This is a genomic window from Synechococcus sp. Cruz-7E5, from assembly GCF_024345995.1.
GTDB lineage: Bacteria > Cyanobacteriota > Cyanobacteriia > PCC-6307 > Cyanobiaceae > Regnicoccus_A.
Map to the genome: position 1 here is coordinate 1 of NZ_JAGQCE010000009.1, position 54515 is coordinate 54515.

Here is a 54515-nt window from a genome sequence, read left to right on the forward strand (position 1 = left end):
GATCGCCATGGCATTTGTGGTGATGTGTGCAGAGAAGATTCTGAGGCTTCTCCGCCTCTTTTTTGTCTTTATCTTTGCCTGGTTCTACGCCTGGCAAAGGCCAGGCTGCCTCTACGTGGCTCTCAGGAACATTTGCCTGCTTGAGACAGCCGAATCGCTGGTCGCTAGATAACCGTGCTTGCGAGCTGCCTACGCCCTACTCCTTGGCTGCAATCGAGCCAGCTCGCGATTTGTTTTTTCAGGAGTCCCTACTTAAAGATTGAGCAACTCTTAGAGGCAAACAATAAGAATTCGCAGTTTGCGATGTTCGCCTATCATTTGGCAGCCAGGCAAGAGCTTTCTTACTGTACTATAGAAGAGATCAGGATCAGGATTGCTCGATTATACTAGAAAGAACTTTGCTGGAGTCCAGGTACCTTTCAGCGAAGGCAACTGCCTGCGACGAGCGCTGTTGATAGTTAGATGTGCATGATTGAAGTTGATGGACTGCCTCCTCAGGTGTTGAGAATGTAAGGATTCCATCCCCGAGAGAGATATTAGCTGGAATACCAGTCTTCTCAATGACTACAGGCCGGCCTGCAGCAAGATAGGCTGCTGTTCGATCGCTAAACCAACCTGTTCTAAGTTTTACAAATACTGGTTTTGCACAACCAAATTCTCCGAAGGATTGCTGGATATAGCTCCTGTACATGGTAAGGCTACGCACTCGAGTATGTGGCATAACCACTGACCATCCGAATTTAGAAAGCTCTGCTCTGTCTCTATTGTCAACCTCCTTAGATCCTATGTTTGCGGCAAGTTCAATTGGTATACCAGCTAGAGACGGAGTCTCAATATAGCGCATGTACGCATCTCGCTTGCTAACACTCAGGCTATGGCCACCCCAGTGGAGCTCACCCCAATTCCATTGGGTAATAGAAGTAAAGGCATTCGTAGGATGAACATTTGCTGCATTCCTCCAATAGTTTAAATGAATGGGAGGGAAGAAGGGCTTCCATTCAAAACCTAGATGTGGGACCAGACAGTCCTTGCCTAATATGTTTAGACCAACCGAAAAGTATGTGTCATGGCAAGAGATATTAAGGCCACTTTGGGGCGCTGAAACCTGCAGGTGCCCTGGATCTAAATCCAGCAAGATCTTTCTCTTGAACATTGCCAAGAGCTGTGGGGGCATAGAGGCATGAAAGTTCCAGAGGTAGTCGGCATCTTCAATGAATCTGTCTACTATCTGCTCAGATACATTAGGGAACTCAAGATCGGAGCGGCATGGCCGATGACAGGAGGCTGGATACGTAGCAATGATGATATTCTCATGAAGGTTAAATCGCTTAAATCTCTCGATAAATAAATAGAGCTTTCTTGTGTCACGCTGCTTATCATTACTTCTCCGAAAGAGCTCAAGCCACCTAAAGTCAATGCCCATATCCCTCAAGCCCAATAAATATTGCAGGCACACCGACCAGTGCCCCCCGCCATGGGGATAATGGGCCATAGTGTTGCCTGTTAGGACTATTTTCATAGCAATTTAGAGATGGAGATCACTCGGTGCAGGCCTGGAGTCTATTGTTCACAGTGAAAGTAGTTCAGACAAGATAGACAATGACTTTCAGGGAAGCTGTGACTCCTTGGCTGCCACTCAGGCGGCCTGAATCAAGGATAGAGCGTGGATCGGCGGCACCTATCAGGAAAGTTGCCCGCTCGGGGTGCTGAGTTAAGCACCGTGATTGAGCTTACTGCAGGTTAAGGATCAGGGCCGCTAGGCTCGATCATCGTCGTCATCTCGATACGGGACTGTGGTTGAGGATGGACCTGCCACGGGGGCCTGAAGTGTTGAGGGCCAGGCAGCGACAGGTTGCTGCGGGCGGGGATGGTGTCAAGCGTCTGTGATGATCCAGGGAACCCCAGCAGACCAGGCCTGACTCCTCAAGCGACCGACCCGGTTGCGGCTGTTGTCCTCCGCATGATCTGTCGTCCTGGCCTGATGGGGCCGACCAGCAGGAAAGGTACGTGACCTGATACGAGCCTGGTCGAGAGGCCCCATCACAGTCCTGTCCGTCTTCCCGGCTGATCGCTCCTCCCCACCACCATCACACAGCGATGGCACCATCAACCCTTGCACAATCTGCGATCAGCAGTAACCCCGACGTCGTGATCGGCGTCGACACCCCCAAAGACATTCATGTGGCGGTCGCCCTAGCCCCCAACGGCGGCAGGCTGGGCGAATGTCGGATTCCTACCACCCGGAAGGGGTATGACGAGCTGATCGGCTGGACCGAGCAGTTCGGCTACTCCCCCCTGTTTGCCATGGAAGGCACCGGCTACTTCGGTGCTGGGCTTTGCCGCGAGCTTGTTTACGCTGCCTTCCCAGTCGTGGAGGTCAACCGCCCCGATCGCTCCACGCGTCGCCGACTGGGCAAGGATGACGCCATCGATGCGGAGGCCGCCGCCAGGTCCTGGATCTCCGGTTCTGCGACGGTGATTCCAAAATCGGGGGGCGAGAAGGTGGAGATGATCCGGCTTCTGAAATGCGCCCAGGATTCGGCCACCGAGAGCCGCACCCGAGCGATCAACCAGATCAAGGCGATCCTGGTGACGGCACCGGCTCCGCTGCGTGAACGACTGGAGCCCTTGCGCCGCAGCGCCCTGATCACGGCCTGTGCCGCTCTCCGACCAGGCCCGCTCAACGGCCCGACGGCCGCCCCGCCAAGCGGGCACTCCGCACCCTGGCTCGCCGCATCCAGGCCCTCGAGCAGGAGATCCTTGAGCTTCTGGCCGACCTGGATTCCCTGACCCAGGCCGTGTGCCCTGGCCTGCGTGTCCGACGACAATCTGGTTGAGCGCTGGTCAAGGTTCCCAAGGGCAGTCAGGACATGGTGGCTGCCGCCCTGCGCTCGGTGTTCGTTCAGCCCGAGGCCCAGGCGGTCGAGCAGCAGTGGGAGCAGGTGATCACGATGCTCATCGAGAAGTTCCCGGCGGCCGCTGCCTTGATGGAGCAGGCCAAAGAGGACGTGCTGGCGTTCCGGGCCTACCCGCCGGAGCACTGGCGGAAGATCTGGAACACCAATCCCATGGAGCAGCTCAACAAGGAGATCAAGCGCCGCACCCGCGTCGACGGCATCATCCCCAATGGCGCCGCGATCACCCCCCTGGTGGGAGCGCTGCTGCTGGAGCAGCAGGAGGAATGGCAGCTCGATGGCCGCAGCGTCTTCTCTGAACTCTCGATGACCAAGCTGGACAACACCAGCGATCAGGTCAGAGATCAACCAACAGCTGCACTCGGTGCGGCTGCCTGATCATTGATCTCCGATCAGATCACAGGCCTCGGATTTTAAACCACTCCAAGGGACGCAACCCTGCGATAGCAATCTGGCAGGCTTCTAGAGCTATAATATGTTGAATCGCTAGCGTCTTCGCCATGTTCTCAATTCCTGGCTTGATAATTGGTGGCTCCCCACGCTCAGGGACAAGCCTGCTGATATCAATCCTCTCTTCTCACCCAGGTATTTATTGCATCCCAGAGGAGGCATGGGCCTTCTATCCAACTGATCATAATGATGAGTTTGAGGCATTTGTGAAACGATACCTTGTTCCACGCCTTAACGAGGCAGGCTCCTCCTTAAGTGATTACACGATATGGTGCGAAAAGACCCCGCGCAATGTGCTTGCTTTCCAGAATATAATAAACTTTTTTGGCCCTGAAGTAAGGCTGATCCATCTAGTTCGCGATGGCCGAGATGTTATCACTTCTAGGCATCCACATGACCCATCTAGATACTGGGTCTCAGAGGCTGAGTGGGTGTGGTATGTCACTGAAGGGCTGAAGTTTCGAGCTCATCCGCAGGTCTTTACATTGAAGTATGAGCAACTGGTATCACAGCCAACTTCTACGATGAGCGAGATTCAGGAGTTTCTTGGTCTCAAGGAGGGATTTGAATTGTCTACGTGGCTTGAGCACTCAACAATTCAAGAGCACAGTGCTTGGTATGATGGAGTTCGCCAAATTCATGCAGGATCAATCGGCAAATGGCGAGACCCTGTTCATGCCACTACAATTAAAAAGTTTAATCAGAATGAGCATGCGAGGCTGCTTATGGAAAGCCTGGAATACGAGATATGAATATTTAGCCCTTCTTTGTGGCTTAGTCAGTCTACCCAGCCTTCTCCTCATCGCCTAATTATGGGCACCTCGAAAAATCCTCTCCACTGCCTGACAGCTTGATGAATATGACATAGAATCAGTTCAGTTCAATACAGCTGAATGGGACAGAGTAGGTTCTGGGATGAGGAGAAGCATATCCACAGGCTTCAGCAGAAGAAGCCCACGTTTGCGACCGTATCTGAAGCGATACCCTGGGAGACATTCCTGCCACTGCTGGAGCAGGGTTACAGCCATGAACGCAAGAGCAATGCCAGCAGAAAGCAGATCGATCCGCTCATCCTCTTCAAGATGCTAGTGCTGCAACAGCTGTTCAACCTCAGCGATGACGAGCTGGAATTCCAAGTCAACGACAGGCGCTCGTTTGATTGCTTCCAGACATACCAGAAGGCAGGCTTCTGGATGTGATTGAGACTGCTAAAGCCAACTTCCTCACCAAAGTGTAGCATCCATTTCGGATCATCAAATGTCAGTTTGGCTTTCGCAAGGTCTTCTACCGAGGCATCCGCAAGAACGACCTCAAGCTGAAGCTGCTCTTTGCCTTAGCAAACCTCTGGATGGTACGGGAACGGATACCTGATCCAGCGTAGTGCAAGAGTTCAGCATGTCTTAAAGCCGACAATCATCTAGGCACCCAGGCAAAAAGCATGGTGGAAGCTGCATGAATGCCACTGCCAGGACTAATGTGGGTGAATGGGGACAAATTCTGCTTAATATCGTATCATTGACAAGAAGGAGACTAGGTTTTTATGATTAAGGTGACTTGATCAGAGCTTCCTTAAAGCTTGGTAACACTTGAATGCTTAAGAGCGCTGTAGTGCCCATTTAGCCGGGATAGTTCAGAAGGCGTTCCTACCTCTTGAACTCTACCCTTCTGTAAGACTACGATTCGGTCCGCACAATCAGCAATCGCAAGTCGATGTGTCACAAGGATTGTAGTCCGCCCTCGCGCCAAACGCACCAGCGCTTTTGAAATCCTAGCTTCCGTCGTATGATCAAGTGAAGACGTTGGCTCATCCAAAAGAAGGATAGGTGAATCCTTAAGGAATGCCCTTGCAATCGCAATGCGTTGCCGCTGACCTCCACTCAACCTAACTCCACCGTCTCCAACTATTGTGCTGTATCCGTCGGGAAAATTGCAAATAAAGGTATGAGCATCGGCCTGCTGAGCAGCTTTGACAATCTCTACATCAGACGCCCCCGGCTTCCCGTATACAATATTTTCTGCTATAGAGCCAGTAAATAAAATTGAGTCTTGCATGACAATAGAAATGAACGATCTCATGCTTGTACTATTAAAGTTGGTTATATCTTTTCCATCTATAAATATTCTGCCAAAAGTAGGGGCATAGAATCCTAGCAACAAGTTTAGGAGAGTACTTTTTCCCTGGCCAGATGGGCCTACAATTGCAACTAACTCACCAGGGCTCACATTAAGAGAAAAGTCAAACAAGACTTGGGGTCCCTTTTGATAAGAAAAGGAGACATTATCAAGAAGAATTTCAGCGCGTGAAATTGGCATGACAGGCTTCGCTGATGCTAGCTTCCCTTCTTGCTCGTAGCTGTCAAGAATCTGGAAACTTCGTTGCAAGCCTGCCTGCGCACCAGCCATGGTTGAGACTACGCCACTAAGTGATTCAATCGGCCTGTAGAGCTGGGCAAGATAGTTAGCAAAAACAAGAACACTACCAAGAGTCAGAGTTTGAGCCAGAACCTGAAGTGATCCTGCAAGATAAAGAAGCGCTGTACCTAGAGACATAACAGTACTTACAACAAAAGTCGACTTCATCTGAGTCTTGGTGAGTAGAAAGTTGGACCTAAGGCTTTCTTTGGCAGAACCCAGAAATCGTTCGACTTCATCGGACTCTCTAGAGTGAGCCCTAACATGCCTTACCGAAGAGAGGACTTCTTGCGCAACTCTCTGCAGAGAGCTTTCTGTTTCTGACCTCCTCTTGTGATAAGCAGAAATACTCTTTCGATAGTATTGGAGAGCACAGTAGACGGGTGGGATGACAAGGCAGGATACAAGCGTTAGAGGTGGATTAAGCTGAATCATAATAACGAGTGCACCGATTAGCGTCATGCCTGACCGCACAATCGGCAGAACTACACCACTATAGAGAGTCTGTATCGCTTGAGTGTCGTAAGCGACTCGATAAGTCAGATCAGCGGTGGGGACAGAATCATGATACCTCAGCGGGATATATTGAAGTGATTCGTAAAGCTCAGTACGCAATCTCAAGACTGCTCGCAAACCAACATTGTTTGATATTTTTCCTGATAAGTATCCAAGAAGACCTGAACAAAAACTCAAAACAGCCATTGCTGCACAAAGCAGGGCTATCTGCCCAACTTGCGGAAGCCATCCAAGCCAACTATCAACCAGTTGTCGCCAGAGTAGCGTGTCGGAGACTCCTGTATCTTGAAGAATACCATCTACAATTAGCTTAAGGGGCCAGGGTGTTACCAATGCAAAAAGTATTCCCGTAAACTCTAACGCTAGAACAGTAAAACATGAGAAAAGGTCAGGCCGATAATATACATAACATTTTCGAAGAAAAGCTGAAGGGAAAGACGCTCTCATTGAACCTATGCAGCACGAAGTGCAACAATTGGATCGAGTCTTGAAGCTCGCAATGCAGGGGATACACCCGAGATGACACCAATAGAAGTTGATAGCAGTACAGACACTAGGATTGCCCAATAAGAAACAATAAAGGGAAGTGGGGTGACGATTGCTACAAGCACGACACCACCTACACCAACCACGAGTCCAATCAAGCCCCCAGCAGCAGAAAGGAGGGTGGACTCAATCAGAAAGTTCACCAGAATCGACCTGTTCGACGCTCCAATAGCCTTGCGCAAGCCGATCTCCCTGGTGCGCTCGCTCACCGTGACTAGCATCACATTCATGATGCCGATACCGCCAATGATCAAAGAAATACCGGCGAGCACAGCCAGGAAAATGGTGAGCGTGGAGCTCACCTGGGCAATCAGATCCTTATAGGGGATATTCGGGGCAACGGCGAAGTCGCGAACCCCGCGCCTGGCGGCCAGGAGGTTGGTGGCTTGAAAGATGGCATCATTCACTTGCTGCTTGCTGGCAGCGGCGATCTCGATGTAATCCACGGGAATTCCGATCCCAGCCACAGTTCCCCTCAGAAAGAGCGAGAACGTGGAGAGAGGCACATAGACAAACTCATCCGGGCTGGTCTTGTCTAGGCTTCCCTTGGATCGCATCACGCCGATCACACGAAAGGACATGTTCTTGATGGTCATCGTCTCACCAACAGGCTTTCCATCGGGGAAGAAGCGCTTGGCGATGCTGCTCCCCAGGACAGCAACACGTGCCGTTTGTGCCACTTCTTCCTGCGAAAAGAAGCGACCCTGAGCAACGGCCTCATTCTTGACGCCTAGATAAGCCGCTGTGGTTCCCGTTACCCACAGGAACTGGCTTTGCTCACGGACGCGACCCAGGAAAGTGGCCCCCACCACGGGAGCCACGGAGCGAATGGCGGGCGTCCCCGCCCCGAGGGCCAGGGCATCACCCAGATACAACTTCGGCTCCCGGGTGATCTTCTGCCCCGGCTCGTTGGCAGTGGCATAGGCAATCAGACGATTCGGGCCATGGAACGCCTCGAGCCGCTGCACCGTGTACACCTTCGCCGCTTCACCGAGGGAGGCCATGGCCACGAAGCTGGCATTGCCGATGATCACACCCAGCATCGTGAGGCAGCTGCGCAGTGGATGGGCCACGAGCGACTGGGCCGCCGATTGAAACGTATCCCGCAGACTGAGCATTGTCATGGGATCACTTAGGCCGCACGTAGCCGGGGATCTGCACATCAGCAGGAGGGGCCGAGAGCAGAACCCTCTCGCCCTGTTGAAGGCCCTGGATCACCTGAACCTGCTCACCACTGACCCGGCCCACCGTGACCGGCACGAACTCAATCCCACCGCCTGGCCGTAGGCGAAGCACTCCCTTGGTGTTTTTCTCTCCGGTGGTGAGGGCTGCCAGTGGAACCACCAAGGCACCACGGATCGGTTCGGCCAGGAAGCGCACCTGCACGTTCATCGCGGGCTTGAGCTTCCTCAGACCGGTCTCGATCTCCACAGCCACCGGAAAGGAATTGACCTCATTCTCAGTCACGGCTCGCGGTGACACCATCTTCACCAGACCCTGGAACACGTCTTTGGGGAAAGCATCCGTGGTGACCTCAACCCGTTGACCCGGAACGATTTCGGTAAGGCTGGCTTCGGGGATCTTGCCCACCACCTCAAGACCGCTGGAGAGTTCGGCAATCGAGGTGGAGGTGGCACCATCCTGCTCGGAAGCGGAGGTGGTGGGGGTAACGAATTGGCCTTCCTGCGCGAACTGCCGCGTGATGATGCCGGAGAAGGGCGCATACACTCTGCTGTTGCTGAGTTCCGCCTGCACTTCCTGGAGCTGATACTTCGCTTCCTGCACCTTGATCGAGGCCTGCCGCTCCTCGTTGCGGAGTTCCTCCATCAGTTCCAGGGAGATGGCTCCGCTGGCCAGAAGCGTTTCATGCCGCCTGCGCCGTGATTCGTTGGCATTGAGAGTGGCCCTTGCAGCTTCCAGCTGGGACTTCACCTGATTCGCCTTGGCTGCGAGCTGCTCGCTCTCCATCTCCGCGATCAGTTGCCCCCTGGACACCCGATCTCCCTCCCGCACGTACAGGCGGGCGATGCGGCTGGCGACATTGGGACTGAGATTCACCTTGCGCACAGCCGTCACCACACCGCTCGCTTCGGTCGAAGCGCCAAGGTCTGCGGTGGTCACGGCCACCGTCTGCAGGTTCTCAAGTGCAAGCCGAGCTTCCTCTGGCTGCCTGAAGGCTCTGTCGTAGGTGGTCCAGCCCGCCAAGCCAGCACCAACGACGAGTGCGGCCACAAGCGCCGTCTTCCAGGCCGACCGAGCTGGTTTTCGAGCTGGGATTGGTGGCGCCATGGGTTTGACCGGCATCGGCTGGGCTTCGGGAAAGCCTGATCGAGTTGTCATCGTGCCGAAGACTGCGCCCCATGCTGTTGCCAGGACCAGGCCTGCTCGATGATCGTGGCCAGATCCGGGAACTCAGGCGTCCAGCCGAGCTCCAGCCGTGCCTGGTCAGCACTGGCCACCAGGACTGGAGGGTCCCCTTCCCTGCGTGGTGCGATCCGCACCTGCAACTCCCGTTGCGTCACGTGCCGAGCTGCCTCCAGCACCTCCTGCACCGAATAGCCCGTACCGTTGCCCAGGTTGTAAACGTGCTGCCCGCCCCTGGCCAGAAGCTGCTTGAGCCCCAGCACATGGGCATCCGCCAGATCGCACACATGGATGTAATCCCGGATGCAGGTGCCATCCGGTGTGGGGTAGTCGTCGCCATACACCTCAACGCCTGAACGCCGCCCCGCCATCGCCTCGAGCACCAGCGGAATCAGGTGGGTTTCCGGGGTATGGTCCTCGCCCAGATCTCCGGCGGGATCGGCACCGGCGGCGTTGAAGTAGCGGAAGATCACGCTCGGCAGGCCATAGGCGGCGCCGAAGTCGGTGAGGAGTTGCTCCACCATCCACTTGCTGCGGCCATAGGGGTTGATCGGCCGCTGGGGAGTGTCCTCGCTGATCGGAACCGTGTCGGGAATGCCGTAGGTGGCACAGGTGGAAGAGAACACGATCGGGATCGCGGGCCCTGTTCCCGCCCGCACCGGCTCCACCAGAGCTTCCAGCAACGTGAGGGAATCGGCCAGATTGTTGCGGTAGTACTTGGCGGGGTCCTGTACGGATTCGCCCACGTAGGCATAGGCGGCAAAGTGCAGCACAGCCTGAACCGGTTCACCGTCGCAGGCGGGGTGTTCGCCACTCAGCACTTGATCCAGCAGGGACTGGTCACCCACCTGCCCCACCACCAGGGGTACGCCGAGCACCTCCTCCACGATCCGACGGTGTCCGTACACGAGGTTGTCGAGCACCACCGGCTTGAAGCCAGCCTTCTGGAGGGCCCGAACGGTGTGGCTGCCGATGTAGCCGGCACCACCGGTTACGAGCAGGGTCATCGGGCCTGCTCCAGGCAGGAGCGGAAGTAGTCGATCGTGGGACCCAGCCCCTCCTCCAGCGACACCTTGGGCTCCCAGCCCAGCTCCTGCCTGGCCAGGTCGATCACCGGCTGGCGTTGCAGCGGGTCATCCTGCGGCAGCGGCAGGTAGGTGAGGGGCAGATCAGGATTGATCCGCGCCAGCACCAGCTCCGCCAGTTGCTTGATCGTGAACTCCCCGGGATTGCCGATGTTGATCGGGCCGGTGTGGTTGCCGTTCATCAGCCGGATCAGGCCCTCCACCAGATCATCCACATAACAGAAGCTGCGGGTCTGGCTGCCGTCGCCATAGAGCGTGAGCGGTTCCCCGCGCAGCGCCTGCACGATGAAGTTGCTCACCACCCGCCCGTCGTCCGGGAACATGCGCGGGCCGTAGGTGTTGAAGATGCGCACCACGCGGATCTCTGTTCCATGCATGCGCATGTAATCGAAGCAGAGGGCTTCAGCGATGCGCTTGCCCTCGTCGTAACAGGAACGGATGCCGATCGGATTGACACTGCCGCGATAGCTTTCCGGCTGGGGATGCACCTCCGGATCGCCGTACACCTCGCTCGTGCTGGCGAGAAGAAGCCTGGCGCCGACGCGCGTCGCCAGGCCCAGCATGTTGTAGGTGCCAAGGAAACTGGTCTTGGCGGTCTTGATCGGATTTGACTGGTAATGCCTGGGTGAAGCAGGGCAGGCCAGATGCCAGATGCGATCCACTTCCAGCCTGATCGGCTCGGTCACGTCGTGCCGGATCAGCTCGAAGCGGGGATGGCCAATCCAGCGCTCAACGTTGGCCTTGCTGCCTGTGTAGTAGTTATCGAGGCAGATCACCTCCTCACCGGCTTCCATCAACCGGTCCACCAGGTTGGAGCCCACAAAGCCGGCGCCGCCGGTGACGAGATTTCGCATGATTGGAGCGCTCATCGCTCAGCCTTCTCCGATACGCCAGACCCTAAGCCCAGCCGCCCGGGCTGCTGTGGCGTCGGTGATGGCACGCACATCGAACAGCCAGGCTGGCCGTCGCATGCGGGAGGCAATCACCGCCCAATTGATATCACGAAAACTCGCCCATTCGGTCAGAACAATCACAGCATCGGCTCCCTCCACGGCCTCCAGATCCGACGCCGACGACTCCCAGCTGCCGTCACCTCCCAGGTCGTCTGCTGAGGCCGATGCCGCACAGCCCAGGTCCCGGGCAATCTGGCTGGGATCCACCTTCGGGTCATGGATGGCCAGATGAGCACCCTCCTCCAGCAGGTCGCGGCAGATGCCGATGGCTGGCGATTCCCGTGTGTCGTTGGTGTCGGCCTTGAAGGCAAAACCCAGCACCGCCAGTCGCTTGCCACTCACAGTGCCGAACAGCTTGCTCACCACCAGCCTGGCGATGCGCTGCTGCTGCCAGCTGTTGAGATCCACCACCTGCTCCCAGTAATGGGCCGCCTCCTCCAGGCCGTAATGGCGGCACAGATAGACCAGGTTGAGGATGTCCTTGCGGAAGCAACTGCCCCCGAAGCCCGGACCGGCGGAGAGGAATTTCGGCCCAAGTCGCGAATCGGCCCCGATGGCGCGGGCCACCTCCTTCACATCCGCACCCGTGGCCTCGCAGAGGGCGCCGATGGCATTGATCGAGGAGATGCGCTGGGCCAGGAAGGCATTGGCCGTGAGCTTGGAGAGCTCGCTGCTCCAGAGGTTGGTGCGCAGGATCCGCTGCGGACTGACCCAGTGCTGGTAAATCTCCGCCAGGGCTTCGATCGCCTGCGGGTCCTCACCGCCGATCAGCACCCGATCGGGATCCTCCAGATCGGGGATGGCAGTGCCCTCTGCCAGGAACTCGGGGTTGGAGAGCACTGAGAAGCTTTTGGCTTCGCCGTTGCCCATCGACTGCGAGGCCGAGAGGATCTCCTTGATCGCTTCTGCGGTGCGCACCGGCAGGGTGCTCTTCTCCACCACGATCGTGTGGCCCTTGGCCTGGGCCGCCACCGTGCGCGCCGAGGCCTCGATCCAGCGCAGATCGGAAGCCTGCCCGGCCCCCAGACCCCGGGTCTTGGTGGGTGTGTTCACCGAGAGGAACACCATGTCGGCGTCTGCGATCGCCCCTTCCACTTCGGTGGTGAAATGAAGGTTGCGGCCCCGGCAGCGACCCACCACTTCCGCCAGGCCAGGCTCATACACCGGCAGCCGGCTCAGGTCGTCATCGTTCCAGGCCGCAATCCGCTCGGCGTTGAGATCCACCAGGGTGACCTGGATCTGGGGGCAGCGATCGGCGATTACAGCCATGGTTGGCCCGCCCACATAGCCCGCGCCGATGCAGCAGATGCGACGGACTGATGTGACGTCACCCATAGGGGCGTGGCTGGCCAAATGTGACAAGATTTTTCCATGCACCCCTTGGGGACCCCTCAGTTGCAATTCGGACTGACAGGTGTCACAACCCAGCGGGAAAGTGGCTTAAAAGCTGCTTAGAGCACGCTTCAACTGCTCTGAGGAAAGTCGTTGCTCCTCACCGTCACCGCGCAGGTCCTTAAGCAGCACCACCCCCTGCTCGGCCTCACCCTCGCCGATCAGCACGGCCCAGGGGGCGCCACAGCGATCGGCACGCTTGAGCTGTTTGCCGAAGGCCGCGCCGCTGAGATCGAGCTCCACGCTTCGGCCGGCCTGGCGCAACTGGCGGGAGAGCAGCAGCGCCTGGCGCTCGGCCTGCTCGCCGCGGCTGACCAGATAGACGTCTGGAGTCGGTGAGGTGAGGGCCGCTATGTCGGCGGCCTGGGCCTGGGCCAGCAGCAACACCAAGCGCTCCAGGCCGATCGCCCAGCCGATCGCCGCCGTGGGCGATCCGCCCAGCTGCTCGATCAGGCCGTCGTAGCGGCCGCCGCCACAGACGGTGGCCTGGGCGCCGAGCTGGCTGCTGGTGATCTCGAAGGCGGTGTGGGTGTAGTAGTCGAGGCCGCGCACCAGCCTGGGGTTGAGCCGGTAAGGAATCTCCAGAGCGTCGAGGCAGCCGCGCACCGCCTCGAACCGCCCACGGCTGGCCTCGCTCAGGCTGTCGATCAGCAGCGGGGCCTTGGCCAGAACGGCCTGGGTGTCGGGGTTCTTGCTGTCGAGGATGCGCAGGGGATTGGTCGTGATCCGCTCCCTTGAATCGGCATCCAGTTGCTCCTGGTGCTCCTCTAGCCAGCCCACCAGGGTGGTGCGGTAAGCGGCGCGATCGGCGGGATCACCGAGGGAATTGAGCTCCAGAGCCAGCCCACCCACCCCCAGCTCGCTGAGCAGATCCCAGGCGATCGCGATCGCCTCAGCGTCGCTGCGGGGGTCGGCGAAGCCAAGCAGCTCGATCCCCACCTGGTGGAACTGCCGCTGACGGCCTGCCTGGGGACGCTCGTAGCGGAACATCGGCCCCGTGTACCAGAGGCGCTGGGGGCCCTGGCTGAGCAGGCCATGCTGCAGTGCCGCGCGCACCACCGAGGCGGTGCCTTCGGGCCGCAGGGTGCAGCTGCGCTCTCCACGGTCCTGGAAGGTGTACATCTCCTTGCCCACCACATCGGTGGCCTCGCCGATGCCGCGGGCGAACAGCTCGGTGACCTCCAGCAGCGGCGTGCGGATCTCCCGCAGGGCGGCCCGCTCGAACTGGGAGCGGAACGTCGCTTCGATCAGCTGCCACAGGGGCATCTGCTCCGGCAGCAGATCCACCATCCCCCGAAGGCTCTGCAGCTTCTCCACACCCGCGCTTCTCACTGGCTCACAGTTTGCGGGATCGCTGAGGCCGGCCTTCAGCGAACGCCCAGCCACTTGTGGCTCTGCAGGCTGAGGCGCCAGGCCGGATTGCGCCGCACGTGCTGGATCGCCAGTTCCTGCCCCGCCGCGCTCCCCCAGCCAGGCTGCAGCAGCAGCTGGGGGGCCTTGCTCTCCGCCGGGCGGGCAGCAAGGGCTGCGTCAGCCATCGCCTCCGCGAAGGCCAGATCCGCGGACCCGTTCACCACCACCTTGAGTTCGTGGCAGGCGGCCAGCAGCTGGGCGGTGGGCGGCCGGTGGGGCTTGGGCGAAAGGGTGATCCATTCGAAGCGGCCGCTGAGCGGGTCGACGCCGCTGGTTTCCAGGTGCAGGGGGAGCGGCGAGGAGCCAGCGCCGGATCCTTGCCGCAGGGCCGCGCAGAGCGGATCGAGGTTGTGATGCAGGGGTTCACCACCGGTGATCACCACGAAGGCAGCACCCTCGGCTGCCGCCAAGGCGGCGCTCTCCGCCAGATCCTGGAGGTGGCGGTGGGGATGGGCGTCCGCCGGCCAGGAGTGCTTGGTGTCACACCAGCTGCAGCCCACCGAGCAGCCGGCCAGCCGGATGAAGAAGGCGCTGCGGCCAGCGTGAACTCCCTCACCCTGGAGGGAGTGGAAGGTTTCCACCACCGGGAGTCCGGCTGGGGGCACGGCCAGGGCGCAAACGAAACTCAGCCTAGGAAGCTGAGACCGGACGCCCAGCGGAACACCGGCAGACCTGTTCCATCCACTGTCAGCCCATCGCTGTCGGCGGGCGCAGACCCTGATGTGCCGCCATGAAGCCCCTGACGGATGTAATCAGCCACTAACTCGTTGAGCACGAGATGATCCGGCAGATCCGAGATGGTTTTCATCACGCCTCCTTGCTGGTTGCCCAGCTTGCTGAGTAGCCAGCAAGGAAGTAGGCCCTCCGATTAATCGGTTCCACCAAGCGACCATTCGGCCACGTCCCCACCATCCTGGCTCGAAAGTGTTATTGATTATCTGGATCCAACAACCGCAGAAGTCTTGAGGGCACTTCCAGCCTGAGGCGTGATAACAAGCCATGCCCATTCACCTCGAAGAGGGACGCAGTCAACTGGCATCAGAAGATCTGGTTGCCGATTACTTCACCGACTTCAACCTCTGAATGGGTGATCGGTTGGATCCCTCGCCCTGACTCCTGGCGGCGATTGACTCGGCTCTGTGCGGGGTTGGAAGCTGGCGATCGGCAACCCGCCTTGGTTCGGAGACCGCAACTGGGTTCGGCGGTACGAAGATAAAGACAAAGAAAGGGCTGTCCCCAGGAGGTGTTCATGACAATTCCTATCGCAAGGGAACCGGAACGCTGCAGCGTGTTCGCCGAGCCGCTCACGGCCGATGTCCGCTTCGGCGACGATCCCACCGGCCCGCTGGAGCGCGCTGATGTGCTGTCCATCTGTGACGACCACCTTGAGTTGGCCATGCCCACCAACGCCTTCCATCAGCCAGGCGAGACCTGTGAGGTGCGTTTCGAACTCAACGGTGCGCAGAGGGTGCTCGCCTGCACGCTGCTCTGGTTCAGCATGCATGAACTGGTGAGCGTCATGGGCGTCGGCCTCAGCTGATCTGGCTTGCGCCTCCGCTCACATCGGCCTGCAGCAGGAAGCTCTGCTGGGGGGCACGGCAGAACAGGGCCGGAGCCGCGGGTGTGGATCGAACCAGTACCGCTTGGGCGGTGCGATGGGCAGGATGGGCTTCGAAGGCCGCCGCCAACCACACATTCACATCAAGCAGGCAGGCCGGCACGGCAGCGGTCCTCCTGTGCAAGACATTCCTGTTCCTGTCGCAATGCCGTCGCCAGATCGATCCTGGGTTGGTCGCTGACGGGCTTACAGCGGAACATCGGCAGCCCCGCCAGATCAACGCTCACCCTGTCGCTTGCTGCGGATGCAGAGGCTGCCGTGGAGCCATGGAGCCCCTGACGGATGTACTCAGCCACCAGTTCCCTGAGCGTGCGCCCCTGCTGGAGGGCTCGTTGCTTGGCCTGGTACACGAGGTGGTCCGGCAGATCCAGAGTCGTTTTCATTGCCGCAACCCAGCTTCCTGGCAACTAAGTTTAGTGGTTAACCAGCAAGCTGGGTTGCGGAATCGATCCGCAGGAAGTCCGCAACAGGCCAGTCCACTCCACCTGGAGGGCGTCATCGGGAATGGGTAGGCCCTCATTGATGGGCACAGCCAGCAGCCGCTCCATCCCCTCCAGCTGGGCGCTCAAGCCCGCACGGGCATCTCCTGCGGAATGGCTTCAGACTGCTGCTCCTGGCCATTGGGGCTGACTTCGCCCCGCCGACCCTGCGCTGCCGCGATCAACCCGCGGAAAAGCGGATGGGGCTTGCCTGGCCGAGACAGGAATTCGGGGTGGTACTGACAGGCGGTGAAGAAGGGGTGATCGTTCAGCTCGATCAGCTCCACCAGCCGGCCATCGGGTGAGGTGCCGCTGATGGTGTAGCCGCCTGCCTGGAAGAGGTTGCGGTATGCGTTGTTGAACTCATAGCGGTGGCGGTGCCGCTCGTAGACCACCTCCTCCCCATACAGGCTGGCGGCCATGGTGCCCGCCGTCAGCCGGCAGGGGTAGACCCCGAGGCGCATCGTGCCGCCCAGATCGATCACATCCTGCTGCTCCGGCAGCAGATGAATCACGGGATGAACGCTGTCGGCATCGAGCTCGGCGCTGGTGGCGCCCGCCAGACCGGCGAGGTTGCGCGCCCACTCGATCACCGCGCACTGCATACCGAGGCAGAGGCCCAGGAAGGGCACCCGCTCTTCGCGGGCCCAGCGGATCGCCGCCACCTTGCCATCGACACCCCGATGCCCGAAGCCGCCCGGAACCACCACGGCATCCATGCCGCGCAGCAGCGCTTCGGCGCCCTGGGTCTCGATCTGCTCGGCGGAGACCCAGTGCAGGTCAAGGCTGGCCTCCCGATCGATGCAGGCGTGGCGCAGGGCCTCCACCACCGAGAGGTAGGCGTCGTTGAGCTGCACATACTTGCCCACCAGCGCCACCTTCACCGCCGCGCCGGGGTTGCGCAGCTTCTGCACCAGGGCCTCCCAGCGCTCCATGTCGCTGTCGCGATCTTCGAGTTCCAGCACCTCGAGCACCTGACGGCAGAGACCCTCCTGCTCCAGGGCGATCGGCACCGCATAGATGCTGTCGGCGTCGCGGGCGGGAATCACCGCTTCACGGAGGACGCCGCAGAAGCCGCCGATCTTGGCCTTGAGCTCCTCACTGATGGGGCGGTCGCAGCGGCAGACCAGCAGATCGGGCTGGATGCCGATCGAGCGCAGCTCCTTGACCGAGTGCTGGGTGGGCTTGGTCTTGATCTCGCCGGAGGTGCCTATATAAGGCAGCAGGGTGACATGCACGTAGGCGAGGTCGCGGCGGCCCACATCGCCCCGGAATTCACGGATGGCCTCCAGGAACGGCAGGGATTCGATGTCACCCACCGTGCCGCCGATCTCGGTGATCACCACATCCACTCCGCTGTCGGCGGCCACCCGGTGGATGCGTTCGCGGATCTCTCCGGTGATGTGGGGGATCACCTGCACGGTGCCTCCGTGGTAGTCACCGCGGCGTTCCTTGTTGATCACCGCCTGGTAGATCGAGCCGGTGGTCACGCTGTTCAGGCGCGACATGGCGGTGTCGGTGAAGCGCTCGTAGTGGCCCAGGTCAAGGTCGGTCTCGGCACCGTCCTGGGTGACGAATACCTCTCCGTGCTGGTACGGGCTCATCGTGCCCGGATCCACATTCAGATAGGGATCGAGCTTGAGGATCGAGACGCTATAGCCCCGGGATTTGAGCAGCCGCCCCAGGCTCGCCGCCACGATGCCCTTGCCGATGCTCGACACCACCCCGCCGGTCACGAAGACGAACTTGGTCATGGGCGGTGGACCAGGCACAGCAGACACCTCAATCTATCGAGCCCTCCCCAAGGCTCCTTGCCGAATCCCCTTGGCCTGGCGACAGGCCGTATTGCCCGCGCAGCGGGCGCGACGGCCAGAGCCAGGCTCAGGTGATTCAGGCCTCAAGGAGACTCCGCAACATCCAGGCGGTTTTCTCGTGGATCTGCAGCCGCTGGGTGAGCAGGTCGGCGGTGGGTTCATCCCCGGCCTCCGCCACCAGCGGGAAGAGGCTGCGGGCGGTGCGGGCCACCGCTTCATGGCCCATCACCAGCTCTCGCACCATCTCCAGGGCCGGGGGCTGACCCTGAGTTTCGGGAATCGAGGACAGGGCCGCGAAGCGGGAGCCACCGAAGGGGGCTGGACAGCCCAGGGCCCGGATCCGCTCGGCGATCACATCGAGGGCCATCCAGAGCTCGGTGTACTGCTCCATGAACATCAGGTGGAGCGTGTTGAACATCGGCCCGGTCACGTTCCAGTGGAAGCCGTGGGTCTTGCCGTAGAGGACGTAGCTGTCGGCCAGCACCCGGCCAAGGCCGGCCGCGATCTGCTGGCGCTGGTCATCGGAGATGCCGATGTCGATCGGAGGAGCGGTGATGGCTGGGGCGTTACTCACGGAACCAGGGCGGAATGATTCCGGTTTAGCCCAGCACCGGCGCCGGCGTCCAGGGGGGGGCCGTGGGGCGTGCGCGCGGGCTGCCTCAACCGTCGAGGCTGGCGAGGTAATCGTGAATCCGGCCGCGCCGGGCCGGCTGGCGCAACTTGTGCAGGGCCCTGGTCTCGATCTGGCGCACCCGCTCCCGCGAGAGCTGCATCCCCTCGCCGATCTGGGCCAGGGTGCGGGGGGTGTCATCGCTGAGGCCGTAGCGCAGGCGGATCACCTCGGCCTCCCGCTGGCTGAGTTCATCGAGCAGGGCGTCAAGGTCGCTCTGCAGGTGCTGGCGGGTGAGGCGTTGCTCGGGGGTCTCTGTGGGGTCCTCGAGCAGGTCCCCCAGAGGCGTGTCCTGGTCGTGGCCAACCCTGGTCTCCAGGGAGATCGAGCGGGGCACCCGCAGCAGGGTGAGGCGCACGGCATCCTCACTCCACTGCAGCGCCTGGGCCAACTCGCTGAGAGTGGCGGTGCGGCCATGGTCACTGGCGAACTGGCGCTGAGCTTTCTTGATCCGGTTCAGCTTCTCGGTGACGTGGACCGGCAGGCGGATCGTGCGGCTCTGGGTGGCGATCGCCCGGGTGACACCCTGGCGAATCCACCAGTAGGCGTAGGTGCTGAAGCGGAAGCCACGGGTGGGGTCGTATTTCTCCACCGCCCGCTCCAGGCCCAGGGTGCCCTCCTGAACCAGATCGAGCAGTTCCATCCCTCGCTTCTGATACTTCTTGGCCACCGCCACCACCAGGCGCAGGTTGGCCTGGATCATGCGGTCGCGGGCACGGCGACCGCGCAGCAGCCGTTGCTGGAGATCTCCGAGGCTGAGCTCCAGGCAAGCGGCCCAGGTTCTGTGGCCCTCCTGCAGGATTCGACGCAGCTCGGCCAGGGGCAGGCCGCATGCTTCCGCCCACTGGCCATGGGAGGGCTGGTGGGTGAGGCGACTGGCAAGCCGCTGGCGCACCAGCTCCAGATCGACCATGGTCTGCAGGATCGGCAGCTCGGCTGCCTGCGCAAGCCGCTGGCTCAGCAGATCCTCACGGGCCTGCACCTGACGGGCCAGCAGCAGCTCCTCCTCCTGGCTGAGCATGTCCACCCGGCCGATGTCCTGGAGGTAGAGCCGCACCAGATCGGCGCTGGCCCTGCTGGGGAGACGGGATTGGTTCCGGGCCACTCCGGGCTCGTGATCCCGGGTGCCTTGAAGCGCTGCTGTTGACCCTGCCGACACGAACCCTGGATTGCACTGCCATCACCATCGGGTTTGCGGCGATGGCCGACCTGAAACAGATGGTTTCTCTTCGGGATCAGCCGTGTCTCGCGGCGGTCACTCCGGCTCCATCCAGGTGCTGGCCACGTGCAGATCCTCCAGTTGCTGGGGGGCAACGTCGGCGGGGGCCTGGGTGAGCAGGCAGCGGGCCTGCTGGGTCTTGGGGAAGGCGATCGTGTCGCGGATCGACTCCTCGCCGGCCAGCAGCATCACCATGCGATCGATCCCGAAGGCCAGTCCGCCGTGGGGCGGAGCGCCAAGGTCGAGGGCTTCCATCAGGAAGCCGAACTGGCGCTCGCCCTCCTCCGGGGGCAGACCGATGGTCTGCAGCACCTGACGCTGCAGGGCCGAATCGTGGATGCGCAGGGAGCCGCCCCCCAGTTCCAGGCCGTTGAGCACCAGGTCGTAGGCCTGGGCGCGGGCGCTGGGCAGGGTGGCAGCCCACTGGGCCGGATCGCTGCCGAGGTCGTCGGTATTGGGGGCGCAGAAGGGGTGGTGCAGCGCCTCGAAGCGGTTCTCGCCGGCGTTGAACTCGAACATCGGAAAATCGACAACCCAGAGGAAGTTCCAGGTGTCGTTCTCCCGTTCGGGCGGCACCAGCTTCAGCTCGCGGGCCAGGAACTGACGCACCCGGTCGAGAGCCTTGTTCACCGTGGAGGTGTCGCCGGCTCCGAAGAGCAGCAGGGTGCCGGGCACGGCGCCGGTGCGCTGCAGCAACTCAGCCTTGGTGGTGGCGCTGAGGTTGTCCTTGATGGCGCCGATCGTGTCGATCTCGCCGCCCTCGCGCACGCGGATGAAGGCCAGACCACCGGCGCCCGCGGCCTGGGCCTCGCTGAACACGTCACCGCCGGGCTTGATGCGCACATTGCTGAGGGCGTCATTGCCGCCGGGCACGGCGATGCACTTCACGGAGCCGCCGGCCGCCACCGCGCCTGAAAACACCTTGAAGCCCATGCCGGCCACCAGGTCGCTCACGTTGGTGAGCTCCATGCCGTAGCGGGTGTCGGGCCGGTCGGTGCCGTAGCGCTCCATGGCCTCATGCCAGCTGAGCCGGGGGAAGGGCCGCGGCAGCTCAATCCCCTTCACAGCCTTCCAGATCGAGGCGATCAGGGCTTCGTTGAGCTCGAGGATCTCCTCCTGGCCCATGAAGCTCATCTCGATGTCCAGCTGGGTGAACTCCGGCTGGCGGTCGGCGCGAAGGTCTTCGTCGCGGAAGCAACGAGCCACCTGGTAGTAGCGCTCGATGCCGCCCACCATCAGCAGCTGCTTGAACAGCTGGGGCGACTGGGGCAGGGCGAACCACTCGCCGCCACACACCCGCGATGGCACCAGATAGTCGCGGGCACCCTCGGGGGTGGAACGGGTGAGCACCGGGGTTTCCACCTCGATGAAGCCCTGGTCTTCCAGGAAGCGGCGGGCGGCCTGGATCGTGCGGGCCCGCAGACGCAGGTTGCCGTTCATGCGCTCGCGGCGCAGGTCGAGGTAACGGTGACGCAGCCGCAGCTCCTCGCGGGTGTTCTCCTCGTCGTGCACCGACACGGGGAAGGGCAGGGGCTTGCGCACCACATTCAGCACCGTGAGCCGGCTGGCGAGCACCTCCACCTCACCAGTGGCCAGGCGGGTGTTCAGCGACTCCTGGGGCCGCAGCCGCACCCGGCCCTGCACCTGCAGCACCGTTTCATTGCGCAGGTGTTCCGCCACGGCGAAGGCCTCGGGCCCCAGATCGGGATCGACGGTGACCTGGACGGTGCCGCTGCGGTCTCGCAGATCGACGAAGATCACCCCGCCGTGGTCGCGGCGGCGGTCGACCCAGCCACTCAGCTCAACGACCTGATCGACGCTGCTGCTACGCAGATCGCCGCACCCGTGGCTGCGCATCGTGAAAGGAACTCAATCCGAGAGTGTCCCATGGCGGCCGCCTGGCCGGAGACCTCAGCCCCGCCGGTAGAAGGGCCGCTTCACCACCACGGCAGGCTCCGCCCTGCCGCGGATCTCCACCGCCAGTTCGGTCCCCACCCGGGCGGCATCGGCAGGCACGTAGGCCAGGGCGATCGCCTCGCCCAGGCTGGGCGACCAGGTGCCGCTGCTGACCTCCCCCACCACCTGGTCCTCACGCAGCACCGCATAGCCATGGCGCGCGATCGCCCGGCCCTGCAGCTTCAACCCCACGAGCCGCCGACTCACCCCCTCAGCGCTCTGGCGCTCCAGCACGTCACGGCCGATGAAATCGGCCGGCATCTCCAGGTGCACGAGCCAGCCCAGGGAGGCCTCCAGCGGCGTGGTGGCGGCATCCATGTCGCTGCCGTAGAGGTGCATCGCCGCCTCCAGTCGCAGGGTGTCGCGGGCGCCGAGGCCGCAGGGGGTCACCCCCTCCGCCAGCAGCTGGGCCCAGAGGGCACAACCGGCGGCGCGATCCAGCAGCAGTTCCACGCCGTCTTCACCGGTGTAGCCCGTGCGGGCCACGAAGACGCTGGCCCCGGCGGCATCCCCGGAAGCGGTGCCGCTCAGGTGGATGGTGCGGTGGCCGAAGCGGGGCAGGCCACTCAGATCGGCGCCGGCCAGGGTCTCCAGCCGGGCGATCGCCTCAGGACCCTGCAGGGCCAGCAGCACCCCATCGGCCTTGCGGTCGCTGATCACCAGCCCGATGGGCTCCAGCTGGCTGCGCAGCCAGGCAGTGTCGGCTTCAGCGCAGCCGGCGTTGATGATCACCAGCAGTTCATCTGCTGGGCCTTCACTGTCTTCAGGCCGGCCGAGGTCGTAGACGATCAGATCGTCGCGGATGCCTCCGGCCTCATTGAGCAGCACGGTGTAGGTGGCCTCGCCCGGGCCGATTCGGAACAGATCGCTGGGCACCAGCGCCTGCAGGGCGTCCTTGGCTCCATCACCCCGCAGGCTCAGCACACCCATGTGGGAAATGTCAAAGACACCGCAGGCCTGACGCACCGCCTTGTGCTCCTGCACCAGCCCCTGGAATTGCACGGGCATCTCCCAGCCCTCGAAAGGCACCAGGCGGGCGCCGGCATCGCGACAGGCCCCATGCAGAGGAGTTCGCTTCAGGGAGTCCGCCATGGGATGGGCCGTCGCGTCTGCTGGCGGGATCCTATGGACACAGCTCCAGTGGACGGAGGCCCCGGGTGCGCCTTTCCGGCAATACCGAAGACTTCCAGCAGGTTCGGTTTTCCCCTGGTCCAACAATCAAAAGCTCCTTACCTTGGGTGCCCTGAATGGGTCGTGCCCATGGGCCAGCGCCCGAACTGTCGTAGCTGCAATCACTGCCAGACGCCTGAGCCAGCCTTCGGCGGCACTGAGCAGAGCTGGTGCCAGATGCGACGGCTGGCGATCCACCCCGAGCTGGCCGCGGATCTGTGGTGCCACCACTGGACCCCCCGTCCACCCCGCCTCCCCAGCGTCGACCATGCTCCCGTGGCGATTCCGTCGCTTGCCAACCGCCAGCTCGCCCTCACCGACCTGCTGGTGGCCGCCAGCTGACCTACCCCCCCCCCCCCGGGGGCGGCTTGAATTCGCTGCATCTTCTCTGCATTGTGTAACGCAGTTAGCCAGAAAAGGCAGGCAGCGCACGCCATGCTGAATGTTCTGATCCCTGAATGGAGGTGGATGATTGGTTGCACTCGCACCCGCAACGCCGGTTGAACTGATGGCTTCCCAGGTGGACGGTGAAACTCTCACCCTGCCCACCGGCTCTCATGTGTTTCACCCAGGTGATCTCGCCCGCGCCATCTACGGAGTCCGCAAGGGCATCGTCGAACTGATCGACGCCACGAGCAATCGCCTCTGCTATCGCCACGGCGAGCTGTTCAGCTACGAAGACATCGCCTGGCGCGGTGGGTACTTCCGCAATGAGGCCATCGCCCGCACCCCGGTGGAGCTGGTCAAGCTTGACCGGCTGAATTTTCTCAACCTGCTGCACAACCACCCCACGCTGGCGGTGGTGTTGATCGGGCAGCAGCACGAACGGCTGCGGGAGCAACGCTCCAGCGGTTCGTATTCCTACTGAACCTGGCCCAGCAGCAGCAGCAGGCTGCGGGTCACCTTCGCCGCCAGCACCGCGCTAACGCCGCTGGGATCCAGCCCCGGGGCGAGTTCGACCACATCGGCCGCCACCAGCCGCTGGTGGCGCAGCTCCTCCAGCAGCCCCGCGAAGTGGCCCCAGTGGTAACCACCGGGTTCGGGGGTGCCGGTGCCGGGCAGCACGGCGGGATCAAACCAGTCGAGGTCAACGGTGAGGTAGATCGGCCGACCCCGCAGTGGGGCGAGAGCTGCCGCCAGCTCCGCCTGCAGCCGCTCTGGCTGCAGCGACAGACCCGGGCCCTGCCCCACCAGCCGGCCACTGCGGCGCAGTTCCTCGAACTCGTCACGGGTGCCGCTGCGGATCGCCACCTGCAGCAGATCACCGGACGGGAGCACCTCCAGGCAGCGGCGCATGGCACAGGCATGGCTGTGGCGTGCCCCCAGCCAGCTCTGGCGCAGATCGGCGTGGGCATCGAGCTGCACCAGGGCCAGGTCGGGATAGCGGGCGGCCACGGCGGCCACGGCGCCACTGCTGATCGAGTGCTCACCACCGAGCATCAACGGCCGCAGCCCCAGCTCCTGCACCGTCCGGGTGGCCTCGCCCACGGCCTCCAGCACCGGCTCCGGCGCGCCGAAGGGAATGGCCACCGCCCCCAGGTCGCAGAAGGGAAGGTCATCGAGATCGAGATCCAGCTGGGGGTCGTAGGTTTCCAGCCCGCTGCTCACCTCCCGGATCGCCGCTGGCCCGAAGCGGGTGCCCGGCCTGAAGGAGGTGGTGCCGTCGTAGGGCACCCCGAAAAGGCCCACCCGGCAACCCTCGGGGTCGCGCCGCGATCCCATGAAAATTGCGCCGTCTCGGTCAAACAGGTCGCCCTTGAGCAGGTTCAGCGCAGCGGACAGGGACATCAGCTCAGGCCTGGGGATGGGCCAGGGCCCGCTCAATGCCGGCCGGGACGGCATCGAAGGCACCTCGCTGCCAGCGGGGCGACCAGATCTCACAGCCGGCCGCCACCGCCGCCGCCCGCTCGGCGATGGGCTCCCGGTAGCGGGGGCCATCGGTGGCGGCGAAGGTCCAGCTCCACCAGCCGCTCGGATACATCGGCACCCAGCCATAGAGCGGATCGGCATGGCCGAACACCTCCCGCAGCAGTCGCACACTGGCCAGGTGCACCTCGCGGAAAGCCTCCGGGGATTCGCTCTGGGTGGCGAACACACCGCCAGGCCGCAGCAGGCGGCGGCAGTGCTGGAAGAAGGCGCGATTGAACAGGCCTTCGGCGGGGCCAGCGGGGTCGGAGCCGTCCACGATCACCACGTCGTAGCTGGCGGCAGCCGCCGCGGACACCCAGCCGATGCCATCCCCCACGGTCAGATGGAAGCGGGGATCGTCCCAGCAGCCGCCCCCCAGGGAGGGCAGGTAACGCTGGGCGCACTCCACCACCAGTGCGTCGATCTCCACCAGATCGAGGTGGCGCACACCCTGGTGGCGCAGGCACTCCCGCGCCGTGCCACCGTCGCCGCCGCCGATCACCAGCACCCGCTCGATGGCGGCGGCGGAGCAGAGGGCCGGATGAACCAGAGGCTCGTGGTAATGGCGCTCCTGGCCTTCGGCCGTCATCCAGCAGCCATCGAGCAGCAACCCCTTGCCGTAGCGCTGGCTGTCGATGATCGTGACCAGCTGGTAGGGGCTGGCCTCCTCCAGCACCACCTTGGCTTCGAGGCCGTAGCGCACGCCCTGGTGAATTTCATCGACCCAGCCAGCACTTGAATCCATGGCTGCTGACGCTCGGAGCGGTCCTAGCTAAGCCTCCAGAGGAGCACCCTGTCACCTGGGCATCCCTGGGCCCGCACCATCCATGAGCCTGAGCCGATGACGCTGACCCGACGGGAGTGGCTGCAACGCGCGGGCCTGGCGGCCAGCGTCCTGGCCCTGCAGGAGCTGGGCCCGGCCCGGGCGGAGGCCGGCGCGCTTACGCCCGAGCTGGAGCAGAGCCTCTCGGCCTGCACGCCCCACGACGACCCGCTCGGCAGCCTGCTGCGCCGCAATCGCCAGTTCAGCCGCGCCTGGCAGGCCGCCGCCACTGCCGGCAGCGCCCAGGAGCGCACCGCGCTGATGAACGGCCTCTGGCAGAGCAGTTGTCAGTTGGACCCTAGCGCCATGGCCAGCGGCCAGAGGCCCTGGGCCGCACTGCTGAGCTGCGCTGATTCCCGGGTGTCGCCGGAGTGGATCTTCGTGTCGGGGTCCGGGGAGCTGTTCGATGTGCGCTGTGCCGGCAACACCGCCTTCGACGACGGCATCGCCTCGCTGGAGTACGCGGTGGCGGAGCTGGCGGTGCCGCTGATCCTGGTGATGGGACACAGCGGCTGCGGCGCCGTCACCGCCGCCCTGGCCGAGGCACCGCTCACCCCGCTGCTGGAGCACCTGGTGACGCCGATCCGGGCGGCGCTGGAGCCGGGCGACGACCTCAGCCTGGCGATCCGCCACAACGCCTGCCATTCCGCCCGGGAGCTGAGCCGGCGCAGCGCCCTGCTGCGGGAGGCGGTGAGTTCCGGGCGGCTGCGCATCCAGCCCGCCTGCTTCGACATCGCCAGCGGCGCGGTGACGCTGCTGTGATGAACCACGAGTTGATCGATGCCTGACCTGCCTCTGAACGAACGGCTGGTGATCCCGGCAGCGGAGCTGAACTGGCGCTTCTCCCGCTCCTCGGGGCCGGGCGGCCAGGGGGTGAACACCACCGATTCACGGGTGGAGCTGGTGTTCGATCTGGCGGCCACCTCGGCGCTGCCTCCCCTGCTCAAGGCCCGGGCGCTGAGGCGGCTGGAGGGACGGCTGCGGGATGGCGCGCTGGTGCTCACCGCTTCGGAGCACCGCTCCCAGTGGCAGAACCGTCAGGCGGCCCTGCGGCGGCTGGCGGAGCTGCTGTGCTCCGCCATCAAACCGCCACCACCGCCCCGCCGGCGCACCAAGCCCACCCGGGGTTCGGTGGAGCGCCGCCTGAGCGCCAAGAAGCTGCGGGGAGCGATCAAGGGCCAGCGCCGCTCCCAAGCTCCCCGTCCCGACGACTGAGCCGCAGGCTCCAGCAGCTCACGCTGGTGGGTTGGAAGCTTCGGCCTCCGCACGGATCTGGGCCTTGGCCTGCTGCCAGAGCCCCTCCAGCTCAGGGAGGCTCTGGCCCTGCAGGGTCCCGCCCAGGGCCGCCTCGACGCGGGAGAAGCGATCGAGAAAGCGGCGGTTCGTGCCCGCCAGGCCGGCATCCGGATCAAGGCCGCACCAGCGAGCCACGTTCACAAGCGTGAACAGCACATCCCCCAGCTCCTCCTGGGCGTGGACCCGGTCGCCGCTGGCCACCGCCTGCTTGAGCTCATCGAGCTCCTCATGCACCTTCTCCCACACCCCCTCGATCGAGTCCCACTCGAAGCCGGCGGCGGCGGCCTTGCGGGAGATGGTCATGGCAGCAGCCAGGGCGGGCTGGCCGCGCACCTTGGCGGCGAGGCGATCGCTGAGGGGACTGGGGGAGGCTCCGGCCGTTCCCTCGAGGGCCTTGATCGCTTCCCAGCTGGCCTTCACCGCGGCGCTGTCGCCGCTCAGGCCCCGGTTGGTGGCTGTGGCGGATTCGGGGGCGGCGAATACGTGAGGGTGGCGCCGCACCAGCTTGTCGTGGAGACCACGGCTGATCTGGGTGAGATCGAAGCGGCCTGCCTCGCTGGCGATCTGGGCGTGCAGCAGCACCTGCAGCAGCAGGTCGCCCAGTTCCTCGGCGAGGTGCCGGTCGTCGCCATGACGGATGGCGTCAGCCACCTCATGGGCCTCCTCCAGCACGTAGGGCAGCAGCGAGGCATGGGTCTGCTCCAGGTCCCAGGGGCAGCCGTTCTCGGGGTCGCGCAGCTGAGCCACCACGGCCATCAACCTGGCGAGGGACTCCAGGGCAGCAGGATCGAGCGGGGAATCGGGACCGGTCACAGGCCGATGGGCCGCAGGATCTCCGTCCTAACGCCGGCTTCTGCTCCACCGCCGCTGCCTTCGACTCCGCTTGCGGCGCCATAGCGGCCGCAGCAGCCGGGGCAGACGCGGCAGGGGGTCCCCGTCCTGGAGCAGGTGCAGCCAGCTGCTGGCCTCCACCCCCACCAGCGCCGCCAGCAGCAGGGGCCGCTGCTCGCTCCAGAGCCCATGGGCCATCTCCAGCAGCCGCCCGGGGCCCGTTGCGCCCAGGGGAGAGAGCAGTGCACTCAGCGCCAGCAGCAGCGCCGCCAGGTAGGCCAGCCGCAGCGCCGAACCCAGCAGCGGGCTGTGGGAGAGCAGGGAGCGGTGGCGCAGCCCGCGGCGGTAAGGCCACCAGAGCAGGGCGAGCGGACCCCAGCGCCGGCTGGGGTTGGAGCGGGTGTCGAGATCCGGCGAGAGCCACAGGCCGCCCACCAGGAAACCAGCGGCGGCACTCGCCACCCCTGCCAGCCCCAGCCACGGCATCCACAGCAGAGCGAAGGGCAGGCTCAGCAGCCAGGTGGCGCGGTCATGGCTGCGGCCACTGGCCATGGCGGAAGCAGGCGGCTGGTGTGGGGGCAGAATGGCGCTGCGCGCGATTAGCTCAGCGGTAGAGCGCCTGCCTTACAAGCAGGATGTCGCTGGTTCGAACCCGGCATCGCGCATTCCTCTGCTGGCCTGAATGCCTGCTGATAGCAAGCATTCGAAAGGAACAACGAGCAACGAAGCGAATGGCTCCGCGGCGCCATCACGGCAGCTGAGAATCTCGTTCTCAAACCGGCCGAGTGGACAGGCTCCGTCGTAGAGATCAGAGAGCTCGGGAGTGGGCAGCGATTGACCGCAAGGTCGAATCTTTTCGGCGGAGGCTGGATCCAGGGCTCGCTCAACGCCACATGACCACCCATCCCCCAAGCACCAATTTCAGCGGAACTGGCTCATGACGACTCAAGACACTGACCTGACACCAAATGCCTGGGATCAGCGTTATCTGGAGGGTCGTGATGGCTGGGACCTGGGCCGGGCCGCTCCGCCGCTGCGGCATTTTCTTCACGAACATCCGCTGGCACCCCAGCCTCCGGGCAGGGTGCTGGTGCCAGGTTTTGGCCGCGGCCATGACGCACGTCTGCTGGCCAACCTCGGCTTCAAGGTGACCGGGATCGACATCAGCGCCGAAGCCCTGCGCGAGGCCCGTCGGCTGGATCAGCCCGAAGCGTCATGTCAGTGGCTGCAGGTGGATGCCCTCGACCCCATGGCACTGCACAAGGAGGGATTGGCAGCAGGCAGCATGATCGGCGTGGTGGAGCACACCTGCTTCTGCGCGATTGATCCATCCCTGCGGGAGGCCTACGCCAACAGCATGGGGGAAATGGTTGCCGCAGGGGGGTGGCTGCTGGGCCTGTTCTGGTGCCACTCCCGCAGCGGAGGACCTCCGTTCGGCTGTCAACCGGAGCGGGTGAATCAGCTATTAGGGGGGGCTGGATTCGAGGCCGAGGTGTGGGGGCCCGCTCAAAACGGGCTGCCCAGCCGAGATAACGAATGGCTCGGACTCTGGCGCCGCAGGGGCTGAGGCCAGGAACCGAAGAGCTGGCGCCCTCAACCGAAGGCTCCAGCTCTCAGATAAGAGATGGCAGGTGGCAAACCCCTGCCACTGCAGGGTTAACGTCCTGCAGTGGTCAGACGATCACTCGTCTTCGTCGTCGCCTCCGACAGGAACGAGACGGATCTGCTTCCGGCCCAGCTTGATCTGGAACTCATCGCCGGGCTTGAGGTCGATCAAGGCGGTGTAGGCCTTGCCGATCAGCAGGTTGCCGTTGAACTGAACCTTGGTGACGTAGCTGAGCTTGCGGCCACTCTTGCCGGCACCGGCTCCACCGCCGACGCCGAGGCTAACGCCCTTGGCTTCCAGCAGCGCTTCGTAGAAGGCCGTGAAGTTGAGCCGCTCGCTGCCGTCTTTCTTGGAACTCACGTAGCCACAGCTGCGCACCAGGTCGGATTTGGAGGAATCACCCATCTCCTTCACCTTGGCGAGCAGGTCAGGTCCGGTGAGCATGACGTTCGTGTCTTGGATCAATCGAATGATAGCAATCGAACAGATGCTTTGACCAGCAAACAGCTGCCAGTTCAGGCCAACAACCCCCGCCAACTGATGACCGAATGCAAGCCGCAAGCCGCTTGACGGAAAGCCACATCGTTCCAACGGTTTTCCCTGGGCCGGCTCACCACCGGGATGGATCTTCGAGCCGGATCAACTCACCAGCTCCCCAGGCATCCAGCTGGAGGCCATCACCAGCCCCAGACCTGAGCACAACGAATCGGCCATGATGTCGGCGATCGGGCATCCCAGGGGTCGCCGCATTGGTCGCCAGTCCTGATTTCACGATCCGGCCGATGGTCGAGTCCGACCTGCCCCTGGTGACGGAATGGGCCCGGCAGGAAGGCTTCTGCCCTGGACTGGGGGACGCCGGTGTGTACCGCCATACCGATGGCGCTGGCCTCTGGGTGGGGTGCCTCGGCGAGGAGCCGGTGGGATGTATCGCAGGAATTCGTTACGACGAGCGCTATGGATTCATCGGCCTGTTTCTTGTGCGCCCGGCCTTCCGCGGACGGGGCTACGGCGTGGCGCTCTGGCGTCAGGCCCTCGCACACCTCGATGGGGTGGCCTGCATCGGCCTGGAGGCGGCGCCCGAGCGGCTGATCGACTACGGCCAGTGGGGCTTCGAGGCGGCCTATGACACCCTGCGCTGGCGCCTTGCCGCCGCCCGCCGCCCCCGCTGCAGCGGGGGCCAGCTGCCACCGGGCTATGGCGTGGTGGCCGCGGCTCAGCTGGGAGCGGATGCCGGCAGCCATGAACTGGTGCTCAGCTACGACGCCCGTCACGAAGCCACTCCGCGCCCCCACTTCCTGGGGGAATGGCTGGGGCAGGGCAGCGGCACCGTGGAACTGGTGCGCGATGAACTGGGTTGTTGCCGCGGTTTCGGGCGGATCAGGCCCTGCCTGCTGCCCGATAGTGCCGGCGCCGTGGGCTGGCGGCTGGGCCCGTTGCTGGCGGATGCCCCACCGCTGGCCGGGGCCCTGCTCGATCGGCTCTGCTCCGAGCGCACGGGACCCGTGCTGATCGATGCTCCCGAGGCGAATCCCAGGGCCCATCGCCTGCTTGAGCAGCGCGGCTTCCAGATCGCCGGGCGCACCGTGCGCATGTATCGCGGCACCCCTCCCGAGCTACCCCTGCAGGACATCTACGGTCTGGCCTGCCTGGAGCTGGGCTGAGGGACAGCCAAAAACCCCTGACTAGTCTGGGCAGGCCCGGCTGGCGATGGTGCCCTCTGCCTGGGAGCGCTCCCCTGCCTCGCCATCGCCGACACCATGAACCCCTTCCGCCGCCTGCGGACCCGATCAAGCCGCCTGCGCCCAGTGCGCCTGCTCAAGCTCGATGGCGTCTACCGCGCCGACAACATCGACAGCCTGATCAACCAGTGGCGGGAACCCTACCGGCTGATGCTGAAGCTGCCCTGGCCGGGCTTCCTGCTGCTGATCGCCCTGACCTACCTGGGCACCAACGTCCTCTTCGCGCTGCTCTATCTGCTCGATGCTCAGGGCATCGGCGGCCTGCCGAAGGGCCAGGTGGCGGGGTTCAGCGACGCCTTCTTCTTCAGCGTGCAGACCCTGGGCTCGATCGGCTACGGCGTGCTCCACCCAGTCTCGCCAGTGGTGAACGCCCTGGTCACCCTGCAGGCCTTCGTGAGCCTGGTGTTCACCGCCGTGACCACCGGCCTGGTGTTCGCCCGCTTCTCCCGCAGCCGGGCGGAGATCCGCTTCAGCAAGGTGGCCACGGTCCAGCCCTGGGATGGGAGGCCCTGTCTCACCTTCCGCATCGTCAACGTGCACCAGAACAATCTGGTGAGTGCCAAGGTCCAGGCCTATCTGGCCATCGATGAACGCAGCGCCGAGGGGGAAACGATGCGCCGCCTGCACCGGCTGGAGCTGGTGCGCAGCGAAGCCTTCCTGTTCCAGCTGATGTGGACGGTGATGCACCCGATCGGCCCGGACAGTCCTCTGCATGGCCTCGGCGAGGCCAAGTTGCGCGCCGCCCACGGGGAGGTGCTGGTGGCGTTCGAAGGCGTCGATGAAACGGTGCGCAGCCCGGTGTACAAGCGCGCCGCCTACAACAGCAGCCGGATCCGCTTCGATGAAACCTTCGTCGATATCGTCAGAGATGACCAGAGTGAGTTTCGCTGCCTTGATTTCAGCCGCTTCAACGACACCCGCCAGCGCTGAACCAAGAACGATCCAGCTGGTGTTCGACGGTGGCTGTCCCTTTTGCAGCACCTTTGCCGCCATGGGCGAACTGCGTGGCGGGCTGCCCCAGCTGCAGATCATCGATGGCCGCGCCGATCACGAGTTGCGCCGGCGGCTCAAACAACGGGGCTTCGATCTGACCACCGGGGCCGTTCTGATCGAGGGCGAGCGCTGCTGGCATGGGGCCGAAGCTGTGCAGCGGCTCTGCGCCCAGTTGCGGCCAAGTTCCGCCCTGCTGGGACTGCTCAAGGCGGTGTTCGGCGAGGAGAAGCGCAGCCGCACGCTCTATCCCCTCCTGCTGGCCGCCCGCCGTGGTGCCCTGGCGCTGCGGGGGCTGCCGCTCGATCCGGACGACAGCGCTCGGCCTAACCTCTGAAGTCAGCGATCGCGGCGCCATGAGCTATCTGCGCGAGATCATGAATCGGCTGCGGGAACGCTCCGGAAATGGCCACTTCGGGCATGAGCCTCCCGCCATGCCTTACAGCCCCCTCAGCGAGCGGGTGCTCGAGGAGCATCTGCACACCTACCGCGAACACCTGCAGGCCTGCAGTGACGCCATGCTCCCCTACGAATGGGCCTGGCTCGAGGACCACCTCGCCACTCTCCAGCTCTCGAGCGGCCAGGGAGCGATGCAGAAGGTGCTGGGGGGGCCGCAGCGGGTGGCCGATCTGCTGCGCGAGACCCAGTGCTTCCAGGCCGAAGTGCGCGGGGAACTGAGCCGGCGGGGCCTCGAGCCCGGCACCCGCACAGCACCGCTGGCGGCCCAGGAGCACGCCTGGGAGCTGAGCAACCCGGCCATCCGCCAGGAGTGGGGCATCGATCAGGCAGAGCCCCATCCCGGCTGAGGCGAGGCAACACGCGATCGCCCGATGTCGGAGCACGTATTCGTCTACGGGAGCCTGAAGCGGGGGGAGCCCAACCACCCCTGGCTCGACGGGAGCCGCTTCCTCGGGAGGCGGCGCCTGGGGGGAGCCCGGCTGCACGACCTCGGCCCCTACCCGATGGCGGTGGCCGCCACTGAACCGGAAGCTCATGACGCCCAGGGACCACAGGAGCCGGCCCTGATCCATGGCGAGCTGTATGCGCTGGAGGCGAGCGGCCTGGAACGGCTCGATCTGCTCGAAGACGTGCCCCGCGAGTACCAACGTCAGCGCTGTCAGCTCAGCGACGGCAGCCGGGCCTGGGTGTACGTGGGCCGCCATGGGCAGGTGATCGGTCTGCCGCTGGTGCCCTACGGCGACTGGAGAAGCACCCCGGTGTTCAGCTACGGCTCGAACCTCTGCCCCTCCCAGCTGGCGCGGCGCTGCCCCCGCTGGGATGGCAGCGGCCTGGTGGCACGGCTGGAGGGCTGGCGCTGGGGGATCAACAAGCGGCGCCTTGGCCGTGCTCCGGGCGAAGGGGCCGCCGGTCTCGTGCGCCACAGCGGCGCCCACTGCTGGGGAGTGGTGCACCATCACAGCCCGGATGATCGGGCCGCCCTCGACCGCTGCGAGGGCGTGGCGGCCGGTCACTACCACCATCAGCGGGTCCGGGTGATCACCGGCGCCGGCGAACCTCTCGACGCTCTCACCTATGTGCCCACTCCCGCCTGGCGCGCGCCAGGGCTGAGCGCCGGCTGCGACTACGCCGCGGCCATCCTGCGGGGAGCCCGCCACTGGCAGCTGCCGGAGGCCTGGCTGGGCCTGCTGGAGGCGGAGCTGCGCTAGGGCCATCACAGGCCACAGGCCATGCGTCAGCTGCAGGTCCTTCAGCGATGGAATCAGCCGCTGCCGCTCACCACATAGGTGGGGCCGCGGCCACGGGGATGGCCCGCTCAACGCCGTCGCCAGAATGATCTGGCTGGTGGGCTGGCGCCCCTTCAGCCTGGGAGAACTCTCGGTAGGGTTATGGGTGTGAAAGCCCGGTCAAGACCGGTGCAGGAATGATCGCCATGGCCCCCACCACCCAGGATCCCCGTCATCAGGCCCTGGTGTTGTCGCTGCGTCAGCGCATGGCAGAAGCCCGTGCCTGCGGCGATGCCGAGACCCGCCAGGCCCTGTTCCGCGAGGCGGTCTACCTCGGCATCCAGCCCGATCTGTTGGAAGATGGGCAGGCCACGGCAGCAGGGGGGCCAGGCGACGGACGCTGAATGCGGGCCCTGATCCTGCACAGCCTCTGGGGATTTCAATGCGACCTGCCCTCGGCCATCCACCAGGCACGCCAGGGCGGCTTCGATGGTGTGGAAGCCAACCTCGACCATCCAGCCCTTGCCGGCACTGATCCCGAGGCGCTTGTCGACGAGTTCGGCCGCACCGAGCTGGCCCTGATCGTGGAGCTGGTCACCGGCAACGGCTACGTGCCCGATCTCGCCATGACGGCCGCTGAGCATCTGCAGCAGCTGGCCAGCCAGCTGGAGCGCTGCCGACCGTTGAACCCCCTGCGGATCACAGTGATCAGCGGCAGCGACAGCTGGAGCTGGGCGGAGCAGCAATGGTTCTGGGATCGGGCCCTGGAGCTGGCCGCCGCCGCGCCGGCACCGGTGAGCTTCGAAACCCACCGCTCACGCAGCCTGGCGGACCCCTGGCGCATCCAGGCATGGCTCAACCGTTACCCCACCCTGCGCCTCACCGCTGATCTGAGCCACTGGTGTGTCGCCTGCGAGCGGCTGATGACCCCTGATCTGGAGCCCATTCAGGCGATCGCTGACCGGGTCGATCACATCCATGCCCGGGTTGGCCATGCCCAGGGCCCCCAGGTCAGCCATCCCTTCGCGCCCGAGCACGCCGAGGCCCTGGCGGCGCACCGTGCCTGCTGGGAGCTGTTCCTCAAGCGGGCCCGCGCACGCGGCAAGGAGTGCATCACGCTCACGCCGGAATTCGGCCCCGACGGTTATCTGCCCACCCTCCCCTTCACCAACCAGCCCGTCGCCGATCTGCTGGAGATCAACACGGCCATGGCCAGCTGGCTCAGGCGGAATCTGACAGCGGCGGCTGCTCCAGGCCCATGATCCGCGCATAGAGCGCCTGCTGGTGCAGGATGCGACCCTCCAGCCGATGGGCGGGGCCAGGCTTGAGGCCACTGGCATACCCCCGCTGGGCCGACTCCACCAGGGCCCGGTCCTCCTCCAGGAAGGCGCCCAGCTCCTCGATCCACTCCTGGCCGCGGTGCAGCTGCGAGGGGTCCCCCAGCAACCACACCTGCAGGCGGCAGCGGCCTGGATCGAGGGGCGGAAAGCTGATCAGGGCCAGGCGGCCATCCGGCCAGGCCAGCAGATGAATCCAGGGCGGCGCTCCGAAGGTGAGGAACTCCGCCGCAGCTGCAGGGCCACCATGGCCATGGGTCGCCACCGGTGTGGCCAGCAGATTGGTGTGCGCAGCGAAGCGGTGGCGGTAGTGGCGCACCGGCCCCTGCTGGCGGTGCAGGGTGGTGGGGTGGGCGATCGCCACGTGGTAGTCGTCGAGGGTGTTGTCGTGGGCGATCTTCCAGTTGCAGGCCAGGTCGCGCTCCAGGCTGGCCAGCAGCACCCGTGGCCGCTCCAGCTCCGGACCCAGCTCCTGCACCACCAGGTCCAGCTGCTGCTCCAGCGGCAGCGGATCGGGACCGATCGCCACCCACAGCATCGAGGCGCGCACTGCGCAGGTCAGACCGGTCAGGGGCCAGTCGCTGCGCACGAAGGGATCGAAGAACTCAGGCTCCCGGGCCGCGGCTCGCAGGCGGCCATCTAGGTCATAGGTCCAGCCGTGGTAGGTGCAGACCAGACGGCGGCAGGGCTGGGCGCCGGCCGCAGGCGGCAGCAGGGCCACTCCGCGGTGGGGACAGCGGTTGAGGAACGCCCGAGGCGGCCCGCCGGGGGGATGGCTGAGCAGCAAAGGCAGGTCCAGAAGCTCCAGCGCCAGAACCGTGCCCTCCGGCAGGCTGGAGAGGGGCACCACCGGGTGCCAGAACCGCGGTGCGTAGACCGCCCGCTCATGCTCCGCCACGGCGGCCGAGCCGTAATGCTCGACCGCCAGGAACGGGCGACCGGGGAAGGAGGCCCCGTTGCCGGCCATGGCAACCGCGTCAGCTGGCGGCTGCATCGAGGTTGCGCAGGCTGGTGACCAGTTCTTCCCGCAGCTCCAGGAACGGCGGGGACATCCGCAGGTGAGCCAGGTTGGAGCGGTCCAGATCCGCCTCCACCGTCCGCACGATCCGCCCGGGGCTCGGCGCCATGATGTGAACCCGCTGGGCCAGCAGCAGCGCCTCCTCCAGATCGTGGGTGATCAGCAGAGCGGTGATTCCGGAGCGCTGCCAGAGCTCATAGAGGAACTCCTGCATCGTTTCGCGAATCTGCAGATCCAGCGCGCCGAAGGGCTCATCCAGCAGCACCACCTTCGGGTCAGCGGCCAGGGCACGGGCGATCGCCACCCGCTGCTGCATTCCCCCCGACAGTTCCTTCGGCAGACGCCGGGCGTCGTTCTGCAGGCCCACCACCTCAAGGAAATAGGCGGTGCGCTCGCGCACCAGGGCCCTGGGCAGTCCCTGCAGCGACATGCCGAAGGCCACGTTCTGGGCAGCCGTCATCCAGGGGTAAAGGCTGTATTTCTGGAACACCATGCCCCGGTCGGAGCCTGGCCCGCGCACCGGCTTGCCGTCCATTGCGATCACCCCCGTACTGGGGCGCTCCAGGCCGGCGATCAGGCGCATCACCGTGGATTTGCCCGAGCCGGAGCTGCCCACCAGGGCCACGAATTCACCCGAATCGACCGAGAGGGTGATGTCATCGAGCACGAGCTTGGCGTGGCGGCCATCGCCGAAGGTCTTGCTGACGCCACTGACGGAAAGGTGCATCTCAGCTGGCCCAGCGACAGCTGCGCCGCAGCACGGCGCGGAAGCCCAGATCGATAAGAAGACCGATCAGGCCGATCACGATCAGGCCCACGAAGATCTCATCGGTGCGCAGAAAGCGCTGGGCCAGGCTGATCCGCTTGCCCAGACCCTCGTTAGCGGCCACCAGCTCCGCCACGATCACCAGGTTCCAGGCCGAGGCCATGTTGATGCGATAGGCATCGATCACCTGGGGGGCGATGTACGGGGCCACCACTCGGGTGAGGATCGGCAGCTTCCGGCCTCCGAGGGTGAGGGCGGTTTCAAGCAACTCCCGCGGCACGAATTTCACCGCATCCATAATCATCAGCGTGTTGAAGAAAAAGGTGCCGATGAAGATCAACAGCACCTTGGGCAACTCCCCCAGGCCGAAATAGATGATCAGCAGGGGAATGAAGGCCGGAGCCGGCATGTAGCGGATCAGCCCCAGCAGGGGCTCCAGCAGGCGACAGATCAACGTGTTGCTGCCCATGGCGATGCCCAGGGGCAAGGCCAGGGCAGCCGAGAGCGCGAAACCGAGAAACACCCGCCGGACACTGGCGATCGCGTCGGCCACCAGGATTCCTCCCCGGAACTGGTCGCCAGCTGCTTGCCAGACCGCAGGCGGGCTGGGCAGGAAGAGCGGATCCACCGCGCCGCTGAGGCTGATCAAGGACCAGGCCAGCAGCACCACAGCGATCCCAAGCGGACCCAGTAACCAGGGGGAGCGCATGACGGATCGCTCAGGGGGCCGCATCGACGAAACGGGAGTCGAAGAGCCTGGTGAGATCCGGCGGTGTCTTGGCCAGGCCCACCTCCTGCAGGAAGGTGCTGATCTCACTGGCGGCAAAAGGCAGCGAGGCCATGGTGTTGCCGGGCTTGAGCGCCTCACGGTTCTGCTCGAGCGTGAAGATCGTGGTGCCGAGGTCGTACTCCTTGTATTCGGCCTCGCTCACTCCAGCCCGGGCCGCCAGGATCGTGAGGCTGGGGCCCGGGTTGGCCTTTATCTCCTGGAGGGTGGCGAACCAGGCGTTCACCACCTTCTGCAGCTGCTCGGGGTTCTTCTCCACGAACTCACTGCGGCAGACCAGGTGATCGCTGATGGCGCCGGGGAACTCCTTGGAGGAGAACAGGGTGGTGCTGCCGGGGCGCTTGAGCGCCTGGGTGGTGAAGGGCGCGAACACGCCCACCGCATCCACCCTCTCAGCCACAAAGGCCGCTGCTGCTGCTCCGGTTTCCAGGGGCACGAACTCGATGTCCTTGGCCGTGAGGCCCGCCTTCTTCAGGCCCAGGAGCAGCAGGTAGTGATCAACGGTGCCCTCTTCAGCGGCCACCTTGCGGCCCTTGAGCTGGGGCACCGCGGTGATGCCCTGGGCGGCAATGATCTGATCATTGCCGGTGGAGTTGTCGTTGGTGAGCACCACCCGCAGGTCGGCACCACCGGCGATCGAGCTGATCGTGTCGTTGAGGGTCTGGCTGTTGCAGTCGAGCTGGCCGGCGTTGAGGGCGTTGATCGAATCGAGATAGCCGTCGAACCACTGGAGAGTCACGGGGACGCCTGCGGCCTTGAACAGGCCCTTCTCCTCGGTGACCTGCCAGGGAATCCAACCGGGCCAGGCACTGAAGCCGATCCGCACGGGCGTGGCTCCCGTCTGCGGCGGGCTCTGGCAGCTCGACAGCAGGCCACCGCCCAGAACCGCCAGCAGACCGAATCCGAGCAGCCGCTGCCGCCTGCGTCTAGAAACCTGGGAACGCTGTGTGCAGGACGTGGGGCTGGAGATGGAGTCGAAGGAAGAAGGGGGGATGGAGGTCATCGGTTAAGTGGCGAAGGAATAGGGGAAGGCATCAAGAAGCGGGAGAGATCAACATCTGATCGTTGTTCAGAGGAACTCGAGATAGCGCGCCAGTTCCCAGTCGGACACGCAGCCGTGATAGTCGGCCCATTCGGCTCGTTTGTAGTCGATGAACGCGTCGGCCATGGCATCACCGAACACCAAGCGGGAGAGTGGATCAGCGGCAAAGGCCTCGATCGCCTCCCCGAGGGTCCGCGGCAACACCTTCAGACCCCGCTCGGCCCTCTGCTGGGGGCTGAGCCGGTAGGCATTGACGAGATTGGCAGGGCCTGGATCCAGGCCCTCCCGGATACCTTCCAGCCCCGCCGCAAGGATCATCGCCGCACCGAGATAGGGGTTGCAGGCACTGTCGGCGGCACGACATTCGACCCGATCGGCAGCTGATGGAATCCGCAGCATGTTGGTGCGGTTGTTATTGCCGTAGCAGATGAACACCGGCGCCCAGGTGAAGCCGCTCATCGATCCCTGAGCCACCAGCCGCTTGTAACTGTTCACCGTGGGGGCGATCACGGCGCAGATCGCCGGCGCATGGCGCAGGATGCCGGCGATGAACTGCTCCGCCAATGGGCTGATGGTTCCAGGGGTGTCGGCCGCGAAGAGGTTGCGGCCCGTGCCTGGGTCCGCCAGCGACATGTTGAAGTGGGCACCGCTGCCAGTGCGATTACTGAAGGGTTTGGGCATGAAGCTGGCGATCAACCCATGGCGGTGGGTGATCTCCTTGAGCATCAGCCGGAAGAAGGTCAGTCGATCCGCCATGGTGAGCGCCTCGGCATAGGCGAAGTCGGTCTCGAACTGGCCATTGCCATCCTCGTGATCGAAGGAATACACCCCCCAGCCCAGATCATTCATCGCCTGAACCAGCTCATCGAGCCAGGGCAGATTGTCGAGCAAGCCGGTGAGGTCGTAGCAGGGTTTCTCGAGGTTGTCGCGGGAGCTGGCGGGCCGAAGAACGCCGTCATCACCGCGGCGCAGCACAAAGAATTCGGTCTCGATGCCGAGGTTGAAGCGGAAGCCCAGCCGCCCGGCTTCATTGAGGGCGCGGATCAGGATGTTGCGGCTGCAGGCCTCGAAGGGCTGCCCGTGCAGGTGCAGGCTGCTGGCCAGCCAGACCACGTCGCGGCGCCAGGGCAGCACCGTGGCCGTGGCCAGATCGGGGATGGCTGCCACCTCGTCGTCGCTGACATCCTGGGGAACGCCATCGAGGGCGGCACCGGTGAACAGTTCGGAGCCTGCCAGCATCGACTCGAAATGGTCGAGCGGCACCGCCTTGGCCTTGCTGGTGCCGTGCAGATCCACGAAGCTTGCCAGGGCATAACTCACCCCCTGGCTGAGCAGATCCAGCTTGCGCTGCTGCCAGCTCAGCTGGGGTTCAGTCAGCGGATCAGCGGTGGCCAGGGAGTGAAGGCTGCTCATCCCACCTCCACCAGAGCCGCCTGGCGGGTGTGCTCCCTGGTGGTGGCCAGCACCCACTGGTGCCAGGCATCGAGCCCGGCGCCGCTGCTGGCCGACACCTGGAAGACCTCGGCGGCCGGGTTGACCGAGCGGATGTGCGTTTCGATGCGCTGGACCGCGACGGGCAGATAGGGCAGCAGATCCACCTTGGTGATCAGCACGCAATCGGCCTCGCGGAACATCACCGGGTACTTGAGGGGTTTGTCGTCGCCTTCAGTGACACTCAGCAGGGCCACCTTGAGGTGCTCGCCCACCTCAAATTCAGCTGGACAGACCAGGTTGCCCACGTTCTCCACCCAGAGCAGATCGAGAGCGGCCGGATCCAGCTGCGCCTGGAGCTGACACAGGCCGCCGCTCACCATCGCCGCATCCAGGTGGCAGGCGCGGCCTGTGGTGATCGGCACCACCGGCACCCCCACCGCTTCGAGGCGCTGGGCATCGAGCTGGGTGGTCATGTCGCCCTCCAGCACCGCCATCTCCAGATGGGGCGCAAGTGCCGTGATCGTGCGTTCCAGCAGGGAGGTCTTGCCGGCGCCGGGGCTGCTCATCACGTTGAGGCAGAGCAGGTTCCAGGCGTCGAAGTGCTCGCGGTTGTGATCCGCCTGGTGCTGATTGGCGGCCATCAGATTGAGGCCGAGGGTGTCGCTGAGGGGCATGTGCATGGGATCAGCGCGAAGGAACGGCGGCGGGGTCTGAGGTCTGTTGCGGCAGGCTGTAGTCGACAGAGCGGATGCGCAGCTCACGGCCGCTGACGATCTCCTCCATGGGCCGATCGCAGCAGGGGGAGCGGTAGGCCTGAGCGGAATCGGGGCTGTAGACGCTGGTGCAGCCCAGGCAACGGGCCCGCAGGGGAACGGTTTCGATCTCGAGCGTCGAGCCGTCGAGCCAGGTGCCCTCCACCGCGGCAGCGAAGGTGAACCGCAGCGCCTCCGGTTCCACACAGGTGAAGTCCCCCACCTGCAGGTGCACGGCTGCCACCACGGGAGTCAGGGGCTCCTGCCCACGCTTCCACTCCTGCAGGGAGAGCAGCAGGCACTTGGTCATGTCGACCTCATGCATGGCCTATCTCCACTTCTGATCGACGGCCATGTTGCAGGCTTCATGCAACCAGGGCGGCTTGCTCCTGCGGGGCAGCTGGCCGCTCACCACCAGATGGGCCATCACATCGCAGATCACGCGGGTGGCCATCAGCGAGGTCATGTCGCTGATGTCGTAAGGCGGGGAGACCTCCACCACCTCCAGGCCGCAGACCGGCACGTTGCGCACGATCAGCTCCAGCAGCTTGAGCGCCTCGCGCGGCAGCAGACCGCCCGGTTCGGGCCAGCCTGTGCCGGGCACGAAACCAGCGTCGATGCAATCAATGTCGAAGGAGATGTAGACGCAGTCGGTGCCGTCGGTGGCACGCTCGATCGCGAACTGCGCTGCCGCCTCCAGGCCCATGTCGCAGATATCGGTGACGGTGAGCACGTTGGTGCCCCGCTCCCGGCAGACCTTCACCCCTTCACGCGGCACCTGCCAGCCGCCGATGCCCAGCTGCACCAGGTTCTCGGCCGGGGCGTTGGCCATGTTGGTGGCATGGAACCAGGGGCAGGTATGCATGCGCTCGTCGAGGTCGATCTCCTGGGTGTCGACATGACGATCAAAGTGGATGATGCCTACCTTCTTGTCACCCAGATGGCGGCAGACGCCACGCACGGTGGGAAAGCCGATCGAGTGATCTCCACCAAGAATGATCGGGAAGGCTCCACTGGCGAAGACGTGCGCCACGCCCTTGGAGATCTGATCGAAGCTCTTTTCGTTGTTGGCCGGAATCGTGAAGATATCGCCGACATCGCAGAGCCTGATCGACTCGCGCAGATCGACGCCCATTTCGTAGTTGTAGGGCGTATAGAGGGCCGAGATGCGCCGGATCCCCTGGGGCCCGAAGCGGGTGCCGGGGCGGTAGGTGGTGCCGGAGTCATGCGGCACGCCCATGATCGCCACATCGAACTCACCGACGCGGTTCACATCCTCGATGTAAGGCGCCTTCATGAACGTGTTTATCCCCGCGTAGTGAGGCAGCTCACCACGGGAGAAGGTGGAAATGCGCCGATCGACGATGCTCTCAGCCGCCTCAAGGCCGTAAAGCAGACCCTGATCCACCTCCTGCTGCCAGCCGGTAAGCGGCAGGCGGGCTTCCTTCTCAAGGGCCTCGGCGCCCTGGCGGCCGGCAGGCGGCGCCTGGGTACGCCGGTCGAAGGCCCCTTCCGGGCCTGGGGATGCTGTCATGGCAAACACGGAGGTGGGGGTTGCGGTCTCCCGGGCTTTTATCCCTCCGTGCAACCGGGTGACCCCGGTGAGCTTCTCTCGGACCAGACGCCGCATCCGGCTCGCCGAAGCGAACTGATGCCAACCGGAACCCTAGAAGCTGCTTCCGCCACAGAACCCTCACCCCACCCGAAGCGTCGCGTTGTGGCGGTTGCTACTGGGTCGCATCTGGTTATAGAAGCTGATACCGGCAGGCCAGCCGGCAGGTGTCACCGGGAGCCACCTCCAGCCGCCTCTCCCCACTCACCAGGGCGCCCCGTGGAGCCGTCCAGGGCTCCAGGCAGACCATCGAGCGGGGGGGATCGCTCCAGACCACGGCCAGATCGAAGGGGGGTTCGGCCTCGAGCTCCAGGGCCACACCCGCCTGGCGGTCCAGCAAACGCACCGGGCCAGCTGGCTGAGCCAGCAGATCCACCCCCTGCTCCAGCCGCTCCAGCAGCGGGGCGGTGGCGGCGGGCGCCATGGTGCCGTGGTCGAAACAGTGCTCCGGCAGCCCCTCCAGCGACGCCATCGCCAGGGAGGTGACCGCGAAATACGGGTGCAGCCCGAAGGCGAACGGCAGCGGATCCACACCGGGGTTGTGCAGCTCCACCTCGATCGCCAGAGCCCCTGGCAGTGGGCGCAGCTCCAGCTGCAGCCGGAAGGGAAAGGGGAACATGGCCTGGCTGGCAGGGCTGTCGGTCAGGGTCAGGCGCACGCCCTCATCTCCTGGCAACTCCACCAGATCCCAGGGCAGATCGCGGGCAAATCCGTGCTGTTTGAGCGTGAAGGTCCCCTGCGGCAGCGGCAGCTGATCAGCGGGGAGATTGCCGCAGATCGGAAACAGCACCGGCATGCCGCCGCGCACCGAAAGGGCCGGATCGGCGAAGCGGGCCTCATCGAGATACAGGAGCTCACGGCCGTTGCAGCGCCAACCGCTGAGCAGTCCGCCTCGCTCCGGCACCAACCGCAGCAGATCACCGCCAGCTGCGGCGCTGAACTCCCAGTGGGGGTAGGGCGTGGTGCGGTGGGTCAGGGGCATGGGACCTCAGGCAGCGGGCAGGCTCGCGAGCCAGTCCAGCAGGGCGGCGTTCACCTGCCCGGGCACTTCATCGTGGGGGCAGTGGCCGGCGTCGAGCACCACCTCGGTCGTGGCGGCCGGAGCGTGCCGCTGGAAGGCGGCGCGGCGGCCGGCGGCGTTGATCCAGGGGTCGCGGATCCCCCAGAGCAGCAGCAGAGGGGCCTGAAGCTCGGCGAATAGTTCATCGAGCGGCTGGCCACGGGGAATGTCGAAGACGGTGCGGAACACCCCGAAGGCCCCTGGATCAAGCGAAGGCCGCCGGATCGCCTCCACCAGCTCGTCGTCCACGTTGCTGCGGTCGATATAGACCTGATTGAGGGTGCGCCGGATTGTTGACGGGCGCCGCAGGTTCTCGAACAGCAGACGCTGCAGCAGCGGGCTGCGCAACAGAGCGCCGCCGATCGTGCGCTTCGTGATCGCACCCCAGCCCTTCGGTTCGGCCTGCTCGTCGCTGAAGGGGCCAGCGGCATTGATCAGCACTACCCCGGCCGCCTCGCTCCCCAGTGCCGCCCCCGCCGCCAGTGCGGCAAAGCCCCCGAGAGAATTGCCCACCAGCACCGTGGGCCGACCGATCCGCTCGCGCACGTAAGCCACCAGCTGATCCCGCCAGAGCCCTCCGCCATAGGAAAGACCAGAGGGCTTGGCACTGCGGCCGAAGCCCAGCAGGTCGAGGGCATGCACCTCATGCCGTTCGCTCAGCACCGGGATGTTGTACCTCCAGTGGTCTGTGGAGGCACCGAAGCCGTGAACCAGCAGCAGGGCCGGACCCTGGGGCTGCTGCGGTCGGCTGGCCAGGGCATGGACCCCATGACCGTCATGGGTCCAGGGCTCGGGGCGGATGCCGATCAACGCAGGCTTGGCTTGGTCGTCGATGCTAGGGATCACTTCGGTAGGTTCGCTCCGTGCTCGACTCGTCCAGCCTGCTGCCGGGAACGGCCCTGTGGGCTCTGGCGTTGTATCTGCCCCTCTCTCTGCCGCTGGCCCGTCTGGATGAGGCCCTCGCGGAAGGACCACTCCCCGAAGGTCTGCGCGTGATCGTGCTGCTGCTGAGCAGCGTGTTGCTGGCGTTCGCCGTTGGGGGGATCACACAGCTGGGGCTGAGCTGGGCCCTGAGCCCGAGCTGGGCCGCCAGCCTCGGGCTGATGGCAGTGCTGGCCGGCGGGTTCTGGACCCTCGCCTCCCGGCGTGATGAGAGCTGAGCCTCAGGCCGGCTGTTCAGCCAGCTTCTCCTCGCGGCTGAGCACCACACGCAGCAGGATCGGCGAGAGGAACGTGGTGCCGATCACCATCAACAGGATCGCCGCCTCCAGGGCCGGGGTCAGCAGCCCGGCCTGAGTGCCCAGACCCAGGAAAATAAGGCCCACTTCACCACGGGGCATCATCCCCAGACCCACCACCAGGCGGTTGGTCTTCTCCTTGCTGAAGTAGGTCCAGCCGGACGCCACCTTGCCGATGATCGCCACCACCAGCAGGAAGGCGGCCATCACCAGGCCGGGGCGGTTGGCCGGATCCATCGGGTTGAGCACCGTCAGGTCCATGCTGGTGCCGATCAGAACGAAGAAGATGGTGGCGAACAGCGACACCAGGGGCTTCACCGTTTCCTGAATGGCGTGGGTGTTGCGCGATCCGCTCAGGATCAGGCCAGCGGCAAAAGCCCCGAGAGCCGCCTCCAGGCCGATGGCCTGGGCCGCGAAACAGCAAATACAGAGCACAACGAAGGAGGCCACCACCACCTCACCGGGGGCCTTGAGCCGATCCAGCAGCCAGTCGAAGGCAGGGGCGGCCGTGCGGCTCAGAAACAGTGAAACACCGACAAACATGGCGGCGGCCACGAGCAGCTTCACGATCGGGCCGATCTCGAAGGCACCTCCACCAGCCACCGCCACCACCACGGCCAGGATGACGATGCCGAGAATGTCATCGAGAACAGCGGCGCCGATCACAGTCTGACCTTCGCGGGTCTTGAGGTATTTGAGTTCGCCGAAGACGCTGGCGGTGATGCCGATGCTGGTGGCGGTCATGGCCGCACCGGCGAAGATGGCTGGAATCAGCGGCACATGGAAGAAATACAGCAGACCTAATGTGCCCAGCGCAAAGGGCAGGACCACACCAGTGCAGGCCACCGTGGTGGCCTGGGCTCCCACCGCCACCAGCTCATCAAGCTCACTCTCGAGTCCAGTGAGGAACAGCAGGGCGAACAGGCCAAGGGTGGCCACCGCCTGCAGGTTGGGAAAAGTTTCGATGTAGATCGACTCGACCGCATCGGGCGACATCGACGAGAGGGAAGCCACCGCGGAAGTGAACCAGTTGCTCAGCTCCGCCCCGGTTTCAGGAGGGAGAATCAGATGCAGGCCCGAGAGCCCGATCAGCACCCCCGCCACCAACTCACCAAGGATGGTGGGGAGCTGGAGCCGAACCATGATCTCGGCCAGGGTGCGCGCAGCCAGGAAAATCAGCAGAAAACGGCCCACCCCGATCAGGGTTTCGGCCACCTCCCCATTGTGATTGCCGATTTCGAGCAGGAGAGTCGGGAAAGTCATGCAGTCCGTTGTGGCGGCACGTTGTTGAAGTTGGCGGTGACGTTAGACGGGATCTGCGGCAGGCATTGGCTTCTGTCCAGATCGAACTCTGACCACCATGCGTGAATCCACACCGATCGGGGGCTGGTCAGGCTCGTGCCGAACTGCCTGGTCGGCATGCGGAGCGTCCGCGTCGGGGCTGAGCCAAACTGGTCCTGCGCACGGATCGGACCGGCATCGCGTTTCACAGCCGACCGTTGTTCAGCTTCGCCGCTCCACCCCCTTCGCCCCACCTCCATGACCGACGCTCCGCCCAGCCAGCTGAGGCTGCCCACCCCAGGCTGCTTTGCCGACCCTGATCGCAGCGGCCTGACGGCCGATGGCGTCTTCGACGGCATGACCGAGCACCTCTTCTACACGCTGGGCCAGCTCGCCCCCACCGCCAGCCACCACGACCTCTACGTGGCCCTGAGCTACGCCGTGCGCGATCGGCTGATGACCCGCTACCTGGCTGGAATCGAGGCGATCTCGGCCACGCCCACCCGAGTGGTGGCCTACCTCTCCGCCGAATTCCTGATCGGCCCCCAGCTGGGCAACAACCTGCTGATGCTCGGGATCCAGGACGAAGCCGCCGAGGCCCTGCGCCGATTCGGAATTGACTCGCTCGAGGAGATCCTCGAGGTTGAAGAGGAACCGGGCCTGGGGAATGGGGGGCTCGGCCGCCTGGCCGCCTGCTACCTCGAATCCCTCTCCAGCCTGGAGATCCCCGCCACCGGTTATGGCATTCGCTATGAGTTCGGAATCTTCGACCAGCTGATCCGCGATGGCTGGCAGGTTGAGATCACCGACAAATGGCTCAAGAGCGGCTGGCCCTGGGAACTGCCCCGCCCCGACCAGGCCTGCTTCGTCGGATTCGGCGGCCGCACCGAGAACTACCGCGACACCCAGGGGGACTACCGCGTGCGCTGGATTCCCTCCGAGCACGCCATCGGTGTCCCCCACGACGTGCCCGTGCTGGGCTACAGGGTGAACACCTGCAACCGCCTGCGGCTGTGGTCAGCGGAGGCCTCTGAGAGCTTCGATTTCTACGCCTTCAACATCGGCGACTACTACGGCGCGGTGGAGGAGAAGGTGGGCTCCGAGACTCTCTCCAAGGTGCTCTATCCCAACGACGGCACCGATGAAGGCCGGCGTCTGCGCCTCAAGCAGCAGCACTTCTTCGTGAGCTGCTCCCTGCAGGACATGCTGCGCAGCCTGGAACTGCGTGACCTGCCGATCACCGACTTCCCGGAGCACTGGTCGGTGCAGCTCAACGACACCCACCCGGCGATCGCGGTGGCCGAGCTGATGCGGTTGCTGATCGATCACAAACAGCTGAGCTGGGATGCCGCCTGGGACATCACCACCCGCTCGTTGGCCTACACCAACCACACACTGTTGCCGGAAGCCCTCGAGAAATGGGGGCTGGATCTCTTCGGCTCACTGCTGCCGCGACACCTGGAGCTGATCTTCGAGATCAACCGACGCTTCCTGCAGATGGTGCGGCTGAAGCATCCAGGCAACGAGACGATGCTGCGGCGGGTTTCGATCATCGATGAGAACGACGGCAAGGCGGTGCGGATGGCCCACCTGGCCACCGTGGCCTCTCACCACGTCAACGGTGTGGCGGCCCTGCACAGCGAACTGGTGCGCACCCAGCTCTTCCCCGAATTCGCCTCCCTCTGGCCCGAGAAGTTCACCAATGTGACCAACGGCGTCACACCACGCCGCTGGATCGCCCTCGCCAACCCGCTGCTGCGGGAGCTGCTCAATGAGGTGATCGGCCAGGACTGGGTGCGCAACCTCGACGACCTGCGCCAGCTGGAGGCCTTCCAGAACGACGCTGGCTTCCTGGAGCGCTGGGGCCAGACCAAGCTGGCGGTGAAGCGTCATCTGGCCCAGTACATCCACCGCCAGAGCGGACTGCTGGTGGATCCTTCCTCGCTCTTTGACGTGCAGGTGAAGCGGATCCACGAATACAAGCGCCAGCACCTGAATGCGCTGCAGGTGATCGCCCAGTACCTGCGCATCAAGAACGGCCTCGGCGACAACTTCGCCCCGCGCACCGTGATCTTCGGAGGCAAGGCAGCACCTGGCTACTACATGGCCAAGCTTATTATTCGTTTTCTCAACGGCATTGCCGAAACGATCAACGCCGACCCTGACATGGACGGACGCCTGCGGGTGGTGTTCCTGCCTGACTACAACGTCAGCCTGGGTCAACGGGTGTATCCGGCCTCAGACCTCTCCGAGCAGATCTCCACCGCTGGGCTGGAGGCCTCCGGCACCGGCAACATGAAATTCGCCATGAATGGGGCGCTCACGATCGGCACTCTCGATGGCGCCAACGTGGAGATCCGCGAGCAGGTGGGCGCCGAGAACTTCTTCCTCTTCGGCCACACCACCGACGGCATCGAGGCCCTGCGCGCGGGGACCTACCGCCCCTGGGAGCTGATTCCGAGCATCCCGGAACTGCCGGAGGTGCTGCAACTGGTGGAGCAGGGTCACTTCAGCAATGGCGACACGGAGCTGTTCAAGCCCCTGCTGCAGAACCTCACCGGCCGGGATCCCTACTTCGTGATGGCGGACTTCAGCGACTACATGCGCGCCCAGGACGCGGTCAGTCAGGCCTGGGGTGATCGCACCACCTGGAACCGGATGTCACTGCTGAACACGGCGCGCACCGGCTTCTTCAGCAGCGACCGCTCAATCCGCGAGTACGCCAAGCGGATCTGGCAGGCAGAGCCGTTCCCGGTGACGATCAGCTGCGTGATCGACTGAGAGGCCTCAGGGCCGGTGGTCCGGCAGGTCGGGGGTCTGGTGGAGCAGACGGTTCAGCCGCAGACGGTCGGCATTGAGGGGGTCGGGGGCCAGCTCTCCGGCCAGCTCCCGGAATTTCTGCTCCACATCCTCAGGCACACGCACATCAAAGATGCGCTCCATCAGCGCTTCGATCGAGAACAGGTGGGCATTGATGTTCTCCAGATCGGCGATCGCCTGCTGCAGGCTCTCCTCCTCGGGGGAGCCGGTGGCATCTGCGGGGGTTGAAGCCACGGGCTGAGGCGTGGACGGCTCGGCCTCACCATCGCCATGGGTTTTCTGCAGCTCTTCCAGCACCCGGCCTGCCAGGGTGCGGAACGACTGCAGCGCAGCCCAGTTGAGTTCCTGCTGCTGCCGCAGAGTGGGATTCTCCCGGATCAATCGGTCATGTTCCCGATAAAATCGCTGACAGTCAGGGCATTGGCAGGGCTCTTCGGGCACCGCGCTCCCTTGGTTCCTTGACGCCCATCATGGCATTGGAAGTCCGGGGCTGCCGCTGGGAGCTCCAGCAGCCTCAGGCCAGGCGATCGAAGGGGCCCAGCAGGTCCAGCTGATCGTCATCCCCATCAGCGTCGTCGCTGTCGCCGCCGTCCTCCTGGAGGCTGGGCAGGGGGATTTCGATCGAACTCACCAGCTGGATCACATCGCGCAGGCGCATCGAATCGGCAAACCAGCCCATCGCCTGCTCCATGTCGCCCCGTTGCTCCGCCTCGACCGACTGTTCCTGATGCACCTCGGCCAGCAGGGCCAGCCAGCAGAGGCAACGGGCCTGAACGACGGAGAGGTCGAGTTCATCAGGCTGGCTGCGGGCGATCCGCTCACCCTCCTGCTGAACCAGCAAGCGCAGACGCAGATCGTGAAGCTCGTTCATGCAGGGATCACGGCCTTCTCAACGCTAGCCAGGGAGCCCTGCTTGGGAAGGCCACCACCGGTAGCGTTCCCTACCAAGTGAGTACGGGGCTGGCGGGACTCGAACCCACGACCTACGGTTTAGGAAACCGTCGCTCTATCCGGCTGAGCTACAGCCCCCAGGCTGTTCATTATCGGCATGGGGCGTTCCCTGAGGCCAGACCCCTCTGCCTACAGTCGGGAGTGAAAGCAGGCGAGGTGGTCGCGATCGAAGGGGGGAGATCAGTTTCGGCTGGTGACTCCGGCTTCGGTTGAGGAAAGTCCGGGCTCCCCAATGGCCAGGCTTGCTGGGTAACGCCCAGTGCGGGTGACCGTGAGGAGAGTGCCACAGAAACACACCGCCGATGGCAGGGGGCTCGCTCCCTGATCAGGTAAGGGTGCAAGGGTGCGGTAAGAGCGCACCAGCAGCATCGAGAGGTGCTGGCTCGGTAAACCCCGGCTGGGAGCAAGGCCCAGGGACAACGGTTGGCCATGACACCCGTCCCGACACAAGTGCGCCGCTCGAGGCCGTCGGTAACGGCGGTCCCAGACAGATGCCCACCCTGGTCCGCTGCGGCGGGCCGGAACAGAACCCGGCTTATGTCCTGCTTTCACCCTTTCAAGCCTCCGCAGGGAGGCCAATGGTCCTCCGCGAAGCCCCCGTGCCCCTGAGTGACGAGCGCCGCCTCCGCCTGGTGGGGTTCCTCGCGGTCCTCGGGCTGGCCGAGGCCAGGTGCCCCGACCTCGACCTCGCCCCGATCGAGGAGGCCCTCACCCACAGCTCCGCCGGCCGGCCCTGCAACCACGAACGGCTGGAGTTTCTCGGCGACGCCGTGCTGCGGCTGGTGGCGGCGGAATACCTGGAGCGCCACCACCAAGCCCTGGACGTCGGCCAGCGCTCGGCCCTGCGGGCCCAGTTGGTGAGCGACCGCTGGCTGGCAGAGCTGGCAGAGCGCTGCGGCATCGAGGCGATGGTGCACCTCGGACCGGTGGCTGCAGGCGACAGTGCAGCACGGCAGACGATCCGCGCCGAAATCTGCGAAGCCCTGATCGGCGGGCTCTACGAGGCCACAGGCAGCCTGGCGCCGGTGCACAGCTGGCTCACACCCCACTGGCAACGCAGCGCCAGTGAGCTCCTGGCCGATCCCTACCGCCACAACTGGAAGACGGGTCTGCAGGAGTGGAGCCAGGCCCGGGGGCTCGGCCTGCCCCGCTACCTCTGCGAGGAACGCAGCCGTCTCCACGGCGACCCCAGACGCTTTCACTGCTCCGTGAACCTGAACGGCCAGCCGCTGGGTGAGGGCTGGGGAGGCTCAAGGCGCGACGCCGAGCAACAGGCGGCCCGCATGGCCCTGTCAAAGCGGCAGGGGTTCAGCTCGCTTCCAGCGTCGTCAGAGGCATCGTGACCAGCTTGTCCCAGTTCCCCCCCTCGAACAGCACCGCCGCCTGGCTGCCGCTGATGCGCTGCACGAAGCCCCGGTAGCCGTTGTAAATGGAGCGTTGATCACGGACAACGACGGTGGTGCCAGGCAGCACCAGCGGCGCCACAGGCTGTGCATCCACTGAAGAGGAATCAGCCGCAGCCATGGAGGGAACGCACGAGTAAGTCCATTATCGAGCTGATCGGCAGGATGGGGCGCAGATGCGCGGCGGATCAGTCGATGGTGGGTCGATGGTGAGCGAAGGGGACGGGCCCGAGGCGTGGCTGGTGGTAGGGAAAGTGGTGGCGGCCCAGGGGCTGCAGGGGGAGCTGCGGGTGGTGCCCCGCACCGATTTTCCTGAGCGCTTCACACGGCCTGGACAGCGCTGGCTGCGCCGGGCCCTGGAACCCGCCCGTGCCGTGCAACTGCTCTCGGGCCGTCAATTGCCCGGCCGGGAGCTGTTCGTGGTGCGGCTGGAGGGGGTCGGCACGCGGGAGGAGGCCGAGGCTCTGGTGCACCAGGATCTGCTGGTGGAAGCAGGCGATCGGCCCCGCCTGCAGGAGGGGGAGTTCCACCTTCTCGACCTGCAGGGACTGCAGGTGCGCCTGGCCCCCCAGGGCGAGGTGATCGGCACCGTGGTGGATCTGATCCATGCCGGCAACGACCTGCTGGAGGTGGAGCTCAACGGTGAGCCGACCCGGCGGGCGCTGATTCCCTTCGTGGAGGCGATCGTTCCGCGGGTGGACATTGCCGGCGGCTGGCTGGAGATCACCCCACCTCCGGGGCTGCTCGACCCGTGAGGGTCTGGCTGACGGCTGACGCTCCAGGGCGTTCCCCATAGGATTCGAGCCAGCATTGCCCTGACTCAGGTGGATCCGACGATGAGCCCAGCGGCTTCCCTCGTTCCAGTGATCCTCTGCGGCGGCACCGGCACCCGCCTCTGGCCCCTCTCGCGAGCCAGCTATCCGAAGCAATACTGGCCTCTGGCCGGCAGCGGCGAGGAGACCCTGCTGCAGCAGACCCAGTTGCGGCTCAAGGGGCTGAACCAGCTGGGCGCTCCGCTGCTGATCTGCAACGAGGATCACCGCTTCATCGTGGCCGAGCAGATGCGCCAGATCGGGGTTGAGCCCGGCGCGATCCTGCTGGAGCCCCTCGGTCGCAATACGGCGCCGGCCATCGCGGTGGCGGCCCTGCATGCCACCAGCCGGGGGGAGGATCCCCTGCTGCTGGTGCTCGCCGCAGATCACGTCATTCAGGATGGAGCGCGCTTCCGCGCCACTGTCGAGGCCGGCCGCGCCGCCGCCGAAGGCGGACTGCTGGTGGCCTTCGGCATCGTGCCAACGGCTCCGGAAACCGGGTACGGCTACATCGAGGCGGTGGAACCCCTGCCCCAGGCCACCCCTGGTCGGGTCGAGCCGTCGATCCCGGCCCCCACTCCGATCGCGCGCTTCGTGGAGAAACCCGATGCGGCCACGGCGGAGGCCTTTCTGGCCAGTGGCCGCTTCACCTGGAACAGCGGCATGTTCCTCTTCCGCGCCAGCGCCATCCTGGCTGAGCTGGAGCGGCTGGCGCCGGAGGTGGTGAGCTGCTGCCGCGGGGCCATCGACCACGACAGCGCCGACCTTGATTTCCTGCGCCTGGAGCGGGAGTCGTTCGCCAGCTGCCCCAATGTCGCCATCGACGTGGCGGTGATGGAGCGCACGGGGCTGGGCGCTGTGCTGCCACTGGAGGCGGGCTGGAGCGATGTGGGCAGCTGGAGCGCCCTCTGGGACACGGGAGAGCGCGACAGCGACGGCAACGTCCTGCGCGGACGGGTGATCAGCGAGGGCTCTCGCAACTGCTACCTGCGCAGCGAGCACCGGCTGGTGGTGGGTCTGGGAGTGGAGGATCTGGTGGTGATCGAAACCGATGACGCCGTGCTGGTGGCCCACCGCGACCGGGCCCAGGACGTGAAGACGATCGTGAACCGCCTCGCCGCCAGCGGCAGCCCCGAGGGCAAGGCTCACCGGCGCATCTACCGGCCCTGGGGCTCCTACGACGGCATCGTCGAGGGGAGGCGCTGGCAGGTCAAGAAGATCGTGGTCAATCCCGGCGCCAGCCTCTCGCTGCAGATGCACCACCACCGCGCTGAGCACTGGGTGGTGGTGCAAGGCACGGCCGTCGTGGAAAAGGACGGCGTCGAGGAACTGGTGGGTGAGAACCAGAGCACCTACATCCCCCTGGGCGCCAAGCACCGGCTCAGCAATCCCGGCAAGATCCCCGTGGAGATGATCGAGGTGCAGAGCGGCCCTTATCTCGGCGAAGACGACATCGTCCGCTTCGAGGATCGCTACGGGCGCTCGGACATGAGCCTTCCGGTCCGCTGACATCTCCGGTACGCCGATCTCTGCGACCCGCTCAGTCAGGGCCGGCCAGCACGGTCCCGATCAGCTCGGCCCACCGAAATCCGGCTGCACGCACAGCTGCCAGAGCCGCCTCCGCCTCGGACTCCGGCATGGCCGCCAGCAGCGGACCGCAGGTCTGGGGGTCGATCAGCAGCTCCTGCAGGGGGGCCGTAATCGGCACGGCCTGAACCCTGCCGCTCTCCAGCTCCTCCCAGGCGCTGCGGTTGGCGGGCGCCAGGCTGCTGGCGAAACCCTGCTTCAGCAGCTCCACCGCCCCGGGGAATGCCGGCAGCACCTCCAGCTTCAACTCCACCCGCAGAGGCCCCGGCGAGGCGCGCAGCATCTCACTGAGGTGCCCCAGCAGCCCGAACCCGGTGACATCGGTGCAGGCACGGCAGCCATGGGCGGCCAGCAGCTCCACGAGCGACTGCTGGCTCTGGGCCATCACCTCCAGAGCCCCATCGATCCACTCCGGCTCCGCCGCTCCGGCCATGGCGCCCGCGAAGAGCACGCCGCTCCCGATCGGACGGCTGAGCAGCAACCGATCACCGGCGGCCAGATCGCCCTTGGCCCAGAACCGGCCCGGCTCACAGCGGCCGTTCACACTCAGGGCAAGGCTGAGTCCCTCAGCGGCGCTGCGCTGCTCCAGGGTGTGCCCCCCCACCAGCCGGGCACCGAGGGAATCGAGCACTGAGCGCACCCCGGCCAGGGTCTGCAGCAACCATTCCTCCTGCAACGCCGCCCTTCCCCGCGGCAGAGTCACCAGGGCCTGGACACTCTCCACCCGGGCGCCACAGGCCCAGAGGTCGGAGCAGGCATGCAGGG

59 protein-coding genes, 2 tRNA genes, 1 other RNA gene, 1 pseudogene and 1 riboswitch (1 of these 64 running past the window's edge) are annotated in these 54515 nt (G+C 64.6%); of the genes and pseudogenes, 25 read left to right on the forward strand and 38 right to left on the reverse strand.

The features are described 5' to 3' along the window. Positions 1-367 precede the first annotated feature (367 nt). Positions 368-1492, reverse strand: coding sequence for a hypothetical protein (locus tag KBY77_RS10740; protein WP_255104202.1), 1125 nt, complete (start codon positions 1490-1492; stop codon positions 368-370). A 605-nt stretch (positions 1493-2097) separates the two neighbouring features. Between KBY77_RS10740 and KBY77_RS10745 the strand changes: the two genes are divergently transcribed. The 5 genes and pseudogenes from KBY77_RS10745 to KBY77_RS10765 form a co-directional block, all read left to right on the forward strand. Next, positions 2098-2790, forward strand: a complete 693-nt coding sequence (locus KBY77_RS10745) for an IS110 family transposase (RefSeq protein ID WP_255104204.1) — start codon at positions 2098-2100, stop codon at positions 2788-2790. Between the two features lie 50 nt (positions 2791-2840). After that, positions 2841-3293: a transposase gene (locus KBY77_RS10750; RefSeq protein ID WP_255104401.1), complete on the forward strand. Its 453-nt coding sequence runs from the start codon at positions 2841-2843 to the stop codon at positions 3291-3293. 122 nt (positions 3294-3415) lie between these two features. Then, positions 3416-4117 carry a sulfotransferase gene (locus KBY77_RS10755; RefSeq protein WP_255104206.1) on the forward strand — a complete coding sequence of 234 codons (702 nt, stop codon included), beginning with the start codon at positions 3416-3418 and terminating at the stop codon, positions 4115-4117. A gap of 141 nt (positions 4118-4258) precedes the next feature. Beyond that, on the forward strand, positions 4259-4564 hold the full coding sequence (locus KBY77_RS10760) for a transposase (RefSeq protein ID WP_255104208.1): 306 nt from the start codon (positions 4259-4261) through the stop codon (positions 4562-4564). Between the two features lie 38 nt (positions 4565-4602). Further along, a pseudogene (locus KBY77_RS10765) lies at positions 4603-4746 on the forward strand (IS5/IS1182 family transposase); the annotation flags it as partial. A gap of 188 nt (positions 4747-4934) precedes the next feature. Here KBY77_RS10765 and KBY77_RS10770 read toward each other — a convergent pair. The 9 genes from KBY77_RS10770 to KBY77_RS10810 form a co-directional block, all read right to left on the reverse strand. Then, positions 4935-6740 (reverse strand): ABC transporter ATP-binding protein, encoded by a 1806-nt coding sequence (locus KBY77_RS10770; protein WP_255104210.1) that lies wholly within the window; start codon positions 6738-6740, stop codon positions 4935-4937. Between the two features lie 5 nt (positions 6741-6745). Next, positions 6746-7963: an ABC transporter permease gene (locus tag KBY77_RS10775; protein ID WP_255104212.1), complete on the reverse strand. Its 1218-nt coding sequence runs from the start codon at positions 7961-7963 to the stop codon at positions 6746-6748. Between the two features lie 4 nt (positions 7964-7967). Next, on the reverse strand, positions 7968-8960 hold the full coding sequence (locus tag KBY77_RS10780) for an efflux RND transporter periplasmic adaptor subunit (RefSeq protein ID WP_255104214.1): 993 nt from the start codon (positions 8958-8960) through the stop codon (positions 7968-7970). A gap of 215 nt (positions 8961-9175) precedes the next feature. Then, positions 9176-10210, reverse strand: a complete 1035-nt coding sequence (gene galE, locus KBY77_RS10785; protein ID WP_255104216.1) for a UDP-glucose 4-epimerase GalE — start codon at positions 10208-10210, stop codon at positions 9176-9178. After that, complete coding sequence (locus tag KBY77_RS10790) at positions 10207-11157, reverse strand: UDP-glucuronic acid decarboxylase family protein (RefSeq protein ID WP_255104218.1); 951 nt, start codon at positions 11155-11157, stop codon at positions 10207-10209. The genes galE and KBY77_RS10790 overlap by 4 nt, the downstream gene beginning before the upstream one ends. 3 nt (positions 11158-11160) lie before the next feature. Continuing rightward, positions 11161-12576, reverse strand: coding sequence for a nucleotide sugar dehydrogenase (locus tag KBY77_RS10795; RefSeq protein ID WP_255104229.1), 1416 nt, complete (start codon positions 12574-12576; stop codon positions 11161-11163). A gap of 105 nt (positions 12577-12681) precedes the next feature. Beyond that, a complete protein-coding gene (gene hisS / locus KBY77_RS10800) occupies positions 12682-13950 on the reverse strand; it encodes a histidine--tRNA ligase (protein ID WP_255104403.1) in 1269 nt (422 codons plus the stop codon). 50 nt (positions 13951-14000) lie between these two features. Further along, positions 14001-14657: a 7-carboxy-7-deazaguanine synthase QueE gene (locus KBY77_RS10805; RefSeq protein ID WP_255104404.1), complete on the reverse strand. Its 657-nt coding sequence runs from the start codon at positions 14655-14657 to the stop codon at positions 14001-14003. Between the two features lie 14 nt (positions 14658-14671). Beyond that, on the reverse strand, positions 14672-14854 hold the full coding sequence (locus KBY77_RS10810; protein ID WP_255104231.1) for a hypothetical protein: 183 nt from the start codon (positions 14852-14854) through the stop codon (positions 14672-14674). A gap of 441 nt (positions 14855-15295) precedes the next feature. Between KBY77_RS10810 and KBY77_RS10815 the strand changes: the two genes are divergently transcribed. Continuing rightward, positions 15296-15586 (forward strand): hypothetical protein, encoded by a 291-nt coding sequence (locus KBY77_RS10815; RefSeq protein WP_255104233.1) that lies wholly within the window; start codon positions 15296-15298, stop codon positions 15584-15586. On the opposite strand, the gene KBY77_RS10820 is transcribed toward KBY77_RS10815, so the two are convergent. The 7 genes from KBY77_RS10820 to gcvT all read right to left on the reverse strand — a co-directional run bounded on the left by KBY77_RS10820 (position 15579) and on the right by gcvT (position 22894). After that, on the reverse strand, positions 15579-15767 hold the full coding sequence (locus tag KBY77_RS10820; protein ID WP_255104235.1) for a hypothetical protein: 189 nt from the start codon (positions 15765-15767) through the stop codon (positions 15579-15581). The genes KBY77_RS10815 and KBY77_RS10820 overlap by 8 nt on opposite strands. Beyond that, on the reverse strand, positions 15748-16047 hold the full coding sequence (locus tag KBY77_RS10825; RefSeq protein ID WP_255104237.1) for a hypothetical protein: 300 nt from the start codon (positions 16045-16047) through the stop codon (positions 15748-15750). The genes KBY77_RS10820 and KBY77_RS10825 overlap by 20 nt, the downstream gene beginning before the upstream one ends. A gap of 182 nt (positions 16048-16229) precedes the next feature. Then, a complete protein-coding gene (locus KBY77_RS10830) occupies positions 16230-17897 on the reverse strand; it encodes a CTP synthase (RefSeq protein WP_255104239.1) in 1668 nt (555 codons plus the stop codon). A 136-nt stretch (positions 17898-18033) separates the two neighbouring features. After that, the gene (locus KBY77_RS10835; protein ID WP_315856479.1) at positions 18034-18531 is read right to left on the reverse strand and encodes a Dps family protein; all 498 of its coding nucleotides are present in this window, start codon (positions 18529-18531) and stop codon (positions 18034-18036) included. Between the two features lie 85 nt (positions 18532-18616). After that, entirely contained in the window at positions 18617-19732 is a 1116-nt protein-coding gene (locus KBY77_RS10840) for an RNA polymerase sigma factor, RpoD/SigA family (protein ID WP_255104241.1), read from the reverse strand. Between the two features lie 150 nt (positions 19733-19882). Further along, positions 19883-21703: an aspartate--tRNA ligase gene (gene aspS / locus KBY77_RS10845; RefSeq protein WP_255104243.1), complete on the reverse strand. Its 1821-nt coding sequence runs from the start codon at positions 21701-21703 to the stop codon at positions 19883-19885. A 54-nt stretch (positions 21704-21757) separates the two neighbouring features. Continuing rightward, positions 21758-22894: a glycine cleavage system aminomethyltransferase GcvT gene (gcvT, locus tag KBY77_RS10850; RefSeq protein ID WP_255104245.1), complete on the reverse strand. Its 1137-nt coding sequence runs from the start codon at positions 22892-22894 to the stop codon at positions 21758-21760. A 168-nt stretch (positions 22895-23062) separates the two neighbouring features. On the opposite strand from gcvT, the gene KBY77_RS10855 reads away from it, so the two are divergent. After that, positions 23063-23314, forward strand: coding sequence for a hypothetical protein (locus KBY77_RS10855; protein ID WP_255104247.1), 252 nt, complete (start codon positions 23063-23065; stop codon positions 23312-23314). A gap of 166 nt (positions 23315-23480) precedes the next feature. After that, entirely contained in the window at positions 23481-23840 is a 360-nt protein-coding gene (locus tag KBY77_RS10860; RefSeq protein ID WP_255094272.1) for a cyclic nucleotide-binding domain-containing protein, read from the forward strand. On the opposite strand, the gene speB (KBY77_RS10865) is transcribed toward KBY77_RS10860, so the two are convergent. Then, positions 23834-24760, reverse strand: coding sequence for an agmatinase (gene speB / locus KBY77_RS10865; RefSeq protein ID WP_255104250.1), 927 nt, complete (start codon positions 24758-24760; stop codon positions 23834-23836). The genes KBY77_RS10860 and speB (KBY77_RS10865) overlap by 7 nt on opposite strands. A 4-nt stretch (positions 24761-24764) precedes the next feature. Continuing rightward, positions 24765-25625: a polyamine aminopropyltransferase gene (gene speE, locus KBY77_RS10870; protein ID WP_255104253.1), complete on the reverse strand. Its 861-nt coding sequence runs from the start codon at positions 25623-25625 to the stop codon at positions 24765-24767. 96 nt (positions 25626-25721) lie between these two features. Here speE and KBY77_RS10875 point away from each other — a divergent pair, with 96 nt between their 5' ends. Next, on the forward strand, positions 25722-26465 hold the full coding sequence (locus tag KBY77_RS10875) for a carbonic anhydrase (protein ID WP_255104255.1): 744 nt from the start codon (positions 25722-25724) through the stop codon (positions 26463-26465). An 18-nt stretch (positions 26466-26483) separates the two neighbouring features. After that, positions 26484-26918: an alternative ribosome rescue aminoacyl-tRNA hydrolase ArfB gene (gene arfB / locus KBY77_RS10880; RefSeq protein WP_255104258.1), complete on the forward strand. Its 435-nt coding sequence runs from the start codon at positions 26484-26486 to the stop codon at positions 26916-26918. Between the two features lie 18 nt (positions 26919-26936). Here the strand turns inward: arfB and mazG are convergent, their stop codons facing one another. Together mazG and KBY77_RS10890 are read right to left on the reverse strand one after the other, a co-directional pair. Further along, positions 26937-27755 carry a nucleoside triphosphate pyrophosphohydrolase gene (mazG, locus tag KBY77_RS10885; protein ID WP_255104406.1) on the reverse strand — a complete coding sequence of 273 codons (819 nt, stop codon included), beginning with the start codon at positions 27753-27755 and terminating at the stop codon, positions 26937-26939. An 84-nt stretch (positions 27756-27839) separates the two neighbouring features. Then, positions 27840-28382, reverse strand: coding sequence for a metal-binding protein (locus tag KBY77_RS10890; RefSeq protein ID WP_255104260.1), 543 nt, complete (start codon positions 28380-28382; stop codon positions 27840-27842). Between the two features lie 41 nt (positions 28383-28423). On the opposite strand from KBY77_RS10890, the gene KBY77_RS10895 reads away from it, so the two are divergent. Both KBY77_RS10895 and KBY77_RS10900 read left to right on the forward strand, forming a co-directional pair. After that, a tRNA-Val gene (locus tag KBY77_RS10895) sits at positions 28424-28495 on the forward strand. 272 nt (positions 28496-28767) lie between these two features. After that, positions 28768-29397 (forward strand): methyltransferase domain-containing protein, encoded by a 630-nt coding sequence (locus KBY77_RS10900; RefSeq protein WP_255104261.1) that lies wholly within the window; start codon positions 28768-28770, stop codon positions 29395-29397. Positions 29398-29511: 114 nt separating this feature from the next. Here the strand turns inward: KBY77_RS10900 and KBY77_RS10905 are convergent, their stop codons facing one another. Continuing rightward, positions 29512-29880 carry an AbrB family transcriptional regulator gene (locus KBY77_RS10905; protein ID WP_094556058.1) on the reverse strand — a complete coding sequence of 123 codons (369 nt, stop codon included), beginning with the start codon at positions 29878-29880 and terminating at the stop codon, positions 29512-29514. A 338-nt stretch (positions 29881-30218) separates the two neighbouring features. Here KBY77_RS10905 and KBY77_RS10910 point away from each other — a divergent pair, with 338 nt between their 5' ends. From KBY77_RS10910 to KBY77_RS10940, 7 genes are all read left to right on the forward strand, one after another. Beyond that, complete coding sequence (locus KBY77_RS10910) at positions 30219-31097, forward strand: GNAT family N-acetyltransferase (RefSeq protein WP_255104263.1); 879 nt, start codon at positions 30219-30221, stop codon at positions 31095-31097. A gap of 96 nt (positions 31098-31193) precedes the next feature. After that, positions 31194-32105 (forward strand): ion channel, encoded by a 912-nt coding sequence (locus tag KBY77_RS10915; RefSeq protein WP_255104265.1) that lies wholly within the window; start codon positions 31194-31196, stop codon positions 32103-32105. A 19-nt stretch (positions 32106-32124) separates the two neighbouring features. Next, positions 32125-32502, forward strand: coding sequence for a DCC1-like thiol-disulfide oxidoreductase family protein (locus KBY77_RS10920; protein WP_315856480.1), 378 nt, complete (start codon positions 32125-32127; stop codon positions 32500-32502). Between the two features lie 19 nt (positions 32503-32521). Further along, positions 32522-32971, forward strand: a complete 450-nt coding sequence (locus KBY77_RS10925) for a hypothetical protein (RefSeq protein WP_255104268.1) — start codon at positions 32522-32524, stop codon at positions 32969-32971. Positions 32972-32995: 24 nt separating this feature from the next. Next, the gene (locus tag KBY77_RS10930) at positions 32996-33832 is read left to right on the forward strand and encodes a gamma-glutamylcyclotransferase (RefSeq protein ID WP_255104270.1); all 837 of its coding nucleotides are present in this window, start codon (positions 32996-32998) and stop codon (positions 33830-33832) included. A 224-nt stretch (positions 33833-34056) separates the two neighbouring features. Beyond that, on the forward strand, positions 34057-34254 hold the full coding sequence (locus KBY77_RS10935) for a hypothetical protein (protein WP_255104272.1): 198 nt from the start codon (positions 34057-34059) through the stop codon (positions 34252-34254). Continuing rightward, positions 34255-35112, forward strand: a complete 858-nt coding sequence (locus tag KBY77_RS10940; protein WP_255104274.1) for a sugar phosphate isomerase/epimerase — start codon at positions 34255-34257, stop codon at positions 35110-35112. Here the strand turns inward: KBY77_RS10940 and KBY77_RS10945 are convergent. The 10 genes from KBY77_RS10945 to KBY77_RS10990 all read right to left on the reverse strand — a co-directional run bounded on the left by KBY77_RS10945 (position 35072) and on the right by KBY77_RS10990 (position 44504). After that, positions 35072-36154 (reverse strand): aromatic ring-hydroxylating dioxygenase subunit alpha, encoded by a 1083-nt coding sequence (locus KBY77_RS10945; RefSeq protein ID WP_255104276.1) that lies wholly within the window; start codon positions 36152-36154, stop codon positions 35072-35074. The genes KBY77_RS10940 and KBY77_RS10945 overlap by 41 nt on opposite strands. Before the next feature lie 10 nt (positions 36155-36164). After that, positions 36165-36932, reverse strand: coding sequence for an ABC transporter ATP-binding protein (locus KBY77_RS10950; RefSeq protein ID WP_255104278.1), 768 nt, complete (start codon positions 36930-36932; stop codon positions 36165-36167). A 1-nt stretch (position 36933) separates the two neighbouring features. Continuing rightward, entirely contained in the window at positions 36934-37680 is a 747-nt protein-coding gene (locus KBY77_RS10955) for an ABC transporter permease (protein ID WP_255104280.1), read from the reverse strand. A gap of 10 nt (positions 37681-37690) precedes the next feature. Continuing rightward, positions 37691-38761, reverse strand: a complete 1071-nt coding sequence (locus tag KBY77_RS10960; RefSeq protein WP_255104282.1) for an ABC transporter substrate-binding protein — start codon at positions 38759-38761, stop codon at positions 37691-37693. Positions 38762-38827: 66 nt separating this feature from the next. Beyond that, positions 38828-40213 carry a type III glutamate--ammonia ligase gene (gene glnT / locus KBY77_RS10965; RefSeq protein ID WP_255104284.1) on the reverse strand — a complete coding sequence of 462 codons (1386 nt, stop codon included), beginning with the start codon at positions 40211-40213 and terminating at the stop codon, positions 38828-38830. Beyond that, positions 40210-40914 carry a hydrogenase nickel incorporation protein HypB gene (hypB, locus tag KBY77_RS10970; protein WP_255104286.1) on the reverse strand — a complete coding sequence of 235 codons (705 nt, stop codon included), beginning with the start codon at positions 40912-40914 and terminating at the stop codon, positions 40210-40212. Before hypB ends, glnT begins: the two co-directional genes overlap by 4 nt. Positions 40915-40918: 4 nt before the next feature. Continuing rightward, the gene (locus KBY77_RS10975) at positions 40919-41311 is read right to left on the reverse strand and encodes a hydrogenase maturation nickel metallochaperone HypA (RefSeq protein ID WP_255104288.1); all 393 of its coding nucleotides are present in this window, start codon (positions 41309-41311) and stop codon (positions 40919-40921) included. Between the two features lie 3 nt (positions 41312-41314). After that, positions 41315-42520 carry an agmatinase gene (speB, locus tag KBY77_RS10980; protein ID WP_255104290.1) on the reverse strand — a complete coding sequence of 402 codons (1206 nt, stop codon included), beginning with the start codon at positions 42518-42520 and terminating at the stop codon, positions 41315-41317. 25 nt (positions 42521-42545) lie between these two features. After that, positions 42546-42667, reverse strand: a riboswitch (guanidine-I (ykkC/yxkD leader). A 64-nt stretch (positions 42668-42731) separates the two neighbouring features. Further along, positions 42732-43580, reverse strand: coding sequence for a galactose mutarotase (locus KBY77_RS10985; protein WP_255104292.1), 849 nt, complete (start codon positions 43578-43580; stop codon positions 42732-42734). 6 nt (positions 43581-43586) lie between these two features. Then, complete coding sequence (locus tag KBY77_RS10990) at positions 43587-44504, reverse strand: alpha/beta fold hydrolase (protein WP_399212710.1); 918 nt, start codon at positions 44502-44504, stop codon at positions 43587-43589. Positions 44505-44521: 17 nt separating this feature from the next. Between KBY77_RS10990 and KBY77_RS10995 the strand changes: the two genes are divergently transcribed. Then, a complete protein-coding gene (locus KBY77_RS10995; protein ID WP_255104294.1) occupies positions 44522-44818 on the forward strand; it encodes a hypothetical protein in 297 nt (98 codons plus the stop codon). A 3-nt stretch (positions 44819-44821) separates the two neighbouring features. Here KBY77_RS10995 and KBY77_RS11000 read toward each other — a convergent pair whose 3' ends face one another. Next, on the reverse strand, positions 44822-46159 hold the full coding sequence (locus KBY77_RS11000) for a cation:proton antiporter (RefSeq protein ID WP_255104296.1): 1338 nt from the start codon (positions 46157-46159) through the stop codon (positions 44822-44824). Between the two features lie 276 nt (positions 46160-46435). Here KBY77_RS11000 and KBY77_RS11005 point away from each other — a divergent pair, with 276 nt between their 5' ends. Further along, positions 46436-48958 carry a glycogen/starch/alpha-glucan phosphorylase gene (locus tag KBY77_RS11005; RefSeq protein WP_255104298.1) on the forward strand — a complete coding sequence of 841 codons (2523 nt, stop codon included), beginning with the start codon at positions 46436-46438 and terminating at the stop codon, positions 48956-48958. A 6-nt stretch (positions 48959-48964) separates the two neighbouring features. On the opposite strand, the gene KBY77_RS11010 is transcribed toward KBY77_RS11005, so the two are convergent. The 3 genes from KBY77_RS11010 to KBY77_RS11020 all read right to left on the reverse strand — a co-directional run bounded on the left by KBY77_RS11010 (position 48965) and on the right by KBY77_RS11020 (position 50026). After that, positions 48965-49438, reverse strand: a complete 474-nt coding sequence (locus KBY77_RS11010; RefSeq protein WP_255104300.1) for a hypothetical protein — start codon at positions 49436-49438, stop codon at positions 48965-48967. Between the two features lie 73 nt (positions 49439-49511). Next, the gene (locus KBY77_RS11015; protein WP_255104302.1) at positions 49512-49868 is read right to left on the reverse strand and encodes a hypothetical protein; all 357 of its coding nucleotides are present in this window, start codon (positions 49866-49868) and stop codon (positions 49512-49514) included. A gap of 84 nt (positions 49869-49952) precedes the next feature. Further along, positions 49953-50026, reverse strand: a tRNA-Arg gene (locus KBY77_RS11020). Between the two features lie 65 nt (positions 50027-50091). On the opposite strand from KBY77_RS11020, the gene rnpB reads away from it, so the two are divergent. Beyond that, positions 50092-50502, forward strand: an RNA gene (gene rnpB / locus KBY77_RS11025) — RNase P RNA component class A. Positions 50503-50526: 24 nt separating this feature from the next. Next, positions 50527-51291 carry a ribonuclease III gene (gene rnc / locus KBY77_RS11030; RefSeq protein WP_255104304.1) on the forward strand — a complete coding sequence of 255 codons (765 nt, stop codon included), beginning with the start codon at positions 50527-50529 and terminating at the stop codon, positions 51289-51291. On the opposite strand, the gene KBY77_RS11035 is transcribed toward rnc, so the two are convergent. Beyond that, on the reverse strand, positions 51257-51472 hold the full coding sequence (locus KBY77_RS11035; protein WP_255104307.1) for an NAD(P)H dehydrogenase subunit NdhS: 216 nt from the start codon (positions 51470-51472) through the stop codon (positions 51257-51259). The genes rnc and KBY77_RS11035 overlap by 35 nt on opposite strands. Positions 51473-51557: 85 nt before the next feature. Here KBY77_RS11035 and rimM point away from each other — a divergent pair, with 85 nt between their 5' ends. Then, positions 51558-52106: a ribosome maturation factor RimM gene (gene rimM / locus KBY77_RS11040; RefSeq protein ID WP_255104408.1), complete on the forward strand. Its 549-nt coding sequence runs from the start codon at positions 51558-51560 to the stop codon at positions 52104-52106. Positions 52107-52187: 81 nt separating this feature from the next. Then, positions 52188-53672 (forward strand): mannose-1-phosphate guanylyltransferase/mannose-6-phosphate isomerase, encoded by a 1485-nt coding sequence (locus KBY77_RS11045; RefSeq protein WP_255104309.1) that lies wholly within the window; start codon positions 52188-52190, stop codon positions 53670-53672. A 31-nt stretch (positions 53673-53703) separates the two neighbouring features. Here the strand turns inward: KBY77_RS11045 and selD are convergent, their stop codons facing one another. Beyond that, positions 53704-54515, reverse strand: the final stretch of a protein-coding gene (selD, locus tag KBY77_RS11050; protein ID WP_255104411.1) for a selenide, water dikinase SelD. The gene runs 1324 nt beyond the window's last position; the window shows 812 of its 2136 coding nt (coding positions 1325-2136); its start codon lies off the right edge, out of view — the gene reads right to left on this strand; the stop codon is at positions 53704-53706.

What these genes read in the sequence shown, in the direction of transcription:
- KBY77_RS10740 (WP_255104202.1), bottom strand. Translation starts at nt 1,492, where the DNA reads ATGGCCCATTATCCCCATGGCGGGGGGCACTGGTCGGTGTGCCTGCAA.
- KBY77_RS10745 (WP_255104204.1), top strand. Translation starts at nt 2,098, where the DNA reads ATGGCACCATCAACCCTTGCACAATCTGCGATCAGCAGTAACCCCGAC.
- KBY77_RS10755 (WP_255104206.1), top strand. Translation starts at nt 3,416, where the DNA reads ATGTTCTCAATTCCTGGCTTGATAATTGGTGGCTCCCCACGCTCAGGG.
- KBY77_RS10760 (WP_255104208.1), top strand. Translation starts at nt 4,259, where the DNA reads ATGGGACAGAGTAGGTTCTGGGATGAGGAGAAGCATATCCACAGGCTT.
- KBY77_RS10770 (WP_255104210.1), bottom strand. Translation starts at nt 6,740, where the DNA reads ATGAGAGCGTCTTTCCCTTCAGCTTTTCTTCGAAAATGTTATGTATAT.
- KBY77_RS10775 (WP_255104212.1), bottom strand. Translation starts at nt 7,963, where the DNA reads ATGACAATGCTCAGTCTGCGGGATACGTTTCAATCGGCGGCCCAGTCG.
- galE (WP_255104216.1), bottom strand. Translation starts at nt 10,210, where the DNA reads ATGACCCTGCTCGTAACCGGTGGTGCCGGCTACATCGGCAGCCACACC.
- KBY77_RS10790 (WP_255104218.1), bottom strand. Translation starts at nt 11,157, where the DNA reads ATGAGCGCTCCAATCATGCGAAATCTCGTCACCGGCGGCGCCGGCTTT.
- KBY77_RS10795 (WP_255104229.1), bottom strand. Translation starts at nt 12,576, where the DNA reads ATGGGTGACGTCACATCAGTCCGTCGCATCTGCTGCATCGGCGCGGGC.
- KBY77_RS10810 (WP_255104231.1), bottom strand. Translation starts at nt 14,854, where the DNA reads ATGAAAACCATCTCGGATCTGCCGGATCATCTCGTGCTCAACGAGTTA.
- KBY77_RS10815 (WP_255104233.1), top strand. Translation starts at nt 15,296, where the DNA reads ATGACAATTCCTATCGCAAGGGAACCGGAACGCTGCAGCGTGTTCGCC.
- KBY77_RS10825 (WP_255104237.1), bottom strand. Translation starts at nt 16,047, where the DNA reads ATGAAAACGACTCTGGATCTGCCGGACCACCTCGTGTACCAGGCCAAG.
- KBY77_RS10830 (WP_255104239.1), bottom strand. Translation starts at nt 17,897, where the DNA reads ATGACCAAGTTCGTCTTCGTGACCGGCGGGGTGGTGTCGAGCATCGGC.
- aspS (WP_255104243.1), bottom strand. Translation starts at nt 21,703, where the DNA reads ATGCGCAGCCACGGGTGCGGCGATCTGCGTAGCAGCAGCGTCGATCAG.
- gcvT (WP_255104245.1), bottom strand. Translation starts at nt 22,894, where the DNA reads ATGGCGGACTCCCTGAAGCGAACTCCTCTGCATGGGGCCTGTCGCGAT.
- KBY77_RS10855 (WP_255104247.1), top strand. Translation starts at nt 23,063, where the DNA reads ATGGGCCAGCGCCCGAACTGTCGTAGCTGCAATCACTGCCAGACGCCT.
- KBY77_RS10860 (WP_255094272.1), top strand. Translation starts at nt 23,481, where the DNA reads ATGGCTTCCCAGGTGGACGGTGAAACTCTCACCCTGCCCACCGGCTCT.
- speB (WP_255104250.1), bottom strand. Translation starts at nt 24,760, where the DNA reads ATGTCCCTGTCCGCTGCGCTGAACCTGCTCAAGGGCGACCTGTTTGAC.
- speE (WP_255104253.1), bottom strand. Translation starts at nt 25,625, where the DNA reads ATGGATTCAAGTGCTGGCTGGGTCGATGAAATTCACCAGGGCGTGCGC.
- KBY77_RS10875 (WP_255104255.1), top strand. Translation starts at nt 25,722, where the DNA reads ATGACGCTGACCCGACGGGAGTGGCTGCAACGCGCGGGCCTGGCGGCC.
- arfB (WP_255104258.1), top strand. Translation starts at nt 26,484, where the DNA reads ATGCCTGACCTGCCTCTGAACGAACGGCTGGTGATCCCGGCAGCGGAG.
- mazG (WP_255104406.1), bottom strand. Translation starts at nt 27,755, where the DNA reads ATGGCCGTGGTGGCTCAGCTGCGCGACCCCGAGAACGGCTGCCCCTGG.
- KBY77_RS10890 (WP_255104260.1), bottom strand. Translation starts at nt 28,382, where the DNA reads ATGGCCAGTGGCCGCAGCCATGACCGCGCCACCTGGCTGCTGAGCCTG.
- KBY77_RS10900 (WP_255104261.1), top strand. Translation starts at nt 28,768, where the DNA reads ATGACGACTCAAGACACTGACCTGACACCAAATGCCTGGGATCAGCGT.
- KBY77_RS10905 (WP_094556058.1), bottom strand. Translation starts at nt 29,880, where the DNA reads ATGCTCACCGGACCTGACCTGCTCGCCAAGGTGAAGGAGATGGGTGAT.
- KBY77_RS10910 (WP_255104263.1), top strand. Translation starts at nt 30,219, where the DNA reads ATGGTCGAGTCCGACCTGCCCCTGGTGACGGAATGGGCCCGGCAGGAA.
- KBY77_RS10915 (WP_255104265.1), top strand. Translation starts at nt 31,194, where the DNA reads ATGAACCCCTTCCGCCGCCTGCGGACCCGATCAAGCCGCCTGCGCCCA.
- KBY77_RS10925 (WP_255104268.1), top strand. Translation starts at nt 32,522, where the DNA reads ATGAGCTATCTGCGCGAGATCATGAATCGGCTGCGGGAACGCTCCGGA.
- KBY77_RS10930 (WP_255104270.1), top strand. Translation starts at nt 32,996, where the DNA reads ATGTCGGAGCACGTATTCGTCTACGGGAGCCTGAAGCGGGGGGAGCCC.
- KBY77_RS10935 (WP_255104272.1), top strand. Translation starts at nt 34,057, where the DNA reads ATGGCCCCCACCACCCAGGATCCCCGTCATCAGGCCCTGGTGTTGTCG.
- KBY77_RS10940 (WP_255104274.1), top strand. Translation starts at nt 34,255, where the DNA reads ATGCGGGCCCTGATCCTGCACAGCCTCTGGGGATTTCAATGCGACCTG.
- KBY77_RS10945 (WP_255104276.1), bottom strand. Translation starts at nt 36,154, where the DNA reads ATGGCCGGCAACGGGGCCTCCTTCCCCGGTCGCCCGTTCCTGGCGGTC.
- KBY77_RS10950 (WP_255104278.1), bottom strand. Translation starts at nt 36,932, where the DNA reads ATGCACCTTTCCGTCAGTGGCGTCAGCAAGACCTTCGGCGATGGCCGC.
- KBY77_RS10955 (WP_255104280.1), bottom strand. Translation starts at nt 37,680, where the DNA reads ATGCGCTCCCCCTGGTTACTGGGTCCGCTTGGGATCGCTGTGGTGCTG.
- KBY77_RS10960 (WP_255104282.1), bottom strand. Translation starts at nt 38,761, where the DNA reads ATGACCTCCATCCCCCCTTCTTCCTTCGACTCCATCTCCAGCCCCACG.
- glnT (WP_255104284.1), bottom strand. Translation starts at nt 40,213, where the DNA reads ATGAGCAGCCTTCACTCCCTGGCCACCGCTGATCCGCTGACTGAACCC.
- hypB (WP_255104286.1), bottom strand. Translation starts at nt 40,914, where the DNA reads ATGCACATGCCCCTCAGCGACACCCTCGGCCTCAATCTGATGGCCGCC.
- KBY77_RS10975 (WP_255104288.1), bottom strand. Translation starts at nt 41,311, where the DNA reads ATGCATGAGGTCGACATGACCAAGTGCCTGCTGCTCTCCCTGCAGGAG.
- speB (WP_255104290.1), bottom strand. Translation starts at nt 42,520, where the DNA reads ATGACAGCATCCCCAGGCCCGGAAGGGGCCTTCGACCGGCGTACCCAG.
- KBY77_RS10985 (WP_255104292.1), bottom strand. Translation starts at nt 43,580, where the DNA reads ATGCCCCTGACCCACCGCACCACGCCCTACCCCCACTGGGAGTTCAGC.
- KBY77_RS11000 (WP_255104296.1), bottom strand. Translation starts at nt 46,159, where the DNA reads ATGACTTTCCCGACTCTCCTGCTCGAAATCGGCAATCACAATGGGGAG.
- KBY77_RS11005 (WP_255104298.1), top strand. Translation starts at nt 46,436, where the DNA reads ATGACCGACGCTCCGCCCAGCCAGCTGAGGCTGCCCACCCCAGGCTGC.
- KBY77_RS11015 (WP_255104302.1), bottom strand. Translation starts at nt 49,868, where the DNA reads ATGAACGAGCTTCACGATCTGCGTCTGCGCTTGCTGGTTCAGCAGGAG.
- rnc (WP_255104304.1), top strand. Translation starts at nt 50,527, where the DNA reads ATGGTCCTCCGCGAAGCCCCCGTGCCCCTGAGTGACGAGCGCCGCCTC.
- KBY77_RS11035 (WP_255104307.1), bottom strand. Translation starts at nt 51,472, where the DNA reads ATGGCTGCGGCTGATTCCTCTTCAGTGGATGCACAGCCTGTGGCGCCG.
- rimM (WP_255104408.1), top strand. Translation starts at nt 51,558, where the DNA reads ATGGTGAGCGAAGGGGACGGGCCCGAGGCGTGGCTGGTGGTAGGGAAA.
- KBY77_RS11045 (WP_255104309.1), top strand. Translation starts at nt 52,188, where the DNA reads ATGAGCCCAGCGGCTTCCCTCGTTCCAGTGATCCTCTGCGGCGGCACC.